43 protein-coding genes and 1 pseudogene (1 of these 44 running past the window's edge) are annotated in these 57,671 nt (G+C 72.8%); 26 read left to right on the top strand and 18 right to left on the bottom strand.

Features of this window, described 5'->3' with window-relative positions; translation table 11 throughout:
* Positions 1-78: 78 nt before the first annotated feature.
* On the top strand, positions 79-1,296 hold the full coding sequence (locus ACH4E8_RS27405; RefSeq protein WP_398452901.1) for an IS4 family transposase: 1,218 nt from the start codon (positions 79-81) through the stop codon (positions 1,294-1,296).
* Between the two features lie 268 nt (positions 1,297-1,564).
* Positions 1,565-2,332 (top strand): BTAD domain-containing putative transcriptional regulator, encoded by a 768-nt coding sequence (locus ACH4E8_RS27410; protein ID WP_398452903.1) that lies wholly within the window; start codon positions 1,565-1,567, stop codon positions 2,330-2,332.
* Between the two features lie 74 nt (positions 2,333-2,406).
* On the opposite strand, the gene ACH4E8_RS27415 is transcribed toward ACH4E8_RS27410, so the two are convergent.
* On the bottom strand, positions 2,407-3,171 hold the full coding sequence (locus ACH4E8_RS27415) for a thioesterase II family protein (RefSeq protein ID WP_398452905.1): 765 nt from the start codon (positions 3,169-3,171) through the stop codon (positions 2,407-2,409).
* A 110-nt stretch (positions 3,172-3,281) separates the two neighbouring features.
* Entirely contained in the window at positions 3,282-4,589 is a 1,308-nt protein-coding gene (locus ACH4E8_RS27420) for a TetR family transcriptional regulator (protein WP_398452907.1), read from the bottom strand.
* A gap of 238 nt (positions 4,590-4,827) precedes the next feature.
* Here ACH4E8_RS27420 and ACH4E8_RS27425 point away from each other — a divergent pair, with 238 nt between their 5' ends.
* Genes ACH4E8_RS27425 through ACH4E8_RS27435 form a run of 3 tightly spaced genes read left to right on the top strand, consistent with a single transcriptional unit; the run spans position 4,828 to position 7,165 of the window.
* Positions 4,828-5,517 (top strand): ABC transporter permease, encoded by a 690-nt coding sequence (locus ACH4E8_RS27425; protein ID WP_398452910.1) that lies wholly within the window; start codon positions 4,828-4,830, stop codon positions 5,515-5,517.
* Positions 5,514-6,191, top strand: coding sequence for an ABC transporter permease (locus ACH4E8_RS27430; protein ID WP_398452912.1), 678 nt, complete (start codon positions 5,514-5,516; stop codon positions 6,189-6,191). The genes ACH4E8_RS27425 and ACH4E8_RS27430 overlap by 4 nt, the downstream gene beginning before the upstream one ends.
* Positions 6,191-7,165: an ABC transporter substrate-binding protein gene (locus tag ACH4E8_RS27435; protein WP_398452914.1), complete on the top strand. Its 975-nt coding sequence runs from the start codon at positions 6,191-6,193 to the stop codon at positions 7,163-7,165. Before ACH4E8_RS27430 ends, ACH4E8_RS27435 begins: the two co-directional genes overlap by 1 nt.
* Before the next feature lie 19 nt (positions 7,166-7,184).
* Here ACH4E8_RS27435 and ACH4E8_RS27440 read toward each other — a convergent pair whose 3' ends face one another.
* From ACH4E8_RS27440 to ACH4E8_RS27450, 3 genes are all read right to left on the bottom strand, one after another.
* Positions 7,185-8,375 (bottom strand): hypothetical protein, encoded by a 1,191-nt coding sequence (locus ACH4E8_RS27440; RefSeq protein ID WP_398452916.1) that lies wholly within the window; start codon positions 8,373-8,375, stop codon positions 7,185-7,187.
* A 77-nt stretch (positions 8,376-8,452) separates the two neighbouring features.
* Complete coding sequence (locus ACH4E8_RS27445) at positions 8,453-8,989, bottom strand: GNAT family N-acetyltransferase (RefSeq protein ID WP_398452918.1); 537 nt, start codon at positions 8,987-8,989, stop codon at positions 8,453-8,455.
* Positions 8,990-9,065: 76 nt separating this feature from the next.
* The gene (locus tag ACH4E8_RS27450) at positions 9,066-10,229 is read right to left on the bottom strand and encodes an ABC transporter ATP-binding protein (protein WP_398452920.1); all 1,164 of its coding nucleotides are present in this window, start codon (positions 10,227-10,229) and stop codon (positions 9,066-9,068) included.
* 225 nt (positions 10,230-10,454) lie between these two features.
* Between ACH4E8_RS27450 and ACH4E8_RS27455 the strand changes: the two genes are divergently transcribed.
* The 4 genes from ACH4E8_RS27455 to ACH4E8_RS27470 all read left to right on the top strand — a co-directional run bounded on the left by ACH4E8_RS27455 (position 10,455) and on the right by ACH4E8_RS27470 (position 14,901).
* Entirely contained in the window at positions 10,455-11,588 is a 1,134-nt protein-coding gene (locus ACH4E8_RS27455) for a glycoside hydrolase family 5 protein (protein ID WP_398452922.1), read from the top strand.
* 141 nt (positions 11,589-11,729) lie between these two features.
* Entirely contained in the window at positions 11,730-13,028 is a 1,299-nt protein-coding gene (locus ACH4E8_RS27460) for an alpha/beta fold hydrolase (protein WP_398452924.1), read from the top strand.
* A 40-nt stretch (positions 13,029-13,068) separates the two neighbouring features.
* Positions 13,069-13,821, top strand: a complete 753-nt coding sequence (locus ACH4E8_RS27465; RefSeq protein ID WP_398452926.1) for a PIG-L deacetylase family protein — start codon at positions 13,069-13,071, stop codon at positions 13,819-13,821.
* Positions 13,822-13,941: 120 nt separating this feature from the next.
* Positions 13,942-14,901 carry an aminoglycoside phosphotransferase family protein gene (locus tag ACH4E8_RS27470; RefSeq protein WP_398452929.1) on the top strand — a complete coding sequence of 320 codons (960 nt, stop codon included), beginning with the start codon at positions 13,942-13,944 and terminating at the stop codon, positions 14,899-14,901.
* A gap of 31 nt (positions 14,902-14,932) precedes the next feature.
* Here the strand turns inward: ACH4E8_RS27470 and ACH4E8_RS27475 are convergent, their stop codons facing one another.
* Complete coding sequence (locus ACH4E8_RS27475) at positions 14,933-15,838, bottom strand: ribokinase (protein WP_398452931.1); 906 nt, start codon at positions 15,836-15,838, stop codon at positions 14,933-14,935.
* Positions 15,825-16,034, bottom strand: a pseudogene (locus ACH4E8_RS27480) (hypothetical protein); the annotation flags it as partial. The gene ACH4E8_RS27475 and the pseudogene ACH4E8_RS27480, both read right to left, overlap by 14 nt.
* A gap of 78 nt (positions 16,035-16,112) precedes the next feature.
* Here ACH4E8_RS27480 and ACH4E8_RS27485 point away from each other — a divergent pair.
* The 9 genes from ACH4E8_RS27485 to lpdA all read left to right on the top strand — a co-directional run bounded on the left by ACH4E8_RS27485 (position 16,113) and on the right by lpdA (position 25,477).
* Positions 16,113-16,718 (top strand): helix-turn-helix domain-containing protein, encoded by a 606-nt coding sequence (locus ACH4E8_RS27485; RefSeq protein WP_398452934.1) that lies wholly within the window; start codon positions 16,113-16,115, stop codon positions 16,716-16,718.
* A gap of 394 nt (positions 16,719-17,112) precedes the next feature.
* The gene (locus tag ACH4E8_RS27490) at positions 17,113-18,684 is read left to right on the top strand and encodes an ABC transporter substrate-binding protein (protein ID WP_398452936.1); all 1,572 of its coding nucleotides are present in this window, start codon (positions 17,113-17,115) and stop codon (positions 18,682-18,684) included.
* A 62-nt stretch (positions 18,685-18,746) separates the two neighbouring features.
* Positions 18,747-19,712 carry an ABC transporter permease gene (locus ACH4E8_RS27495; protein WP_398453024.1) on the top strand — a complete coding sequence of 322 codons (966 nt, stop codon included), beginning with the start codon at positions 18,747-18,749 and terminating at the stop codon, positions 19,710-19,712.
* The gene (locus ACH4E8_RS27500) at positions 19,705-20,571 is read left to right on the top strand and encodes an ABC transporter permease (RefSeq protein WP_398452938.1); all 867 of its coding nucleotides are present in this window, start codon (positions 19,705-19,707) and stop codon (positions 20,569-20,571) included. The genes ACH4E8_RS27495 and ACH4E8_RS27500 overlap by 8 nt, the downstream gene beginning before the upstream one ends.
* 41 nt (positions 20,572-20,612) lie before the next feature.
* Positions 20,613-21,536, top strand: coding sequence for an ABC transporter ATP-binding protein (locus tag ACH4E8_RS27505; protein WP_398453027.1), 924 nt, complete (start codon positions 20,613-20,615; stop codon positions 21,534-21,536).
* Entirely contained in the window at positions 21,529-22,209 is a 681-nt protein-coding gene (locus ACH4E8_RS27510; RefSeq protein WP_398452941.1) for an ABC transporter ATP-binding protein, read from the top strand. Before ACH4E8_RS27505 ends, ACH4E8_RS27510 begins: the two co-directional genes overlap by 8 nt.
* A gap of 178 nt (positions 22,210-22,387) precedes the next feature.
* Complete coding sequence (locus tag ACH4E8_RS27515; protein WP_398452943.1) at positions 22,388-23,266, top strand: phosphatidylinositol-specific phospholipase C/glycerophosphodiester phosphodiesterase family protein; 879 nt, start codon at positions 22,388-22,390, stop codon at positions 23,264-23,266.
* Positions 23,267-23,538: 272 nt separating this feature from the next.
* Entirely contained in the window at positions 23,539-23,733 is a 195-nt protein-coding gene (locus ACH4E8_RS27520; RefSeq protein ID WP_361546311.1) for a hypothetical protein, read from the top strand.
* A gap of 343 nt (positions 23,734-24,076) precedes the next feature.
* A complete protein-coding gene (lpdA, locus tag ACH4E8_RS27525; RefSeq protein ID WP_398452946.1) occupies positions 24,077-25,477 on the top strand; it encodes a dihydrolipoyl dehydrogenase in 1,401 nt (466 codons plus the stop codon).
* A gap of 101 nt (positions 25,478-25,578) precedes the next feature.
* On the opposite strand, the gene ACH4E8_RS27530 is transcribed toward lpdA, so the two are convergent.
* From ACH4E8_RS27530 to ACH4E8_RS27580, 11 genes are all read right to left on the bottom strand, one after another.
* Positions 25,579-26,016, bottom strand: coding sequence for a cold-shock protein (locus ACH4E8_RS27530; RefSeq protein ID WP_398452949.1), 438 nt, complete (start codon positions 26,014-26,016; stop codon positions 25,579-25,581).
* 112 nt (positions 26,017-26,128) lie between these two features.
* Positions 26,129-26,830 carry an NAD(P)-dependent oxidoreductase gene (locus tag ACH4E8_RS27535; protein ID WP_398452952.1) on the bottom strand — a complete coding sequence of 234 codons (702 nt, stop codon included), beginning with the start codon at positions 26,828-26,830 and terminating at the stop codon, positions 26,129-26,131.
* A gap of 164 nt (positions 26,831-26,994) precedes the next feature.
* Positions 26,995-27,762 carry an SDR family oxidoreductase gene (locus ACH4E8_RS27540; protein WP_398452955.1) on the bottom strand — a complete coding sequence of 256 codons (768 nt, stop codon included), beginning with the start codon at positions 27,760-27,762 and terminating at the stop codon, positions 26,995-26,997.
* Complete coding sequence (locus ACH4E8_RS27545) at positions 27,759-28,598, bottom strand: TauD/TfdA family dioxygenase (RefSeq protein WP_398452958.1); 840 nt, start codon at positions 28,596-28,598, stop codon at positions 27,759-27,761. The genes ACH4E8_RS27540 and ACH4E8_RS27545 overlap by 4 nt, the downstream gene beginning before the upstream one ends.
* 61 nt (positions 28,599-28,659) lie before the next feature.
* Entirely contained in the window at positions 28,660-29,916 is a 1,257-nt protein-coding gene (locus ACH4E8_RS27550) for an aspartate aminotransferase family protein (protein ID WP_398452961.1), read from the bottom strand.
* Positions 29,917-30,034: 118 nt separating this feature from the next.
* Positions 30,035-34,279, bottom strand: a complete 4,245-nt coding sequence (locus tag ACH4E8_RS27555; RefSeq protein ID WP_398452964.1) for an AMP-binding protein — start codon at positions 34,277-34,279, stop codon at positions 30,035-30,037.
* Entirely contained in the window at positions 34,276-34,860 is a 585-nt protein-coding gene (locus ACH4E8_RS27560) for a DUF6309 family protein (RefSeq protein WP_398452967.1), read from the bottom strand. Before ACH4E8_RS27560 ends, ACH4E8_RS27555 begins: the two co-directional genes overlap by 4 nt.
* A 16-nt stretch (positions 34,861-34,876) precedes the next feature.
* Positions 34,877-35,677, bottom strand: coding sequence for a phytanoyl-CoA dioxygenase family protein (locus ACH4E8_RS27565; RefSeq protein ID WP_398452969.1), 801 nt, complete (start codon positions 35,675-35,677; stop codon positions 34,877-34,879).
* A gap of 95 nt (positions 35,678-35,772) precedes the next feature.
* Positions 35,773-37,308: an MFS transporter gene (locus ACH4E8_RS27570; RefSeq protein WP_398452971.1), complete on the bottom strand. Its 1,536-nt coding sequence runs from the start codon at positions 37,306-37,308 to the stop codon at positions 35,773-35,775.
* A gap of 448 nt (positions 37,309-37,756) precedes the next feature.
* Positions 37,757-38,713, bottom strand: a complete 957-nt coding sequence (locus ACH4E8_RS27575; RefSeq protein ID WP_398452973.1) for a D-alanine--D-alanine ligase — start codon at positions 38,711-38,713, stop codon at positions 37,757-37,759.
* A 34-nt stretch (positions 38,714-38,747) separates the two neighbouring features.
* Positions 38,748-40,010, bottom strand: a complete 1,263-nt coding sequence (locus tag ACH4E8_RS27580; RefSeq protein ID WP_398452976.1) for a PLP-dependent aminotransferase family protein — start codon at positions 40,008-40,010, stop codon at positions 38,748-38,750.
* A 221-nt stretch (positions 40,011-40,231) separates the two neighbouring features.
* Here ACH4E8_RS27580 and ACH4E8_RS27585 point away from each other — a divergent pair, with 221 nt between their 5' ends.
* The 8 genes from ACH4E8_RS27585 to ACH4E8_RS27620 all read left to right on the top strand — a co-directional run.
* Complete coding sequence (locus ACH4E8_RS27585; protein ID WP_398452978.1) at positions 40,232-41,437, top strand: cytochrome P450; 1,206 nt, start codon at positions 40,232-40,234, stop codon at positions 41,435-41,437.
* A gap of 296 nt (positions 41,438-41,733) precedes the next feature.
* Positions 41,734-42,792 carry a type III polyketide synthase gene (locus ACH4E8_RS27590; protein ID WP_398452980.1) on the top strand — a complete coding sequence of 353 codons (1,059 nt, stop codon included), beginning with the start codon at positions 41,734-41,736 and terminating at the stop codon, positions 42,790-42,792.
* A gap of 132 nt (positions 42,793-42,924) precedes the next feature.
* Positions 42,925-43,947 carry a DUF1259 domain-containing protein gene (locus tag ACH4E8_RS27595; protein ID WP_398452983.1) on the top strand — a complete coding sequence of 341 codons (1,023 nt, stop codon included), beginning with the start codon at positions 42,925-42,927 and terminating at the stop codon, positions 43,945-43,947.
* A gap of 138 nt (positions 43,948-44,085) precedes the next feature.
* Complete coding sequence (locus ACH4E8_RS27600) at positions 44,086-45,930, top strand: transketolase (protein ID WP_398452986.1); 1,845 nt, start codon at positions 44,086-44,088, stop codon at positions 45,928-45,930.
* Positions 45,931-46,085: 155 nt separating this feature from the next.
* Entirely contained in the window at positions 46,086-46,892 is an 807-nt protein-coding gene (locus ACH4E8_RS27605) for a SigB/SigF/SigG family RNA polymerase sigma factor (protein WP_398452988.1), read from the top strand.
* Positions 46,893-47,069: 177 nt separating this feature from the next.
* Positions 47,070-47,861 (top strand): inositol monophosphatase family protein, encoded by a 792-nt coding sequence (locus ACH4E8_RS27610; protein ID WP_398452991.1) that lies wholly within the window; start codon positions 47,070-47,072, stop codon positions 47,859-47,861.
* Between the two features lie 272 nt (positions 47,862-48,133).
* Complete coding sequence (locus ACH4E8_RS27615; protein WP_398452994.1) at positions 48,134-56,653, top strand: beta-ketoacyl synthase N-terminal-like domain-containing protein; 8,520 nt, start codon at positions 48,134-48,136, stop codon at positions 56,651-56,653.
* 14 nt (positions 56,654-56,667) lie between these two features.
* On the top strand, positions 56,668-57,671 hold part of the coding region annotated (locus ACH4E8_RS27620) for a type I polyketide synthase (protein ID WP_398452996.1) (this coding region is incomplete at its 3' end). 571 nt of the annotated region lie beyond the right edge of the window; 1,004 of 1,575 annotated nt are visible.

Here is a 57,671-nt window from a genome sequence, read left to right on the forward strand (position 1 = left end):
ACCCCTACGGGGGCGCACGAAGAAGACTTACGTCGCCTTAACACGTTTAGTTAGCAAGCTGATGCTAATCTTTCGATCATGCCATTCGGGCAAGCGGAGAAGTTTCCCATGCGGCCGGCCGATCTGGTGTCACTGGGGGCGCTGACCACCCTCGTTCCACGAGCGGTGCTGGACGAGGCGATCGGTGTCCTCGGGGCCCAGGAGCAGCGCGTCCGGAAGCTGCCGGCGCACGTCGTCGTCTATTTGCTGATGGGGCTGTGCCTGTATCCGGACGACGACTACGAGCGGGTCGCCGAGAAGCTCGCCGGGGTGATGTCCTACGGCAGCGAGGGCCGTTGGCAGGCACCCACGCGGGGCGCCATCACCCAGGCGCGACAGCGGCTCGGCGCAGCGCCGGTGCGGGAGGTGTTCGCCCGCCTCGCACAGCCGGTCGCGACCGCCGCCACCCCCGACGCCTTCCTCGGCCGGTGGCGGATGATGGCGGTGGACGCCTTCGGGCTGGACGTCCCCGACACCCCGGCGAACGTCGAGGAGTTCGGCGGGCGCGGCCCGCGGGCGCATGTGGTGGCCATCGGCGAACGCGCCAGCGGCGCCCCCGTCGCCGCCGACATCGTGCCCCGCCCGCTGAACGGCGCGACCCATGCCTTGTCCCTGTACCGGCAGCTCACCCGCACCATGCTGGTCCTGGCCGACCAGGGCTTCTACAGTTACGACGGCTGGCGGTTGGCGCGTGCGAGCGGGGCCGAGCTGCTGTGGAGCACACCGCCCGACGTGTGTCCTGAGCACGTGCGGGACCTGGCCGACGGCTCCTGGCACGGATTGATCGCCGAGCGCGGAGCGAGCCGACGAAGGGTCGAGGAACTCCGCGCGGCCGCCCGGGCGGGGGAGGGGGTGGACCCCGCGGAAGCGTCCGTGGTCCGCGTGGTCGACTACGTGCTGCCCGCGGCGGAGTGCCGTGAGGTCCACTTGGTCACCTCCCTGCTCGACCCGGCCGACGCCACCGCGAAGGAGGCGGCCGACGCCTGGCAGCGGTGGCGGGACGAGAACGAGACGGCCCCGGCGACGGCCCGCCCGAACGGCTCGCGGGTGCTGCGCTCGCGCAGCCCCGAGCTGGTCCGGCAGGAGGTCTGGGCCCTGCTGCTGACCCACTGGGCCCAGAGCGCCCTGATGTGCCGGGCCGTCACCAATGCCGGAATCGGACCAGTACCCGCCGCGTTCCGTAGCAGTCTGCGTTTATCTAAACGGCGTCGACACGTGTCCAAGACGTGCGATGGATTGGCGAAGTTTCCAGGGTAGACACCCGTCGAAGGTTCGAGCGAATATATGGTGCGGCTGTAGCGTGCAGTGATTCCCGGGGCGGCCGGGCGGCGCGCTTGATTCACCACCCGTTTGAAAACAGTTCAGTTCGCATGGCGTCATGTATCGCTTTTGGTGCATTCATGGACTGCTTGGGTACTGGAAGGCGCATTGTCGGGACGAAAAGCGGGGCCGTCTTCGATGTCCGCGAAGTGGTTTCCCATATCTCGGCCCGGGCGAAAGACGCCTTCATCGAGAGGACTGCTTGGTGAGATACGAGATCCTTGGACCGTTGCGAGTGGTGCGGGACGACACCGGTGCGACGATCAGCGCACGAAAGATCGAGACCGTGTTGATGGTCCTGTTGCTCAGGGCCGACCGGGTCGTCGCCTCGGACACCTTGATGACCGAGATCTGGGGGGACGAGCTGCCCCGTCGAGTGACCGCGTGTCTGCACGTCTACATATCCCAGCTGCGCAAGTTCCTCCAGCGACCCGACCGGAAGGGGAACCCGGTCGTCACACAGCCCTCCGGATATCTGCTGCGCCTGGGAGAGGACGAACTGGACCTCAACGACTTCCTGACCCTGATGGACAGCGGGCGGCAACTGGCCCGGGAAGGACGGCACGAGCAGGCGGCCCGACGGTTCGGCGACGCGCTGCGCCTGTGGCGCGGCCCCTTCCCCGGCGAGTTGTACAAGGGGCCGGCGATCAGCGGCTTCGTCACCTGGCTCACGGAAGAGCGGCTGGAGTGCCTCGAACGCCTCGTCGAGTCACAGCTCGCGCTCGGTCGCCACCGCGAGGTCGTGGGCCAGCTGTACCGGCTGATCGCGGAGAATCCGTTGCGGGAGTCCTTCTACCGACAGTTGATGCTGGCGCTGTACCGCTCCGAACGTCAGGGCGACGCGCTCAAGACGTACCAGAGCGCACGTCAGATGCTCCGGGAGGAGCTGGGAGTGGAGCCGTGTCGATCGCTCCGGGACCTCCAGCGCGACATCCTCGCCGCCGATGACCGCCTCTACGTGCCCGCGCTCTGACGCGTACGCACCACGGCGCCGGGCGGGCGGCGGACCTCCCTGGGTCCGCCGCCCGCCCCGACGCGCACGTGGCGTCAACCGGTGCGTGCGGGCAGCAGGTTGTCCGAGATCACCTTCATGATCTCGTCCTGGTGGTCCGTCAGGTAGAAGTGACCGCCGGTGAAGACGTGGAGGTCGAACGTGCCCTCGGTGTGATCGCCCCAGGAACGCGCCTCGTCCACGGTCACCTTGGGGTCGTCGTCGCCGACCAGGCCGATCACGGGGCAGCGCAGCTTCCCGCCCGGTTCGTAGACGTACGTCTCCACCGCCCGGTAGTCGGCCCGGATCGCCGGCAGCACCATCCGCAGCAGGTCCTCGTCGCCCAGCACCTGGGAGTCGGTGCCGCTCAGGCGCTTCAGCTCGGCGATGACGCCGTCGTCGCCCTGGCGGTGCACGTTCTCGTCGCGGTGCCGCGACGGCGCCCGGCGGCCCGAGGCGAACAGCGCCGCCAGCACCACGCCGTGCCGGTCCTCCAACCGCCGGGCCACCTCGAAGGCGAGCGTCGCGCCCATGCTGTGCCCGAACAGCGCCAGGGGCTGGTCGAGCCAGGGCTCAAGCACCCGGGTGACCTCGTCGGCCAACTCCGCAATGGTGGGGACGCTGGGCTCCTTGCGGCGGTCCTGACGGCCCGGGTACTGGATGGCCAGCACGTCGACGGGGCCCGGCGCGGCGTGCGCCACGGGGAGGTAGAAGGAGGCGGAACCGCCCGCGTGGGGCAGACACACCAGTCTGAGCCCACTGTCGTCGCGGGGGTTGAACCGCCTGACCCACAGCTTGTTTTCCTCATCCTTGCCGGTCACGACAGGGGCCGTTCCTTCCTCGAAGCCGCCACTTGGTCCGGGTCTGTTTCGGACATGAACCTTCCGAAGGTATTCACGGCGCCGACGGGCGAACCACCCCTATCACCCCCTCAATGCACTCGTACGCCCCCCGTGCCCCGGCTCCCTCCGCCGTCCCGGGGTGCATCGTGCGGCAGCAGGAACCTCAAGGAGAGGGCGCTGGCGGCAGCCGGTGTCGGGCGGCCGCGCCGCAGCAGCGCCACTTCCTGGACGGCCGCGTTCGCCGCCGCGGTCAGCACCCGCGCCTCCGCCTCCTCCAGGTCGGGACGGACCTCCAGCAGGACCGCCGAGCACACCTGGCGCAGATCGCGCAGGCGCCGTTGGATGCGGATGCCGTCGTACGCGGGGAGCGCCTCGCCCTCCCTGGCGGCCACGGCGATGACGTCGGCGTCCGCGAACACCGTTTGCGCGTACGAGCGCGAGATCAGCCGCAGCGCTTCCCTGGCCGACCCCGCCTCCTCAAGCGCCCGCTCCACCGAGATCTCCAACTTGGCCACCGCGTGGTCGCAGGCGTCCACCAGGATCTCCACCTTGCTGTCGTACGTGCCGTACACCGTCGGCCCCGAGATCCCGGCCGCCTTGCCGATCTGGTCGATGCCCACGCCGTGGTAGCCGTACTGGCGGAACAGCGTCGCCGCGACGTCCCGGATCTCCTCGCGGCGCGAGCGCGGCCGGGGCCACGTGCGCCGCCGCGGCCGGTCGCCGGCCGCGGGCCCCGGCGCGGCCGGCGCCACCAGCAGGGCCCACAGCGACTCGGTGACCCGCTCCGCAAGGCGCGGGTTCGGCGGGTGGTGCGCCCCGCGGGCGAGCAGCGCCAGCACCCCGTTGACGGCCCGCTTGCGGACCCTGGCCTCGGCGGGGGTGACCTCGGGGCGGACCTCGTGCACGGCCCGCTCCCACAGCCGGGCGACCTCCGCCTCCACGGCGGTCAACTCCCCGGCCGCCTCCTTCGACAGCGAAGCCCGGTCGCGCACGTACGTGCTGACGAGCGTCGGGTGGGCCAGCGTCACGCCCACCGTGCACCGGACCACTTCGCGCAGCCGGTCCTCGGCGCTCCCACCGCCCCCGCCCGGGCCCGACAGCACCGGACGGACGGCCTGGTCGAAGCGGGCCAGCGCGTCCTGGAGCACGGACCGCAGCAGGTCCTCCTTGCCGCTGAAGTGCCGGTAGATCGCGCCGGGGGTGACGCCGACGCGTTCGGCGATGTCACCGACCCCGGTGGCGGCGTACCCCCGCTCGGCGAACAACTCGGCCGCAACCCGCGCGATGATCGCCCGACGGTCCTTGGGCCGTCTGGTGCGCACGGGCGCCCGGCGGTCCGCGACGGCTCCGGCCGGACCGCCGCGTGCCGCGCGCCCGGCCCGCCCGCTCTGGCTCATGCCGCCCACTCCCGTTTCCCGGCCCGCCCGACGGCCGGCCCCGGTGCAGAACCTACCCTCACCCCGTCCGGACGGATACCCGCACGTCCGGTTCCACCGCAGGTCCGAGGTGGTGCGGCCGCCGGCGGACGGCGTCCACCGGCCAGCCGGTGCGCGCCACGTCCCGGTTCGGCCCCGACGTGCCCGTTCGGGTGAACACAACGCGCGTTCCGCCGCACCCGCGGGCTCGAATGGAGTGATGACGGCGCCCCCCGACGACTGCCTCGCGCGCAACGAGTGGATCTGCGGCGCCTATCTGTCCACCCGTCGGGAGATCCTGCTGGACGCCGTCGTCCAGCACCTCCAACTCACCTTCGTGTCCGTCGGCCTCGCGCTCGTCATCGCCGTCCCGCTGGCCGTCGCCGCCCGCCGCTGGAGGCTCGCGGCCGGCCCGGTGCTGGGCGTCACCACCGTCCTCTACACGATCCCCTCCCTCGCCATGTTCTCGCTGCTGCTGCCGCTCTACGGCCTGTCCGCCGCGCTGGTGATCGCCGGGCTGGTGCTCTACTCGCTGACCCTGCTGGTGCGCAACGTCCTCGCCGGGCTCCGGGCCGTCCCCGAGGAGACCCGACAGGCCGCCCGCGGCATGGGGTACGGCCCCGTCCGACTGCTGCTCGCCGTCGAACTGCCGCTCGCGCTGCCGGCGTCCATGGCGGGGCTGCGGATCGCGACCGTCTCCGCGGTCTCCCTGGCCACGATCGGCGCGATCGTCGGCCATGGCGGCCTGGGCAACCTCATCTACTCGGGCATGAACACCTACTTCAAGGCCCAGGTGCTCACCGCGTCCGTGCTGTGCGTGGTGATCGCCGTCGCCGCTGACCTCGCCCTCCTGCTGGTGCAGCGGTGCGCCACGCCATGGGCGAGGCCGCAGAAGGGGGCACCGGCGTGAACACCCTCGCAGCGGCCTGGGACTGGCTGACCGACGGAGCGAACTGGAGCGGTGACGGCGGCATCGCCGACCGGCTCGTCGAGCACCTCTACCTGACCGCCGTCTGCCTCGGGCTGAGCTGTCTGATCGCCCTCCCGATCGCCCTGGTCCTCGGCCACCTCGGCAAGGGCGGGGCGCTGGCGGTCAACATCTCCAACGCGGGCCGCGCCGTGCCCACCTTCGCGGTGCTGGTGCTGCTGCTCCTCAGCCCGCTCGGCGAATTCGGCTCCTGGCCCACCGTCATCGCGCTGGTGCTGTTCGCCGTGCCGCCGCTGCTGACCAACGCGTACACGGGGATGCGCGGCGTGGACCAGGACGTCGTACGCGCCGCGCGGGGCATGGGCATGACCGGGATGCAGGTCCTGCGGGGCGTCGAGGTCCCGCTCGCGCTGCCGCTGGTGCTCACCGGGGTGCGGATCGCCGCGGTCCAGTTGGTGGCGACCGCGACCATCGCCGCGCTCGCCGGCGGCGGCGGGCTCGGCCGCATCATCACCGCCGGGTTCAACCTCGCCTCCACGCCGCAGGTGGTCGCGGGCGCCGTCCTGGTGGCGGCCCTCGCCCTGCTCATCGAGGGACTGTTCGTCCTGGGACAACGGCTGGTGCCGGTCGGCGGCGTCCGCGCGGGCGGCTCCTGATGGCCCGCCGACCCCCGCCGCCGGCCCGGCGACGCCCCGTGCTCGCGCTGCTGCTGGTCCTCGTCGTGCTGGCGGCGGTCGCCGGCTGCGGCACCGGACCCTCGCTGGAGAACCGCGGCGAGGTCGATGCACCTCCAGGGGACAGCAAGCACCTGACCGTCGGCTCCGCCGGCTTCACCGAGAGCGACCTGCTCGCCCAGATGTACGCACTGCTGCTGGGCCGGGCCGGCTACGGCACCCGGATCCTGTCCGTCACCAACCGCGAGATCTACGAACCCGCCCTGGAGAGCGGCCGGATCGACGTCGTGCCCGAGTACGCCGCGACCTTCGCCGACTGGCTGAACGCCAAGGCGAACGGGCCCGACGCGCCGCCCGTCGGCTCGCCCGACCTCACCGCCACCATGACCGCGCTGCGGCGGCTGGCCACCCCCCGCGGACTCACCGTCCTCGACCCCGGCCGGGCCGTCGACCAGAACGCCTTCGCCGTCGCCCGTTCCTACGCCGCCGAGCACGGCCTCAAGACCCTCAGCGACCTGGGCCGCTCGGGGCTGCCGGTGCGGCTCGCGGCCGGTGACGAATGCGTCCAGCGGCCGTACTGCGAACCCGGTCTGAAGGAGACGTACGGCATCGACATCACCGGCATCGACCCCAAGGGCGTGGGCACCACCCAGGCCAAGCAGGCCGTGCAGAGCGGCCGGGACCAGATGGTGCTGACCACCACGACGGACGCGACGCTGGACCAGTTCGACCTGGTGCTGCTGGACGACGACAAGCACCTGCAGAACGCCGACTACATCGTGCCCGTGGTCAACCGGGCGCGCGCCGGCGCCTCCGGGGTCACCGACGCCGTGGGGCGCCTCAACACCGTGCTGACGACGGACGACCTGGCGTCGATGAACGAAGAGGTCGACAGTTGGCGACGGCTGCCGGAGGACGTCGCCCGGAGCTATCTGACGTCGAAGGGCCTGCTGTGAGGACCGGCGGACCGGTGCCTCAGGCGGGTCCCAGCTCGCCGGAGACCGGCGGGGGAGCCGTGTGCAACTGCTCCAGACGCCGCTGGAGGACCCGCAGGGCCCCGCGCTGCCGGCCCGGCACCCGACGGCGCAGCGCGACCAGGCGCGGGGCGAGCCCCCTGGCCCCCTCCCGGTCCCGGATCTGCTCCCACTGGTGGTGCGCGCGGTCCACCGCGCCTTCCACGTCGGCGTCGTCGACGGCCTGGTGGCGCGCCAGCCGGGCGTCCGCGGCGCCCATCCACAGCGCGCAGCTGAGCGCGGGGTCGCCGGCGAGCCGGGCCAGGTCCGCGCGTACCTCCAACCAGTGCACGGCCTGCGGGGAGCCGGGGCCGTACGTCCGCACCTCGTGCTCCTCCCACGCCGCGGCGACGGTGGCGGCCTCCTCGTGCCGCCCCGCCTGCGCGGCGGCCAGGATCGCCGGGTGCGGGTCCGCGGGGGTGGGCGCCGGGGCCTTCGGGCCGGGTGCGCCCGCCGGTGCGTAACCCACCGGCGGCACCGCGGTGGCGGGCGGCGGCGCCAGCAACAGCGCACCCGACGCCCCTGCTTGGAGCGCCGCCTGCTCGTGCAGCGCCGCCGGGTCGGGCCGCGCCCCGCTGCGCCAGATCGAGGCGCAGGCGGCGAGGTACGCCGGGACCGCGGGCTCGCGCCGCTGCGGCGGCGGTGCGACGCGCCCGTACAGCCGGATCGCGGAGCCGAGGGCCAGCAGCTTGGGGCCCTCCGACGTGATGCGCTGCCACACGTCGGGCGCGGTGACCAGGTCCACCACCACCGTCGTCGTCCCCGGGCGGCGGATGGTGAGCTCGGAGGCCAGCCAGTGCCACGGCAGCGCGGTGTAGCGCAGGGTCGTCGCCGTGGTGCGGGCGAGCGCCAGGTGCGGCAACTGCTGCTTGCGGTCGAGTTGCAACTGCCCCGCGACGTACAGGAACAGCGGCCCCTCCGCGGCGGCCGCCGCCCGGATCCTGGTCAGGACCGTCTGCGGGTCCAACGGGTCCGCCAACTCGACGACGGTCGCCGCGGCGGTGCCCGTCAGGGCACTCGGCGGCACCGCGGCGAGCGCCGGCAACACGGAACTGGCATCGACCAGACGCCCCTTGCCGACCGGCGCGGCTGCGATGAGCAGCGCGGTTCCCGGCACGGTGGCGTCCCCTCCCCTGATCAGCACACCCTGCACGGTAGCCGAATCCCGGGCCGGGGACGGCCTCGCACCCCGGTTCGACGGCGGTACCCGGGGTGTGACGGGCCGAAGTGTCAAGACCGCGGGGCTTCCCGGCCGCGCGCCAGTTCCTTCGCCATCGCGTACTGACGGCCGACGCCGTCCGGGGCAGCACCGCCCGACTCCCCGGTCGGCAGGTAGCCGTGACGTCGGTAGAGGGCGTCGGCCGGAGCGTTGCCGGGGGCGACCAACAGCCGCAGCGAGCGGGCGCCCTGGCGCAGGGCCCAATCCTCCACGGCCGCCACGAGGAGGTCCGCCACGCCCCAGCCCCGGGCCTCGGGCGCCACCCAGACCGAGCGGAGTTCGTACGCCGGCTCCGCCCCGGTCCGCAGGCGCACACCACGGGCCATGCCGACGGGGCGGCCGCTCACATCCGCGACCAGGTTGTACGAGTCCGGGCCCGTCGACATCGCGCGCCAGCGGGCCTCCTCGCCGCGGTCCCAGTCCTCGACGCGGGAACAGAAGGCGTGCGGTGCGTCGGCGACGGCCGTCCGGCGCAGGTCCCGCCACAGCGGCCAGTCCTGGTCGGTGACCACGCGCAGGGCGACCTGTTCAGAAGTCTCTTCGATCACCGGACGATTGTCGTGCCGGAGACCAAGGGGTGTCCGGTGATCCCTGGTGGATCGGCGCACGGATGACGGACACCCCTCAGGCGTCGGACACCGAGGTGAAGTCGACCGCGCCCCGCGCCACCCCCTGGGCGTCCGCGTCGACCGATCTGCGCAGGGCCTCGTGGAGCTTCGCGGGGGTCAGCACGCCCACGAACCGGTCGCCGTCGACCACCGCCACCCAGCCCGCGTCGTGTTGGAGCATTTCGCTGAACGCCCGCTTCAAGGAGGCGCCGAGCGGGACCCACGCCTCCATGCGGCGCGCCAGGTCGCCGACCGCGCCCTGTTCGCCCGCGATGGCGAGGGCTTCGGCGGAGACCCAGCCGTGCAGATCGCCGTCCGCGCCCAGGACGACGGCCCAGCGGGCGCCTTCGGCGCGCATCCGGGTCGCGGCGGAGCGGGCGGACTCGTCGAGGCGGGCGACCGGCGGCTGTTCGAGGTCGTCCTCCTCGACGGTGGTCACCGACAGCCGCTTCAACCCCCGGTCGGCGCCGACGAACCGGGCCACGTAGTCGGTCGCGGGAGCCCCGAGCACGGTCGCCGGGGTGTCGTACTGCTCGATGCGGCCCTGCCCGTACACGGCGATGCGATCGCCCATGCGCACGGCCTCCTCGATGTCGTGGGTGACCAGCAGGACGGTCTTGCGGACGGTGGCCTGGAGGCTCAGGAATTCGTTCTGTAGGTGCTCGCGCACCACGGGGTCGACCGCGCCGAAGGGTTCGTCCATCAGCAGGACGGGCGGGTCCGCGGCCAGGGCGCGGGCCACGCCGACCCGCTGGCGCTGGCCGCCGGAGAGTTGGGCCGGGTAGCGGGGGCCGTACGTCTTCGGGTCCAGGCCCACCAGGTCGAGGAGTTCGGCGGCCCTCGCACGCGCCTTCGCCTTCTTCCAGCCGAGGAGCGCCGGGACGGTGGCGGTGTTGTCGAGGACGGTGCGGTGCGGGAAGAGCCCGGCTTGTTGGATGACGTAGCCGATGCGGCGGCGCAGCGCGACCGGGTCCACGGTGGAGACGTCCTCGCCGGCGACCTCGATGCGGCCCGAGGTCGGTTCGATCAGTCGGTTCACCATCATCATCGTGGTCGTCTTGCCGCATCCGGAGGGGCCCACGAGGGTGACGAGTTCGCCCTCCGCGACCTCGAAGGAGAGGTCGTCGACCGCCGTCGTGCCGTCCGGATAGACCTTGCTGACCTGCTCGAACCGGATCATGACCCCACGTTAGGAGCGGGTGCGCAGGGGCGCATACGGGCCGGGACCGTCCGTGGCGCGTCGGCCCGGCTCCGAACGCGGCCCGCCGGCTCGCTCAGATGTGCGGGTGGGCGATCATTTCTTGTCATGACCCTTGCGACTGCGCGCGGTGGCTGCTTCCATCCGGGTTAGGAAAGTTTCCTTTCAGTCTCGGTATCCCCACGAACCGTCACACATGGAGACGCCATGAAACCCCCACGTCAATGGGTGCGATCCCTGGGGGGCGCCGGAGTCGTCACGGCTGCCCTCCTCCTCGGCCTCACCGCCGCCCCGGCCACGACCGCGGCCCCCGCCGCCGGGCCCCCGCCCCCGGCCCCCGCCAGCGCTCCCCGCGCCGACGGCCCCTCGGCCGACACCGCCCGGGCAAAGGCCCCCAGCGGCAGCCCCGTCGCGATCAACGGCCAACTCAAGGTCTGCGGAACCAAGCTCTGCAACCAGTCCGGCAAGCCGATCCAACTGCGTGGGATGTCCACCCACGGCCTCCAGTGGTACCCGCAGTGCGTGACCAACGGCTCCCTCGACGCCCTGGCCAAGGACTGGAAGGCCGACGTCCTGCGGATCTCCATGTACGTCCAGGAAGGCGGCTACGAGACCAACCCGCGCAAGTTCACCGACCTGGTCCACTCGATCATCGAGCAGGCCAGCGCGCGCGGCATGTACGCGATCGTCGACTGGCACATGCTCAGCCCCGGCGACCCGCACCACAACCTGGCCCGCGCCAAGACCTTCTTCACCGAGATCGCCAAGCGCCACAACGGCAAGAAGAACGTGATCTACGAGATCGCGAACGAGCCCAGCGGCGTCTCCTGGTCCCGGATCAAGAGCTACGCCGAGCAGTTGATCCCGGTGGTCCGCCAGCAGGACCCGGACGCCCCGGTCCTCGTCGGCACCCGAGCCTGGTCGTCCCTCGGCGTCTCGGAGAGCTCCAACGAGTCCGAGGTCGTGAACAACCCGGTGAACGCGGGCAACATCATGTACACCTTCCACTTCTACGCCGACTCGCACCGGGACGAGTACCTCCAGACGCTCTCCCGCGCCGCCGACCGGATCCCGATGTTCGTCACCGAGTTCGGCACCCAGAACTACGCCGGTGAAGGCGCCAACAACTTCACCATGTCCCAGCGCTACATCGACCTGATGGCGAGCAAGAAGATCAGCTGGGTCAACTGGAACTTCTCCGACGACCACCGCAGCGGCGCCGTCTTCAAGACCGGCACGTGCAACGGCAACGGACCGTGGACCGGGACCTCCCAGCTCAAGGAGGCCGGCGTCTGGATCCGCGACCGGATCAGGACCCCGGACGACTTCCGGACCTCCTGAACCTCCTGCTGAACCTCCTGACCTGCGCCGGTACGCACCACCCACGCCCGCCCCTGGACACCCCGTGTGATCCCATGGGGCGGGCGTGCCCATGGACGGCCCATGGAAACGGCGCGCACGACCGCGAGGCAGGAGTTACCCGTGACCCCCTACCGGCAGCCCGGAGTCCGGCTCACCGACCACCGCTTCACCGTCCCGCTGGACCACGCGGCCCCGGACGGCGAGACGCTGGAGCTCTTCGGGCGCGAGGTCGTCGACCCCGCGCGCGCCGGTGACGACCTGCCGTGGCTGGTCTACCTGGAGGGCGGGCCCGGCTTCGGCGCCCTGCGCAGCATCGGCCGCGAGGCGTGGCTGGACAGGGCGCTCAAGGACCACCGCGTCCTGCTGCTCGACCACCGCGGCACCGGCGCCTCCACCCCGCAGAACCGTCAGACCCTCGCGCACCTGCCCACCCCCGCGGCCCAGGCCGACCACCTCGCGCACTTCCGTGCCGACTCCATCGTCCGCGACTGCGAACTGGTGCGCACCCGACTCACCGGCGGTGCCCCCTGGAGCGTGCTGGGCCAGAGCTTCGGCGGCTTCAGCGCCACCCACTACCTCTCCGCCGCGCCCGAGGGGCTGCGGGAGGTCTTCATCACCGGCGGCCTGCCCTCGCTCGACCACCACGCCGACGACGTCTACCGGGCGGCGTACCCCCGCATCGAGCGCAAGGCGGCGGCCCACTACGAGCGCTACCCCATGGACGTGGCGCGCGCCCGCCGGATCGCCGCCCACCTCGCCGAGCACCGCACCGTACTGCCCGGCGGCTACGTCCTGACCCCCGAGGCGTTCCAGTCCCTCGGCATCATGCTCGGCGCCAGCACCGGCAGCCACCGACTGCACCACCTGTTGGAGAACGCCTTCGTCCGGATCGGCGACCGCCACGAGTTGGCCGACGCCTTCCAGGAGTCCGTACTCGCCGCACTGTCCTTCGCCGGCCACCCCATCTACGCCCTGCTGCACGAAGCCATCTACGGACAGGACGAGCGGCCCACTGCCTGGTCGGCCGAGCGCGTCCGCGCCGAGTTCCCGCAGTTCGACGCCGTCGCGGCGCTGGAGGGCGACGGACCCGTCCTGTTCACGGGCGAGACCATCCACCCCTGGCACTTCGACGTCGACCCCTCGCTGCGCCCCCTCAAGGAGGCCGCCGAACTGCTGGCCGCCCGCACCGACTGGGCGCCGCTGTACGACGCGGAGCGGCTGGCCGCCAACGAGGTGCCCGTCGCCGCTGCGATCTACCACGACGACATGTACGTCGACACCGAACACTCGCTGCACACCGCCCGCACCATCCGCGGACTGCGCACCTGGGTCACCGACGAGTACGAGCACAACGGCCTGCGGGCCGACGGGCCGCGCGTCCTGGACCGGCTCATCGGCCTCGTCCGGGACGAGGTCTGAACGACCCCGGCGGCGCCGGGAGGGGTCGTATCCTGCGATCATGACCGAAGCCACGGACCCCAGCGCCCAGCTCGCACCGATGCCCGAGGACTGGCAGCGGGCCCTCGCGGTGGTCGCGCACCCCGACGACCTGGAGTACGGCTGCGCCGCCGCCATCGCCGGCTGGGTCGACGGCGGTAGGGAAGTCGCCTACCTCCTCGCGACCCGGGGCGAGGCGGGCATCGACACCCTCAGCCCCGCCGAGTGCGCCCCGCTGCGGGAGCGCGAGCAGCGCGCCAGCGCGGCCGTCGTCGGCGTCTCGGTGGTCGAGTTCCTGGACCACCGGGACGGCGTCGTCGAATACGGCACCGCTCTGCGCCGGGACATCGCGGCCGCCGTCCGACGCCACCGGCCCGAGCTCGTCGTCACCCTCAACCACCGCGACACCTGGGGCGGTACGCACTGGAACACCCCCGACCACCGGGCGGTCGGCCGGGCGACCCTGGACGCCGCGGCGGACGCGGGCAACCGCTGGATCTTCCCCGAGCTGATCGAGGAACAGGGCCTCGAACCGTGGAACGGGGTGCGCTGGGTCGCCGTCGCCGGCTCCACCTCGCCCACGCACGCCGTGGACGCCACGCCCGGTCTAGAACGCTCCATCGCGTCCCTGCTGGCGCACCGCACCTACATCGAGGTGCTGACCGACGAGGACCCCGAAGCGTACTGCCGAGACTTCCTCGTCGGCAGCGCCGAGGAGGCCGGCCGGCGCTTCGGCGGGCGGCCCGCCGTCACCTTCGAACTCTTCGCGCGCTGACGACGGCGTGGCGGACGGCGCTGCGGCCGGGGCGGCAGACGGGGCGCTGCGGCAGACGGGCCGGGGCGGCGGTGCGAAAACCGTTTGCCGCCGTTCGCGGGGCGCGGTCACCATTCCCGGATGATCTCTGCATCCCGTACGCCCGAACCGTTCCCCGGCGACGGCCGCGCCGGCATCGACGCCGCCCTGGTGCGCCGGCTGATCGCCGCCCAGTTCCCGCAGTGGCGTGAACTCGCCGTGACGCCGGTCCGACTCGACGGCTGGGACAACCGGACGTACCGACTCGGCGACGAGATGACCGTACGGCTCCCCACGGCCGAGCAGTACGCCCTGGCGATCCCCAAGGAGACGACGTGGCTGCCGGTGCTCGCGCCGGAGCTGCCCGTGCCGATCCCGCCGATCGTGGCGCAGGGGGCGCCGGGCGAGGGCTATCCGTACCACTGGTCGGTCCGCGGCTGGCTGGACGGCGAGGTCGCCCGCCCCGGGCGCATCGACCACCTGCCCGACTTCGCGGTGGCCGTCGGCGAGTTCCTGCTCGCGCTCCAGTCCGTCGACGCGGGCGACGGCCCCGCGGCGGGCCGGCACAGCTTCCACCGTGGTGCGCCGCCGGCGCATTACGACGACGAGACCCGCCGCGCGCTCGCCGCGCTCACCGGCCGCGTCGACACCGAGCGGGCCGCCGCGGTGTGGCAGGAGGCGCTGGACTCGCCGTGGCGCGGGCGGCCGGTGTGGTTCCACGGCGACTTCGCCGTCAACAACCTGCTGATCAAGGACGGCAAGCTCGCCGCCGTCATCGACTTCGGCACCTCCGGCGTCGGGGACCCGGCCTGCGACCTGGTGATCGCCTGGACGCTGTTCTCCGGCGCGAGCCGGGACGCCTTCCGGAGCACCGTGGACCAGGACGGAGCCATGTGGGCCCGGGCCCGCGGCTGGGCCCTGTGGAAGGCCCTCATCTGCCTCGCGACGCTCGTCGAGGCCGAAGGGTCCGGAGCGGTCGCGGGCGTCGACGACGCGGCCGAGGCCGAAGGCCACCGCCGCGTCATCGACGCGGTCATCGCCGACCGGGCACTGCACGGCTGAAGGGCCGCGCCGCCGGGCGTACGGGACGGCGTCAGGCCGCCGGCAGTTGGTCCGGGGTCGGGTACGAGTCCTGGGCGCCGCGGCGGGTGACCGCCGCCGAACCCACCCGCACCGCGTAGCCGGCCGCCGCGGCGAGCTCCTCGCCGAGACCGAGCCGCCACGCCAGTGCGGCGGTGAAGGCGTCGCCGGCCCCCGTGGTGTCGACGGCGGTCACCCGCGGGCTGTCGACCCGGGCACAGACCTCCGCGCGGCCGTCGGCGATGATCGCGCCCGCCGACCCCAGGGTGACCACCACCGACCGCGGCCCCAGCGACATCAGCCCGAGGACCCAGTCCCGCGGCTCGCCCCCGGCGCTCGGGCCCAGCAGCACCCGGGCCTCGTGCTCGTTGACGACGAGCGGGTCGCAGGCCGCCAGGACCTCGGCCGGCAGGGCGGCGGGCGGCGAGGGGTTGAGGACGAGACGGGTCCCGGGGCCGAGCGTGCGCACGGTCTCGACGACCGCGTCCAGCGGGATCTCCAACTGCGTCGACACCACCCGCGCCCCGCGCACCAGGGGCGCTGATGCGCGCACGTCGGCCGGGGAGAGCAGCGCGTTCGCGCCGGGTGACACCACGATGCTGTTGTCCCCCGAGTGGTCCACGGTGATCAGCGCGACCCCGGTGGGCCCGCCGCCGACGAGCACCCCGTCGACGTCCACGCCCGCCGCCCGCTGGGAGGCGAGCAGCAGCCGCCCGTGCTCGTCGTCCCCGACCCGCGCGAGCAGGGCCGTACGGGCGCCGAGACGGGCCGCGGCCACCGCCTGGTTGGCGCCCTTGCCGCCCGGATAGACGGCGAGCGGTGAGCCGAGCACGGTCTCCCCGGCGCTCGGCCGCCGCTCCACACCGATCACCAGGTCGGCGTTGGCCGACCCCACGACCAGCAGTTCATGGACGTGCATCGTTCTCCCTCCGATGGCCCGGAGCAGTCGCGCCGGCGACGTTGCGCGCCGTGTCGACTTGCACCGGGACCTTGACCTCGCCGGGTACGTCACCGTCCCCGGCGGCCTCGATCGCGTTCCGTACCGCGATCTTGCCCAACTCCCTCGGCTGCCGGGCGACGGACGCGTACAACGTGCCCCGTTCCACAGCCTTCACTCGCGCCCAGCGCCGTCGGCGGACCTGTCACCACCGCGCGCATTGACAAAGGGCGTTTGCTGCTTTTGCAATGGACCCATGGCTGACGGAGAGCGGGACGGCGATCAGGTGCCCGGCATCGGAGACGTGTTGAACGAGGTGGGCCCACGGCTGCGCCGCATCAGACGGGAGCGCGGGGCCACCCTCGAAGCCCTCTCCGAAGCCACCGGCATCTCCGTGAGCACCCTGTCCCGACTGGAGTCCGGCGGGCGCCGCCCCAGTCTCGAACTGCTCCTGCCGATCGCCCGCGCCCACCGGCTGCCCCTGGACGAACTGGTCGGCGCGCCCCCGGTCACCGACCCGCGGGTGCGCGCCAAGCCCATCGTCCGCGGCGTGCGCACCCTGTGGCCGCTCACCCGCCGCCCCGGCGGCCTCCAGGCGTACAAGGTGGTCCACCGGCCCGACCCCGGCGAGCCCGAGCCGCGCACCCACGAGGGGTACGAGTGGCTGTACGTGCTCTCCGGGCGGCTGCGGCTGGTCCTCGGCGAGCACGACGTGATCCTGGAGCCGGGGGAGGCGGCCGAGTTCGACACCCGGGTGCCGCACTGGTTCGGCGCGGCCGGCGACGAGCCGGTGGAGTTCCTGAGCCTGTTCGGCCCGCAGGGGGAGCGGATGCACGTCCGGGCCCGCCCCAAGAACCCCTGATCGAGCGTCCGCCGGATCCCGCCGGGCCGTCGCCGGCGCCCAGATGTACGCCTCCCACGCCGCAGTGCCCGCCGCCGAGGAGTGTGTCCAACGGCACGCCGGCACCGGCCCGGCCTGGGGACACCCCGTGCACCCGCACCTCAAGCGGGCCAAGTCGGCGCCGATCGCGCCCGGTTCGCCCGGGGCCCACCGCGACGCCCCGGCCGTGCTCGTCGACCTGCCCGCGCCCCGGCCTTCCGCACGTCAGGGGTCCCAGTACCCAGTGCCCTTTACATACTGTTTAATTGCGAGGCGTTCGCAACAACAGGTGATCTTTATTAGGGGTGTGGGTGTCGTGTCCGTCCCGTCAGCACGACCGGTCCGTCCGGCCCGTTCCAGCAACCGTGCACGCAGGGTGACGACCGTCGCCCTGGCCGCCGCGCTCACCGCGGGCGCCGCCGCCTGCTCCAACCCCGACAGTGGCTCGTCGGGCAAGGGCGGCAAGGACTCCGCCGTCGTCGGCATCGCCACCGAGCCCGAGAGCCTGAGCCCGCTGCTCGGCTTCGGCAAGGACGGCAACTCCAAGCTCTTCGACGGCCTGCTCGCCCTCGGCGCGGACATGAAGCTCCAGCCGGCGCTCGCCGCGAAGCTCCCGGACGTCAGCGCGGACCGGCTCACCTACACGTACACCCTGCGCAAGGGCGTCACCTTCAGCGACGGCAAGCCGCTCACCGCGAAGGACGTGGTCTTCACCTACCAGACCGTCCTCGACCCGAAGACGAACAACCCGTCCAAGTCGGAGCTCGACGCCCTCAAGGACGTCCGGGCCACCGGCGACGACACCGTGGTCTTCACCCTGAAGTACCCGTACGCACCGTTCGCCCAGCGGACCGTCCACCCGATCGTCCCCGAGCACGCGCTCGCCGGCCAGGACGTCAACACCGGCGCCTTCACCACCAAGCCCGTCGGCACCGGACCGTACGTCCTCGCGGACTGGTCCCGCGGCGAGAAGATCACCTTCAAGGCGAACCCGAAGTACTGGGGCGGCGCACCCGAGGTGAAGAAGTTCACCATGGCCGTCATCAAGGACGACGACGTGCGCGCCACCCGGCTGCGCGCCGGCGACCTCGACGGCGCCATCCTCCCGCCGAACCTGGCCGAGGGCTTCAAGGGCGACAAGGGCAAGAAGACCCACACCGCCACCACGTACGACTACCGCACGGTGACGCTGCCCACCCACAACAAGGTGACCGGCGACCTCGCCGTGCGCCGCGCCCTCGACGTCGCCGTCGACCGCAAGGCCATGGTCGACCAGATCCTCGAAGGCGCCGGCAAGCCCGCGTACGGGCCCGTGCCCACCGACAGCCCGTGGTTCACCAAGGGCACCGAGCGCACCCACGACCTCGACGCGGCGAAGAAGATCCTCAACGACGCCGGCTGGCTCCCCGGCGGCGACGGCGTCCGGGTCAAGGACGGCGTACGGGCCGAGTTCCCGCTCTGGTACCCCGCCGGCGACAAGCTGCGCCAGGACCACGCGCTCGCCTACGCGTCCGACGCCAAGAAGGCCGGCATCTCGATCAAGACCCAGGCCGGCACCTGGGAGGTCATCGAGCCCCGGATGAAGCAGGACGCCGTCCTCGCCGGCGGCGGCTCGCCCGCGGACCCCGACTACGACCAGTACCTGCTGCTGACCTCCTCGCTCGCCGGCGACGGCTTCAACAACATGGCCTGGTACGCCAACCCGACCGTGGACCAGGCGCTCGTCCAGGGCCGGCAGAGCGGCGACCCCGCGGTGCGCAAGGCCGCGTACGACACCGTGCAGCGCGAGCTCCAGAAGAACCCGGGCTACACCTTCCTCACCCACATCGACCACGTCTACGTCGTCAACGACGCCTGGGACGGGCTGAGCACCCAGGTCGAGCCGCACGAGCACGGCCTGGCCTCCGGCCCCTGGTGGAACGTCGAGGACTGGAAGCCGAAGAAGTGACGACGGCCCTCACCGAGGAGGATGCGGCACCCCGCACGGGGCGCCGCATCCCCTGGGGTCCGATGGCCCGCATGGCGGGCCGCCGGGCCCTGTTCGCCGTTCCGGTCCTGCTCGTGGTGACCTTCGGCGTCTTCGCCGTCGCCGCCGCCTCCCCCTTCGACCCGGTCAAGGCGTACGCCGGCACCGCCGGACTGACCGCCACCCAGGAGAACCTGGACCAGATACGCGCCAACCTCGGCGTCGACCAACCCCTCGTCTCCCGCTGGTGGAACTGGCTCACCGCCGCCCTCCAGGGCGACCTGGGCAACTCCACCGTGCTGCGCCAGCCCGTCGCCGACGCCATCGGCGAACGCGTCGGCTGGTCCCTCCTGCTGGCCGCCACCGCATTCGCGTTCGCCGTGGTCCTCGGCACCGCCCTCGGCGTGCTGGCCGCCCGCAACCGCGGCGGCTGGCTCGACCGCACGGTCAGCTCCGTCGCGTACACCCTCGAAGCCGCGCCCGCCTTCTGGCTCGGGCTCCTCGCGATCTGGTTCTTCTCCCTGAAACTCGGCGTGCTGCCCGCCGGCGGGCTCACCGACACCGCCAGCGACGTCGTCACCGCCGACCAGGTCGCCACCCACCTGGTGCTGCCCGCGGCCGTCCTCGGGATCTCCCAGATGCCCTGGTTCTACCTGTACGTGCGCCAGGGCGTCGGCGACGCACTCGACGAGGACCCCGTCCGCGGCGCCCGCGCCCGCGGCCTCGGCGAGCGGTCCGTCGTCCTCGGCCACGCCCTGCGCTCCGGGATGCTGCCCATGCTCACCCTCATCGGCTCCCGGGTCCCCGAACTGATCACCGGCGCCCTGCTGGTCGAGACCGTCTTCAGCTGGCCCGGGATCGCCGCCGCCACCGTCGAGGCCGCCACCTCGGTCGACTTCGCCCTGCTCGCCGCCCTCACGGTGCTGGCCACCGCCGCCGTGCTGCTCGGCAACCTCCTCTCCGACCTGCTGTACGGACTGGCCGACCCGAGAGTGGGCTTCGATGGCTGAGCTCGTCTGGCGTTCCCACGGACGCACCCGCCGCTCCACCCGCACCGTCCGCGTCACCGTCTCCGCGGTGATCGTCGCCGCCGTGGTGCTGGCCGTCCTGGTCGTACCGCCGATCGTGCAACTCGACGAACAGGCCGTCGACCTCTCGCAGAAGCTGCAACCGCCCTCGCTCGCCCACCCCTTCGGCACCGACGACGTCGGCCGCGACCTGCTGCTGCGCTGCATCTACGGCCTGCGGATCTCCCTGCTGGTCGGTCTCGTCGCCGCCCTCGTCGCCACCGTCGTGGGCACCCTGGTGGGCGCTGCCGCAGCGGCCTTCGGCGGCTGGGTCGACCGGGTCGTGATGCGGCTGGTGGACACCTTCTCCTCGGTGCCGCACCTGCTGCTCGGCATCTTCATCGTGGCGATGTTCCGCCCCAGGGTGTGGCCGGTGATCGCGTCCGTCGCGCTCACCCACTGGCTCTCCACCGCCCGCATCGTCCGCTCCGAAGTGCTCTCGCTGCGCTCCCGCCCCTACGTCGACGCGGCGATCTCCGGGGGTGCGTCGCGCTGGCGGGTCACCGTGCGCCACCTGGTGCCGGGCGTGCTGCCGCAGGCCGGGCTCGCCGCGGTGCTGATGGTGCCGCACGCCATGTGGCACGAGTCCGCGCTCTCCTTCCTCGGCCTCGGGCTCCCCAGCCACCAGGCCAGCCTCGGCAACCTCGTCCAGAGCGCCCGTAGCTCCCTGCTCGCCGGCGACTGGTGGCCCACCCTCTTCCCCGGGCTCTTCCTGATCGTCCCCACCCTCGCCATCGCCGGGCTCGCCGGCGCCTGGCGGGAACGGATCAACCCGCGCCGTCGATCGGAGCTGATGCTGTGAGCACCGTGCTGTCGGTACGTGACCTCTCCGTACGCTTCCGGATGCGCGGCGGGCGCCACATCGCCGCCGTCAGCTCCGCGAGCTTCGACCTCGCGGCGGGGGAGTGCCTGGCGCTGGTGGGGGAGAGCGGCTGCGGCAAGTCCGTCCTCGCCTCCGCGCTGCTCGGCCTGCTGCCCGGCAACGCCCAGACGGCGGGCACCGCAACCGTCGGCGACGTCGAACTCCTCGGCGCCGACGAACGCACCCTCGCCCGCACCGTGCGCGGACGGCTCATCGGCCTCGTGCCGCAGAGCCCGGCCGCCCATCTGACCCCGGTGCGGACCGTGGGCGCCCAGATCGAAGAGACCCTGCGGGCGCTGGCCAAGACGCCGCGCAAGCAGGCCCGGGCGGCCGCCGTCGCAGCAGCCGAGCGGGCCGCCTTCCCCGCCGACCACCTCGACCGCTATCCGCACGAGCTCTCCGGCGGACTCGCCCAGCGCGCCGCGACCGCGCTCGCCCTCATCGGCGACGCCCCGCTGCTGCTCGCCGACGAACCCACCACCGGACTCGACCGCGACCTGGTCGAGCGCACCGTCGACGAACTGCGCCGCCACGTCGACGACAGCGCCTCCGGCCGCGCCCTGCTGATGATCACCCACGACCTGGCCGCGGCGGAGCGCATCGCCGACCGGGTCGCCGTGATGTACGCCGGCCGCATCGTCGAACTCACCGACGCCGACACCTTCTTCGGCCCCGCCGGGCCCCGCCACCCGTACGCCAGAGGGCTGCTCGCCGCGCTCCCCGAACGCGACTTCGCCCCCGTCCCCGGGCTCCCGCCCGAACTGGGCGACCTGCCCGAAGGCTGCGCCTTCGCACCCCGCTGCGAGCGCGCCACCGAGCAGTGCCACCTGCGCCCCGCCTTCGCCGCCGGCATCGCCTGCCACCACCCGGCCGACCTGCTGACGAAGGAGGCCCACCGTGCTTGAACTGCACTCCGTCACCGCCGGGTACGACCGGGCCGCGCCCGCGGTGCGCGACGCGTCCCTGACCATCGCCCCCGGCGAGGCCGTCGGACTCCTCGGCCCCAGCGGCTGCGGGAAGTCCACCCTCGCCAAGGTCGCGGCCCTGCTGCACCCACCGCGCGCCGGCCGGGTCGTCATCGACGGCGAGGAGGTCCGCGGCTGGCGCCACCGCGCACCCCGCGAACTGCGCACCGCCGTCGGCGTCGTCTTCCAGCAACCCCGGCTCTCCGCCGACCCTCGGCTCTCGCTGCACGACCTCATCGCCGAACCCCTGCGCGCCACCGGCCGGCGCGCCGAGGTGGCCGGGCGGCTGCCGGAGCTCACCGCCGCGGTCGGCCTCACCGACGAGCTGCTGCGCCGGCGCCCCCACGAGGTGAGCGACGGCCAACTCCAACGCGCCTGTCTGGCACGGGCGCTGGTGCTGCGCCCGCGCTGGCTGGTGTGCGACGAGATGACCGCCATGCTGGACGCCTCCACCACCGCCGCGCTCGTCGCGGTCGTCGAGGCGTACCGCAGCGAGAGCGGGGCGGGGCTGCTCACCGTGGGCCACGACCGCACTCTGCTGGAGCGCTGGTGCGACCGCACGGTGCGCTGGGACGAGGTGGCGGACCGCCCGAAGGGCCCGGCGCGGACCTGAGGAGGGCGCGACGAGGGCCGGCAGCGCCCTGCGCGGTCGGCCCGGCAGGAAGATCGCGGATGAGCCTTCGGTGACCGGCCGTTGAACTCTTCGCCGCCCCTCCCGCCGACGGTCCGCCGCCGCACATACTCGGGTGTCCCTCCCGTCCCGTCGATCGCCATCGAACCGGAGGTCCACCGTGCCGACCACCCGTCGCCGTGCCGTCGGAACCCTCGCCGGAGCGCTCGCCGCGAGCGTCGCCGTCCCGACGCTCGCCAAGGCCGCCGAACGCCCAGGCCGCGGCGGGCAACCCCCGCGCACCCGCCCGCTGCGCCGTGCCCACGCACACAACGACTACCTCCACCCGCGCCCCCTGCACGACGCGCTCGCACACGGCTTCACCAGCCTGGAGGCCGACGTCTTCCTGGTGGACGGCGACCTGCTGGTGGCACACACGCCCGCCGAACTCGACCCCGCGCGCACCCTGCGCTCCCTCTACCTGGACCCGCTGCTCGCCCGGGTCCGGGCGAACCACGGCGACGTCTACCGGGGCCACCGCCGCCCGGTCCAACTGCTCGTCGACATCAAGGCCGACGGCGTCGCCTGCTACCTCGAACTCGACCGCCAACTGCGGGCGTACCGGAGGATGCTGACCCGCTGGTCGAACGGCCGCACGTATCCCGGCGTGATCACTCCCGTCGTCTCCGGCGACCGGGCGGCCCGCGCGCCGATGGAGGCGCAACGGCAGCGGTACGCCGCCTACGACGGCCGCCTCGACGACCTCGGCGCGGCAGCCCCCGCCTCCTTCGTCCCGCTGATCTCCAGCAACTGGAACCAGAACTTCGGCTGGCAGGGCGTCGGCCCCTTCCCGCCCGCCGAACGCGCCCGGCTGCACGCGCTGGCGGCGGCGGCCCACCAGCAGGGGCGGCGGATCCGGTTCTGGGCGACGCCCGACGCCCCCGGCCCGGCCCGGGACGCCCTGTGGGCCGAACTGCTCGCCGCCGGCGTCGACCACCTGAACACCGACGACCTGGCGGGCCTGGAGCGCTTCTTGCGCGCCCACGACCACGACGGCTGATCGCGCCGGCCTGCGGAGTCCATGGCGGTCACCACGCCCGCCACCTGCGTCCGTAGAGTCTCGTGCGCGTTCCTGTGCGTTGGACGTAGCCGCCGTTTCCCTCCGGCTGCGTTGGTGTCCACCGGGCCGCAGAGTCCACCGCACCCGGAGGGAAACGGCGGCTACGGGCACACCACTCGTACGGCGGACACGCCACGGCGCCTCCGCCCTGCCCCGCTGCGCCAGACTGACCGCCGAATGCCACAAATCCGGCGTAATGAAGGCGGTTGGCGATGGCCATTTCGATTTCGGTGGTGCTGCTCCTGGTGGTGCTGGCGGTGATCTTCCTGCGCAACGGCGGACTGAAGTTCTCCCACGCCCTGGTCTGCGCGCTGCTGGGCTTCTTCCTCGCGGGCACCAGCATGGCGCCGACGATCCACGAAGGCGTCGCGGCCACGGCCGAGGTCGTCAGCAGCCTGCAACCGTGACGTCCGAAGCACCGCGGAACCGGGCCGCGGAGCGGCGCCGACTCCGCTCCGGGGCCCGGTCCGCGTTCCGGTGACCGCCCCGGAGGTCGTGGGAGGTCACCGGCCCGAGTCCCCGCCCGAGCAACGCCGGCCCAGGACGGGGCCGCCCACGGGGAACCGGAAGCTCCCCGCGGTGAGCCGCCCAGTGAACCGGCCGCGACGTTGCGACGGGGTTGCGCACCCGCTCCTCAGTCCCCGGCCGTCACCCGACCGGACCAGCGAGCGCGCCCGGTGAGGGGGAGATCACAACGCATGCCGCGTCGATGCGCTTGCGCGCCGGCCCGGGCCTGGCGAGGGTGCTGGTGTGAGCCAACACTTTGACGTCCTCGTGCTGGGAGCGGGACCCGGCGGCTACACCGCCGCGGTGCGCAGCACGCAACTCGGCCTCTCGACCGCCGTCGTCGAGGAGCGCTACTGGGGCGGCATCTGCCTCAACGTCGGCTGCATCCCCTCCAAGGCGCTGCTGCGCAACGCCGAGATGGTGCAGTTCGTCACGGGGGAGGCGGCCGACTACGGCATCTCCACCGGCGGCCGGGTCACGGTGGACTACGGCCCCGCGTTCCAGCGCAGCCGCAAGGTCGCCGACGGGCGCGTCAAGGGCGTCCACTACCTGATGAAGAAGAACGCCATCACCCAGTTCGACGGCCGGGGAACGTTCGTCGACGACCACACCCTGACCGTCGCCCTCACGGACGGCGGCACCGAGACGGTGACCTTCGGCCACTGCATCGTCGCGACGGGCGCCAGCCCGCGGCTGCTGCCCGGCACCGCGCTGTCGGAGCGGGTGGTCACCTTCGAGAGCCAGATCCTCAGCGAGACGCTGCCGGGCAGCATCGTCATCGCCGGCGCGGGCGCCATCGGGGTCGAGTTCGCGTACGTCCTGCGCAGCTACGGCGTGGACGTGACGATCGTGGAGTTCCTCGACCGCCTCGTCCCGCTGGAGGACGAGGAGGTCTCCAAGGAACTGGCCAAGCACTACCGCAAGCTCGGCATCAAGGTCCTCACCGGCACGGCCGTGGAGGCGATCGACGACTCCGGCGAACGCGTGCGGGTCACCGTCGCCAAGGGCGGCGAGCGCCAGGTGCTGGAGGCCGACAAGGTGCTCCAGGCCATCGGCTTCGCGCCGAACGTCGCCGGCTACGGGCTGGAGAACACCGGCGTGCGGCTCACCGAGCGCGGCGCCGTCGACGTGGACGGCCGCTGCCGCACCAGCGTGCCGCACATCTACGCCATCGGCGACGTCACGGCGAAGCTGATGCTGGCGCACGCGGCGGAGTCCATGGGCGTGGTGGCCGCCGAGACCATCGCGGACACGGAGACCATGGAACTGGACTACGTGATGATCCCGCGGGCCACGTACTGCCAGCCGCAGATCGCCAGCTTCGGTTGGACCGAGGCGCAGGCCCGGGAGCGCGGCTTCGACGTCAAGGTGGCCAAGTTCCCCTTCACCGCCAATGGCAAGGCGCACGGTCTGGGGCACCCCGTCGGCTTCGTGAAGGTCATCAGCGACGACCGCTACGGGGAGATCCTGGGCGCCCATCTGATCGGCCCCGAAGTCACCGAACTGCTCCCGGAGTTGACGCTCGCCCAACAGTGGGACCTCACCGTCCACGAGGTGGCGCGCAACGTGCACGCCCACCCCACGCTCGGCGAAGCGGTCAAGGAAGCGATCCACGGCCTGGCCGGGCACATGATCAACATGTGATGCCGCAGCGGCGCCGCCAGGTGCCGCCCGTACGACGAGGGCCCGGTCGGCTCCGCCTTGACGGGGAGCCGACCGGGCCCTTGCACAGCCGTCGCGCCGTCTTACGGCGACGCCACCCAGCCACGGCTCCTGGCCATCGCGAGCACGCACGCGCGCACCTGCTTGATCTGCAGGGACGTCAGCGTGTCCGAGCAGCCGAGGAGCGCGTCCGTCAGCTCGACGCTGAAGTCGGCCGCGCTGTCGCCCTCGTGGTCGGACTCGCTGCGGAACGTGGCCGCCATGTCGTGGGAGCGCGACTCGGGGGCCGTCCGCGGGAGCTTGCGCGCGGTGGACTGGTGGATGAGCCGGATCTGGGACGCCTTGGGCCCCTTCTCGCCGTGCTCCAGGAAGAACTCCACGACGCTGCCGTCGTGGTAGAGGTACTTCTCGTCCACCAGGTCGTTCGCGTGCATGAACACGTCGTCGCCCCCGTCGTCGGGAGCGATGAACCCATATCCACGGATCTCGTCGAACCGCAGGACCTTGCCCTTCAGCAACACACCACACCTCCACCCAAAACAACGAACCAGCCGGTCCACCACCTCTCGGCGGACCCGTGCGGCCCACCCTACCCGGCACCCCTGGAGCCCGGGCAGCCGGTCGACCGCGGGCTCACCGGCCGCTGCCGACCCCCAGCGCCTCCTTGAGGAAGACCTTCACGTAGCGCGGGGTGCCCTCGGTGGTGATGACCTCGACGGCGGAGCGGACGCTGCGGTCGTCGACCGCCTCCCGCACGAGGGCGTCCGCGAGGTCCCGGCGCGAGGTGAACCAGCCGGGGTGCCGTGCGCGGCAGACGACGTAGTCCGTGGTCCGATCGGCGTCGAAGAGGCCGGAGGGGCGCACGATCGTCCAGTCCAGTTCGCAGGCGCGCACCAGGTCCTCCATCCGACCCGTGTCGTCGTACAGCGTGCGCCCCATCTTGAGCAGCAGCGGCACGATCACCTTGCGGAAGACGAGGGACTCCCCGGGGGCGTCCACGTAGTTGGCCCCGATGGAGCTGACGCACACCAGCCGTCGTACGCCGTGCGCCTCCATCGCCGCTATGACGTTCGCGGTGCCCTGTGAGTACAAGGTCACGGGCTCCTTGGTGTACGACGTGCCCACGGTGGAGATGACCGCGTCCTGACCGGCGACCGCGCGGCCCACCGCCGTTGCGTCCAGGACGTCAGCTCCCGTCACCCGCAGCCGCGCGTCGCTGAGCGGGAACGCCTCCGGCCGACGCGTCACGGCGGTCACTGAGTGGCCCTCGGCGAGCGCCTGTTGGGTCGCCAGGCGTCCGGTCGGTCCGTTGGCGCCGAAGATGACCAGCTTCACGGGTTCCTCCTGTGCGATGCGACGGGCGGGGCAGCGCGATCTGCACCCGTACGGCGATCGTGTCTCTAGAACATTGGTCTAGTGCTCGATCAATGTACCCCAACAACTGCGCGTGGGCGGTGCCGGATGTCGGCACCGCCCACGGACCGCCGAAGGAGCGCGACTCACCCCCGCCCGACGTACGGCATCGTCGTCGGCAGCACCGTCAGGAACTGCACGTTGGTGTCGAGCGGCATGGACGCCATCAGCAGCAGCGACTCGGTGAAGCGCGCCACCGGGATCGTCGCCTCCACCGCCCGCGACCCGTCCGCCTGCATCGCGGCCGGCTGTGGACTGCCGTCGACGGGCGTCACGTTGCCCACGTCGATCTGACCGCACGCGATCCGGTACGGACGGCCGTCCAGTGACAGGGCCCGGGTCAGACCGAGCACCGCGTGCTTGGCCGTGGTGTAGGCGATGGCGTGCGGACGCGGCGCATGGGCGGACGGCGCACCGTTGTTGATGATCCGGCCGCCCTGGGGCGACTGGTCGCGCATCGTGCGGAACGCCTCCTGCGCACAGAGGAAGGTGCCCGTGACGGTGGTGCCCATCACCCGGCTCCAGTCGGCGAAGTCCACCTCCGGGACCGGTCGGCGCGGCACCGCCGCACCCGCGTTGTTGAACAGCAGGTCCAGCCGGCCGAAGTGCGTCCGCACGGCCGCGAAGAGCGCCGTGACCTGCGCCGGATCGCTGATGTCGGTGGGCACCGCGATCACCCGGTCGGGGCCGGCGCCGGACAGCGCCACCGTCTCCGCCAGGGTCTCCTCGCGCCGTCCGGCCAGCGCCAGCGACCAGCCGTCGGCGAGCAGCGCGAGGGCCGCCGCCCGGCCCAGCCCGCTGCCGCCACCGGTGACCAGGCCGATCTTCGTGCGCTCCGGTGCCTGCTCGCTCATCGCTCGGCCATCCAGGCGCGCAGCATCCGACGGGCCAGCGGGCCCGGGGAGTCGACGTACGGCGAACGCCCGTGCAGAACCCGGCTGTTGCGGATCATCAGCAGATCGCCCGCCCCCAGGTGCAGCCCGAAGGCGATCTCCGGCCGGTACAGCACCTCGTCGAGGAAGTCGAGCGCGTCGAGCCGCCGCGCGTCGAGCTCCGCGGACGAACGCACCGTGCGCGTCTGGTAGTAGCAGCCGACCGTTCCGTCGTCCTGGGTGAACAGGATGGGGCTGACGACGATCTGCTCGCCCGCCCTCCCGGTCCGGTCGAACGTCCAGTCCTGCCGCAACAGCTCCAGCACGTCCGGCCGTTCGCGTTCGATGATGTCCTGCACGTGCCGAGCGCTGGCCAGCTTGGTGACGCCGCCGCCGTCCGCGGCCGGCTGGAGGCACAGCAGACACAGCAGGTCGCAGGTGTCGCAGTGGAAGCCGAGCGTGGTGGCCCCGTCGCCGTCGCGGTCCCGCAGCACGGTCCACAGGTCCCCGCGGGCGTTCTGCTCGATGGGGCTGCCGACGTCCGCGAGGAGGTACGTCAGGGCGGCGGTCAGCTCCGCATCGGACGCGTCGGGCGACATGAGGTTGCGTACGTTCACGAACCCCACGGCGTCCAGGCTGCTCTTGATGAACCCGCGCACGGCGGCGTGCGCCGCTGCGCCCGCGTCCCGGCGCTGCGCACTCGCGTCGGCCCACAGCAGCCGCCGGTCCTCGTCGGACACCGACGACGACCACACGCCCGGCGTGGACTCCAGGTACTCGCTGGTCCACCCGACGTCTCCGATGGTGGCTCCGGTCATGGTGCGATCACTCCTCTCACAGGTGGTGCAGGTGCACACGTGCGCGTGCCGGGGTGCCGGCTCACTCGGTCGCCGATGCGACGGCCGTCGACCACAGCGCGAGCGCCTCGTCGATCTGCTCGGCCGTGACGATCAGCGCCGGGATCATCCGGACGACGTTGCCGTGCACGCCGCAGGTCAACAACAGCAGCCCGCGCTCCGCGCAGGCCCGCTGGACACGCTGGGCGGTGGCGGCGTCGGGGGAGCCGTCGGGGTGCGCGAACTCGCTGGCGGCCATCAGCCCGAGCCCGCGCACGTCGACGACCGCGGGCGCGTCGGCCGCGGTCTTGCGCAGCCCGTCCAGCAGCCGGCGCCCCTGCTCGGCGGCGTTGGCCACCAGCCCCTCGTCACGGATGACGTCGAGCGTGGCGAGCGCCGCGGCACAGGCCACGGCGTTGCCCCCGTACGTACCGCCCTGCGAGCCCGGCCAGGCCCGGCTCATGAGCTCCGTCGGAGCGGCGATCGCGGACAGCGGGAAACCGCTGGCCAGGCCCTTCGCGGTGATCACCACGTCGGGGACGACATCGGGGGAGTGCTGGTACGCCCAGAACGCGCCCGTACGGCCGAAGCCCGTCTGGATCTCGTCGACCACCAGCAGCATGCCGTGCCGGTCGGCGCGCTCCCGCAGCCCCGCGAGGAAGCCGTCCGGCGCGGGAACGTAACCCCCCTCGCCCAGCACGGGTTCGACGAACAGCGCGGCCGTCTCGGCGGGGGAGCTGACGGTCGCCAGCACGTGGTCGAGCCCGCGCAGAGCGTGCTCGACGGCGGCGTCCTCGCTCAGCCCGAGCCGGAACGCGTTCGGGAAGGGGGCCACCGCGACGCCGGGCATCAGCGGGCCGATCCCGGCGCGGAACCGGGTGCCGGCGGTGGTCAGCGCCGCCGCCCCCATGGTCCGTCCGTGGAAGGACCCGTCGAAGACGATGACGTTCTGCCGGCCGGTGGCCTGCCGGGCGAGCCGGAGTGCCGCCTCCACCGCCTCGCTGCCCGAGTTCACGTAGAACAGCGAGTCCAGTGCGGCGGGCAGCACCTCGCCGAGGCGGTCGGTGAGGGTGAGCAACTGGTCGTGCAGCACGGTCGTGTACTGCCCGTGGATCAGCCGCCCGGCCTGCTGCTGCACGGCCTCGACGATCCGGGGGTGGCAGTGGCCGGTGCTGGTCACGCCGACGCCGGCGGTGAAGTCCAGATAGCGACGGTCGTCGGCGTCGTAGAGGTACATCCCCGCACCACGGGTGGCGAGCACCGGCGTGGCCTGCTTGAGCACCGGGGAGAGCTTGGGCATGAATTCACTTCCTGACTTCTTCAAGGGAGCAGGGTGTTTCAGTGGGCTCGGTGGTCTTCGGGCTTTCGGGAGCTTCGGGCTTTCGTGACCTTCGAAGGCTGCGAGGTCTTCGAGGGCTTCAGGTGGAGGAGGGGACCGAGGCCGGGAGGAAGCCGACGTCCGTCGCCCACGACAGCGCGGCCGACCACCACTCGGCGCTCGGTTCGACGAACCGCACCCCGAGCCGGTCGAGCACGCCTTGGGTCCAGGCGCTGTCGACGACGACCCGACGGTCTTCGAGTTGGGACCAGGTCGAGGCGAGCCCGGCCATCGCCGGGTGGTGCTGCTCGGCCCGCGCCAGTGCCGCGGCGAAGGCCGCGTCGTCCACCAGCCGGATCGGATAGCCGTGCCGGACCATCCACCGCACCAGGTCGTCGTGGGCCACCGAGTGCGGCGTCTCGACGTGGTGGACGCCCGGCGCCGCGTACGGATGCGTCGCGATCGCCGCGATGCCCGCGGCCACCGTGTCCACGTGCGAGAACTCGAACGTGGTCGACGGCCGGCTGGGCGCCGCACCGGCCAGCACGTACCCGCGGACGGTCTGATAGATCCGGTTGTCCCCGACGTTGCGCTGGAAGGCGCCGGTGCGGCTGTGGGCCGCGATGTGACCGCTGCGGTGCACGAAGACCTGACGGCCCGTCGCCGCCCAGGCACGTACGGTCTCCTCGGCCCGGAACTTCACCCGCTCGTACGGGGTGCGGAAGCCCTGCCCGATGTGGAGGTCGGCCTCGCTGAACCGGCGCGCGACGCCCTCCACGCCGCCCGAAACGGCCAGCGTGGAGACGTGGTGCAGGGCGGCGCCCGCGGTGTGGGCGTCGATCCAGTCGAGCAGCCGGCGCACCCCGGCGTTGTTGGTCCGCTCCAACTCGACGGGCGAGGCCACCAGCCGTACGTCCGCGGCGGCGTGCACCACGACCCGGGCGGTACGGGCCCGGGCGAGCCCGGCCGGGGAGAGGCCGAGGCCCTCGGCGGTGATGTCGCCGGCGACCACGTCCGCCAACGCCCCCACGTCGAGCCGGCGCACCGCGGCCGCGTCGCTCTCCCCGCGGACCAGGCACGTCACCCGCGCACCGCGCTCCACCAACGCGCCGAGCACGTGCCCACCGAGATATCCGGTCGCGCCGGTCAGCAACACCGGCAGCGGCTCGCGCGCCACCCGCCACTCGCCGCGCACGGTCGGGGTGCCGGCGTGCAGCAGCTGACCGGAGGTCGACACCTCCGCCCGGACGTACCGCGCGGGCGCGGCGTCAGCGGCGGCGGCCACCGCACGGGAGAACGCGGCGAAGATCCGCTCCGCACTGTCGTGGGAGAGCCGCGGCCAGGCGTACACCAGGTCCGTCACCAGCCGGTTCGCCACGATCCTGGCGGTGAGACGGAGCCGGTAGAGCGAGTCCCCGCTCGGGCAGCGGGCCGCTCCCGCCTGCTCTTCCGCGACCGTCCACTCCAAGGACGGCTCGTCCGGCAGCCGGAAGGTCCCCAGGAAGTTGAAGCCCGCCTCGGGCCGCACCCCTTCGACGTCCATCGGCATCTCGGGGGCCTCGCGCACCAGGTCCTCGACGTCCGCGATCCGCAGCGGGCCGTCCGTCGCGTCGACGCCCAGCCACTTGACGGCGGTGAACCAGCCGACCGTGTCCAGGTACTGCCCCTCGTCACCGCTCAGCTCCCGGCCGTGGGTCTCCACCTCCACTCCGAGGCGCGCCTCGCCGCTCCACTCCGACACGGCTTCGGCGAACGCCGAGAGCAGCAGGGCCTCCAACCCCTGGGCCCGGCCGTGCCGTTCCACCAGCCGGCCCGTCGCCGCCTCGTCCAGCGACCACACGAGGGTCGCCGGCTCGGTGCCGCCGGTGGCGTCGTCCACCGGCAGCCGGGGCGCGACCGCCGGGTGCTCGACGGCGGCCGACGGCGCCCCGGCGGCCCAGGCGTAGAAGTCCGCCGTCGGCGGCAGGTCGGGGCCCTTGCCGAGGAGCGCGGCCCGGTAGGCGACGGCCAGGTCGTCCAGGAGGATCCGCCAAGACAGTCCGTCGACGACGAGGTGGTGCGCGACCAGCGCCAAACGGTCGTCCACCCCGGGCGCACCGGAGAACAGGTGCACCCGCAACAGGCGCCCGGCCTCCGGATCGAGACTGCGGTGCAGCTCGGTGCAGATCGCCCCGACCGCCTCCGCCGGTCCGTCGTCGGCGGCCAGCCGGGAGTGGCTGACCGGGTCGAGCTCGTCCACCGGCCGCAACCGCCCGGGCCCGTCCTGCCCGAGCGGGCGGCGCAGCGCGGTGTGCCGCTCCAGCACGGCCGTGACCGCCGTCGACAGCGCCCGGGCGTCCACGCGCCGCCGGCAGCGCAACACCACCGACTGGTTCCAGTGCCGCGGGTCGTCCACCGGCTGCCGCAGCAACCATCGCTGCGCGGGCGCGAGCTGACGGAGTTCCGTGGCCGGGTCCGCCCGCGGCCGGGGGCAGCGGCTGGAGGAGGCGGCCACCGACGCCAGCCCCGCCGGCGTCGGGTGCTCGTAGAAGTCCTCGAACGCGACCCGGTGGCCGCGGCGCCGCAGGAACGCGATCGTGCGCATCGCCAGGATGGAGTCCCCGCCCAGACTCAACACGTCGGCGTGCGGATCCACCAGCGAAAGACCGAGCGCGTCCGCCCACAGCTCGCCGATGGCGTGCGCCAGCGGCGACGTTGAGCGGTCCGCCGACTCCTCGGGGGCGGTGGACTCGCGCCGCGCGGTGCGGGCCCGCGACTCGATCAGCTCGGACACCGCGGCGCCCAGGCGCTCCCGGTCCAGCTTGCCGTTGGCGCCGATCGGGAAGTCGGGCAGCGCCAGGATCGGCTGCGGCACCGAATAGCTCGGCAACCGGTCGTGCAGATGACCGGTGAGCGCCGTGAGCGCGTCTCCCTCGTCGCGCGCGCCCGCGAGGCGTACGGCGGCCAGCAGCTGACTGCCCGCCGGAGTGGCCCGTACGATCACCGCGCACTGCGCGACCCCCGGGAACTCCTCGATGGCGCGCTCGATCTCGACCGGGTCGACCCGGAAGCCGCGGACCTTGACCTGACGGTCCGAGCGCCCGACGAAGACGAGGTTCCCGTCCGGCCGGCGCCGGCACACGTCACCCGTGCGGTACGTCAACCGCCCCCGGCGGCGGACGAAGCGCAGCGCCGTCTCGTCGGGACGCCCGAAGTAGCCGGCGCTCACCCCCTGCCCGCCGATGTACAGCTCGCCCTCCGTGCCCTCGGGGACGAACCGCAACTCGACGTCGCCGATCGCGGTCCCGATGGGCACGGTCGGCTCGTCCGCGGGCAGGTCGGCCACCGACGAGGCGAGGAAGCAGGTGGCGCCCACCGTGGTCTCCGTCGGCCCGTAGTGGTTGACCACCCGGGCGGCGACCCCGTCCTGGAGGAGGCCGGCGGCGAGCGCCCGGGGCAGCGCCTCGCCGCCGAGGACGACCGTGCCGAGGGCGGGCGCATTCGCCGGCCGACCTGCCAGCAGCGCCGTGAGGTGGGACGGCGTGGTCTTGAGCACGGACACCCCCGCGGTGCGCACCGCGGTCCAGAACGCCTCGGGGTCGCGGGTCCGAGCGTCGGGGACGACGTGCACCTCGCCCGCGGTCGCCAGCGCCAGCAACCAGGAGGTGTGCCCGAGGTCGGCGGCGAGGGTGGTGACGTGCGCGACGCAGGGCGCGTCCGCTTCGGTGAAGCCCAGCCGGTCGCGCAGCGCCAGCGCGTAGTGCACGGCGTTGGCGTGGGTGACCGCGACGGCCTTCGGCTCTCCGCTGGACCCGGAGGTGAACGACAGGTACGCGATGTCCTCCGGCGCACATCGCGGGGCCTGTGACGGCACGTCGAACCCCGTCCGGTCGGCCGGGTCGGTCGGGTCCGTCGGGGCGGTCCGTGCTGCGTCGGCGGCGAGCGCGTCGACGTCGACGTACTCGCTCTCGTACGGCTCGGGGGCGCGTACGTCCGGTGCGCTCGTCAGGGCGCGGCCCACCGCGACGGAGTCGAGTCGACGGCGCACGTCGCGGGGGCTCCACCCGGGGTCGACGAGCACGGCCGTGGCGCCCGAGCGCAGCACGCCGTGGAGCAGGACGCACATCCGGGCGTCCCGCGGGCCGAGCAGCGCCACCCGGTCGCCGCGGCCGGTCCCGAGTGCGGCGAGGCGGGCCGCGACCCGGTCGACCAGGGCGAGCAGCAGACGGTGGTCGAAGGAGCGGACCCCGTCGCTGAGGGCCGGGCGCTGCGGAGCGCCCAGGCAGTTGCGTACGAGCAGGTCGGGCAGGGACGAACATGCGGCTGGCGCTGATGTAGCAGATGTGGCGGGTGTGGCTGGTGTCATGTGCGTTGGCCTCCGGTGGTGGCTTGCGACGCGCCGTCGCCCGCGGCCGGGTGCGCGAGCGGAGAGGGGTCACCGGCGATGAAGACCGTCAGCCCGCCCGCTTCGGCCAGCCGCCCCGAGAGTTCCCAGGCGAGCAGCCGGTGCAGCCCGTCGAGGTGGTACGGGGCCGCGTCGGCGGGGAGGTCCGCGTAGTCGCCGTGCGGCAGCGCGCGGACGCTGAGGTAGACGGAGGTGAACGGGCCGGTGCGGAAGCGGTCCAGCTTGGCCTGACAGACCGGGTTGGCGGCGGCGAACTCCGCCGGGTGCGCCCGCAGCAGGTCCGCGGCCTGACCGATCGTGCGGCCGGAGCGCGGCACGAGTTCGCGCTCCCCGCCTTCGCTCAGGTGCCACGGCAGCATCACGGTGCGCAGTTCCTCGTGGCGCAGCCGGACCTTCGACCAGCCGCCGAAGGTCCGGTCGGCCAGCAGGAGCGCGTCCACGGCGTCCTGGTTGGTGTTGGCCTCGTGGTCGCGGGCGACGGGGTGGTCGCGGTCGAAGTCGGCGCGCACCTCGTCGAAGGCGACCGCGGTGAGGATCTCCATCAGGGCTCCCGCCTCCTCACGCCGATCGGGCGTACTCGGTGAAGTGCCGCTCCGCGAACAGCTCCGGCCACCGTCCGCCGTCGAGTTCGAGGGCGCGGGCCGTGGCGAGCATGTGCCGCCAGTACGGCTTCACGGGCCGCCAGCGGGCCCCCGTGTGGCAGTAGGACGCGTCGACGAAGTAGCGGGTGGTGGCGCCCGGCGGGTTCGGGGCGGCTCTGCGGGCGTGCAGCAGCCGCGAGTTGACCAGCACGGTCGAGCCGGGCGGCAGTCGGTCGATGACCGTCTCACCGGGGAGTTCGGCGGTGCCGAGATCGGCGTACGAGGCCCGGGCCCGCAACTCGCCGCGGTGCGAGCCGGGCAGCACGGTGAGGTTGCCGATGGTGCCGTCGAGCCCGCCGAGGTAGTGCAGCGCGTGCACCATCAGCAAGCCCGGGTCGCCGGTGTCGTTGGGTTCGTAGTCGTGGTGCCACGGCTTGCCCGGCGCCCCGGGGTCGTGCCGGGCGCTGTGCAGGTGGTGGAAGACGAACGGCGCCCCCATCAGATCGGACACGGCCTGCAACAGCGGCTCGTGGGTGAGGAGTTCGCCGTGCGCCGGCAACTCCAGCTCCATGGTGGGCGGATCGTCGTCGGGGCCCGGATCGACGCAGGCGGCTATGGAGCGGGTGCGCAGCCCCGCGTCGATCCAGTGGTCCACCTCGGGGACGAGTCGCTCGACGAGGGACTCGGGCAAGAGACCGGGTAGGACGAGATAGCCGTCGTCGGCGAATTGCGCACGCTGTGCCGAGACAGTGCCGTTGCCCTCGAAAGATAATGGCATCCGACCCTCACACCTCTCCATGAACGGGAATGACTCGTTGAACGCAGGGCTTCGCCCTTTGACGTACTTTTGGAAAGACCGTGGTTGACTCGACGTCAGTGGGAATTCATGGGGTGTTTACCCGTCGTCGACCTGGCCCGCGGCACGGCCGGCGGGTGCCCCCTGGCGGCGTCGGTGGATTCGGCCCTGCCGAGCGGGGAGAACCGGGTCCCGAGCCATACGAAGAACTGGACGGCGGCAATGACCCCGAAGAGGACGGCGGGGCCGAACTCGACGACCAGCCAACTGCCGACCAGCGCGCTGACGGGGATGGCGGCGAAGGGAATGGCGCGCTGGAGCCCGACCACCCGGCCCAGGAACTCGTTGTCCACCGCGGCTTGTCGATAGGTCCGCCAGGGCACGATGAAGACCGAGGTCGTCACCCCGACCACGAACCAGCAAGCGGTGAGCGTCCCGACTCCGGGCCACAGTGCCGGCAGCGCGAGGGCGAGCGCCTTGACCGCCATGCCGCCGGCCATCAGCGCACCGGGCGAGAACCTGCGCAGCAGGGCGGGCGCCGCGACGGCCCCCAGCACGGCGCCGAGCCCCAGTGCGGCGGAGACCACCGCGAGGGACGCGGGCACGTCGCCGTCCGGCCCGGCCACGATGTAGACGAGGTTGGCCGCGGCGGCGGGGAAGGTGAAGTTGCTCAGGGTGAGCAGGACCGTGGCCCACAGCATCGAGCGGTCGGTCTTGATCAGCCGCAGTGCTGCCAGGGAGTCGGGCACCAGCGAACGGCACGCGGTCCTGAGCGACGCCAGCAGTCGGGGCCCGGCCGCGGTGACGCTGGTGGCGCTGACGAGGAGGGCGGCCAGGGTGAACGAGGTCGCGTTGGTGAAGCTCGCCACGGTCGGTCCGAGCAGCGTGACGACCGCGACGCCCGCCACCGGGCCCAGCATGGCGAGGGTGCCGTCGGCGCTCTGCACCCAGGCGTTCATCGAGGCGCGTCGCTCCGCGGCGACGCGCTCGGTGATGAGTGCTTGGAAGGCGGGGAAGGAGAAAGGTCTGACGCAGCCCAAGAGGAAGGCCGCCACCATCACCAGCCAGGCGGGCGGATCGGTCAGGCACAGGATTCCGACGCCGGTCACCAACAGGGCCGAGACCACGTCGCACGCGATCATCAACTTCCGCCGGTCGGACCGGTCGGCCACCACCCCGCTGAACAGCCCGATGACCACGAACGGGATGAACTCGACCGCGTAGGTCAGCGCCGTCGAGACCGCGGAGCCGGTCAGTTGCAGCACCAGCACCGGCAAGGCGAACCGGAATATCCAGTCACCGGTGTTGGACACCATGAAAGCGGCACGTAATAAGCGCTCGTCCCGCCGCTGGAAATCATCTTCCGGAGCCCGTATTCGACGTCTCTTACGGGCGCTGCGGGACGGGCGCGTAACTCGCATTGCTCGTCGCAGGACATGAACAGCGACCACGGACCCTCCCTCGTTCAAAAGGCGAGAATGCATGCGGTGGTGCGCACGGAAAGCGGTGTGCGTACCTGCTGTGCTTGGAGTCTTGCTCGGTTCGACCTCAGATAAGCACAGGTGGCTCGGGATCCACCATCCCCCATCCCAACTTTTGAGCCATTTCATCATGTGCAACGCGAGGCAATTGCTCACTCGGGATGGCGGGTGAAAATACCCGGGTCAGGGCGGTTGGACAAGCCGTTGACGGTGCGCCCTCCCGAAGGTAGGGTCGGCTCCGCTTAGGCGAAATTTCCTTGCTATAGCCATGCCTTGACAAGGTCGACGGGCGGGCATGGGCCCATGAAATTACCCACCAGTTATCAAGTGGGCTTGAGTGTGCTTGTGACGCTCTCGCCGCTGGCTTTCGCTAAGCCTTCCGGCGCACTCGTTGCACGGTCCGCACCCCCGGGGTGGGAACCGGCCGCCGCCCGCCTGGCCGAAATCGTACGCACCCCTGACCTCGCCCGTACCCTGCCCGCAGCCCGAGCCCGCCCTCAACCGGGGGCGTCCGGTACGTCCGGGGCGTGCTCAGGGCGGGGTTCGCACGACCGCCCCGCCCTGAGGACGCCCCGATCCGTCAGGGGCGGTGGCGGTGACGCCGGGCCGCGAGCGCCGCGAGGTCCCGACAGAACGCGCCGAAGTCGAGCCCGGCTGCCGCGACCCCCATCGGATACGTGCTGGTCAGCGTCATCCCCGGGGCGACATTGGTCTCCAGGACCACCACCTCGCCGGCGTCCGTGACGATGGCGTCGCTGCGGGACAGGTCCCGCAGCCCCAACGCCCGGTGCGCGGCGACCGCGACCCGGGCGGCCTCCCGGGCCACCTCGCCGGGGATCCGGGCCGGCCGGTGGAACTCGACCGCGCCGGGCGTGTAGCGGGCGGCGTAGTCGTACAGGCCGTCCGCCACGATCTCCACGGCCGGCAGCGCGAACGGGCCGTCGCCCAGGTCGGCCACGCCGACCGCGATCTCCGTGCCCGCCACCAGCCGCTCCACCAACGCCTCGTCGTGGTAGGCGAAGCAGGACATCAGGGCCTCCGGCAGCCGCTCGGCCGCTTCGACGCGACTGACGCCGAACGCCGAGCCGCCCGCCCGCGGCTTCACGAACAGCGGCAACCCCAGCCGCTGCACCATCCGCGAGGTCAACTCGGCCGCGCCCAGATCGTGGAACGCCTCCTTCGGCAGCGTCACGGACGCGGGAGTCGCCAGACCCGCCCGGGCGAGCACGCCCTTGGCGACCGTCTTGTCGAAGGCGGCCCGGCACGCCTCCGGCCGCGCCCCCACGTAAGGGTTGCCCGCCAGCTCCAGCACCTCCTTGATCGTGCCGTCCTCGCCGGCCGCGCCGTGCAGCACCGGGAAGACCACCGCGTACGGATCGTCGGCCAGCGCCGGCAGCAGATCCGCCCCCACGTCCCGCAGGTCCACTTCCACCCCGACCCGGCGCAGCACGTCGGCCAACTCCGCACCGGACTTCTGCGACACCTCGCGCTCGGGCGACAGCCCACCCGCGATGACGACGACCCTCAGATCGCTCATGCTCCCTCGATCTCCTCGTACTCGACCACGGCCGTCAGCCGCCGAAGGTGTCCCGCAGCCGCAGTTCGGCGGTGATCACGTCGGCCAGCCTGCGCACCCCGTCCCGGATCCGCTCCGGCGGCGGGAAACAGTAGGACAGCCGCATCTCCCTGCGCCCGCCCCCGTCCGCGTAGAAGCCCGTGCCGGGCACGTACGCCACCCGGGACTGGATCGCCCGCGGCAGCATCGCCTTGGAGTCCAAGCCCTCCGGGAGCGTCACCCACACGAAGAACCCGCCGCCCGGCCGCGTCCATGACACCCCGTCGGGCATGTGCTGCTCCAGCGCCCCGAGCATCGTGTCGCGCCGCTCCCGGTACATCTCCCGGTACTCCTTGAGCTGCGTCCGCCACGGCTGGGTGCGCAGATAACGGTCCACGGCCAACTGGTTGAAGACCGAGTGGGACAGCATCGCGCTCTCCGCCGCGAGCACCAGCTTGTCCCGCACCGCGGCCGGCGCCAGCGCCCAGCCCACCCGCAGCCCCGGGGCGAGGGTCTTCGAGAAGGACCCCAGGTACACCACGTCCCCCGGGGCGTCGGCCCGCAGCGCCCGCATCGGCTCCCCGCGGTCCAGGTGCAGCAGCCCGTACGGATTGTCCTCCAGGACCAGCACCCCGGCGCGCCGGCACACCTCCAACACCTGCGGCCTGCGCCGTTCGCTGAGGGTCACGCCCGCCGGGTTCTGGAAGGTGGGGACGGTGTAGAACAACTTCGCCGGCCGCCCCGCGCGCGCCAGCCGGGCGAACGCCTCCGCCAGCGCCTGCGGGTCCACGCCGTCCTCGTCCATCGCCACCTGCACCACGTCCGCCTGGTACGCGGCGAAGACCCCGATGGCCGTGACGTACGTGGGCGCCTCGGTGACCACGGTGTCCCCGGGGTCGACGAACACCCGCGTCACCAGGTCCAGCGCCTGCTGCGACCCCACGGTCACCACCACGTCGTCCGGGCGCGCGTCGATGCCCTCCGCCGCCATGACCTGGCAGATCGTCTCCCGCAGCCCCGGGTCGCCCTGCGCCGAGCCGTACTGGAGCGCCACCGCCCCCCGCTCGGTCACCAGCTCCGCCATCAGCGCCGCCACCGAGTCCATCGGCAGCGCGCTCACGTTCGGCATGCCGCCCGCGAGCGACACCACCTCGGGCCGGGAAGCGACCGCGAACAACGCCCGCACCTCGGACGCGACCATCCCCGCCGCGCGTTGCGCGTAGTGGCCGAGCCAAGGGTCGATCCGCGAGCCCTGCCGGGCCGATTCGTCAGACTGCATCGGGCGCGCTCCTGTCCGTCACGGTCCAAGGCCACCGACCCTACCCAGTCGCCGCGCTCCCGTCCGGGCGATTGTTTCCGGGACGCGCTTTGCGCAGGACGGATGAACCTCGTCGGGCAAAGGGGTCACGCACCGGGGACTCGCCGGCGGGGCGGGTAGCGATGTTGCGTCCCGTCGGCCGCCCCCGGCTCAAGTTCCGTGAACCAGACCCGGAGATCCGTATGTCCACCGACGCCAACGCGCACTACTGCCCCTTCGACTACGCCGAGGCGCTGGATTTCGATCCGATGCTGAGACGGTTCCTGGACGAGGAGCCGGTCGCCCGGATCAAACTCCCCTACGGGGAGGGCGAGGCATGGCTCGTCACCCGCTACGACGACGTGCGGACCGTGACGACCGACCGACGCTTCAGCCGCCACGCCGTCATCGGCCGGGACTTCCCCCGGATGACTCCCGAGCCCATCGTCCAGGACGAGGCGATCAACGTCATGGACCCGCCGGCCAGCAGCAGACTGCGCAGCCTGGTGTCCAAGGGCTTCGCCCCGGACCAGATCGACCGCATGCGCCCGCACATCCAACGCGCCGTGGACCAGCTCCTGGACCGGATGGCCGAGGAGCGGGCGGAAGCCGACCTGATGACGCACCTGGCCCACCCGCTGCCGCTGATCACCATCTGCGAGGTCCTGGAGATCCCCCAGGGCGACAAGGACCAACTGCGCGCCCACGCCCGCACCATGATGAACGTCACCGCGGAGAACCGGCCCAACGCCGTACGGGCCAAGGCCGACCTGCGCGCCTACTTCACCGACCTGACGGCGCGCCGCCGGGCGGACCCCGGCGACGACCTGATCAGCGTGCTGGCGACCGCCCGCGACGGCGACGAGCTCCTGGACGACAAGGAGCTGACGGTGATGGCGATGGTGCTGCTGATCACCGGTCAGGACACCACCACGTACGAGCTGGGGAACCTCTCCTACACCCTGCTCACCAGGCCCGAAGCCCGCGCAGCGCTCCAGCAGAGCCCGGAGAAGCTCTCCCAGACCATCAACGAGCTGCTGCGCTACATCCCGTTCCGCAAGGGCGTCGGAATCCCCCGGGTGGCCACCGAGGACGTGGAGCTGAGCGGAGTGACGATCCCCGCGGGCGACATCGTGCACGTGTCGTACCTGACCGCGAACCGCGACGGGCTCAAGTTCGACCGCCCCGACGAGCTCGACTTCGACCGCACCACCCCCTCGCACATGACCTTCGGCTGGGGCGCCCACCACTGCCTGGGCGCACCGCTCGCGCAGGCCGAGATCGAGACCGCGTTCAAGTCGCTGCTGGAGCGGTTCCCGGACATCGAGCTGACGAAGCCCGCCGAAGAAGTGGAGTGGAACACCACCTCGATCTGGCGCTATCCGCTGGGGCTGCCCGTCACCTGGTGAGCGGAAGGGGCACCCCGGGCCGGTCGGCCGGGGAAGCGGGGCGTGGGGGCTGGGGCGCCGGACCGAAGTGCGGTCGTCACCTGCCTGGCGTAAATTGAGTGAGCGGCAAACGCCCTCGCCGCGCGCCCGGTGAAACCGGTCGCGACGGCCCACACCCCATCCCGGCGGCCGGAACGCCGCGTTCGTCACGGGAAGCCCCACGGCTTCCCGTCTGTTACGGCCGCTGCCGGGCGGTGCACTTCCGACCCCCGGGTCACGGCTCTACGTGGGGCCCACCTCCGCTAGGAGAAGATCCCATGGCAGTACTGTGCAAACCGGCCATAGCAGTGCCCGAGCACGTCATCACCAACGAGGAAACCCTGGAGCTCGCTCGGCAGCTGCACGGCGACCACCCACAACTGGGGCTCGTCCTCCGGCTGATCGAGCACACCGGAGTGCGCAAGCGACACCTGATCCAGCCCATCGACGAGGTGCTGAAGCACCCGGGGCTGGACTCGCGCAGCGTCCTCTACGAAGCGGAGTCGAAGGCGCGAGTGCCGGCCGTCGTGGACCGGGCACTGACACAGGCGAACGTCGCACCGGACGAGATCGACCTGATCATCTACGTCTCCTGCACCGGCTTCATGATGCCGTCCCTCACCGCGTGGCTCATCAACAAGATGGGCTTCCGCACGGACACCCGGCAGCTCCCGATCGCCCAACTCGGCTGCGCGGCCGGCGGTGCGGCGGTGAACCGCGCCCACGACTTCTGCACCGCCTACCCGGACTCCAACGTCCTCATCGTGGCCTGCGAGTTCTGCTCGCTGTGCTACCAGCCCATCGACATGGGCGTCGGATCCCTGCTGTCCAACGGCCTGTTCGGGGACGGGATCGCCGCCGCGGTGGTCCGCGGCGGAGACCGCGGCACCGGGATGCGCCTGGAGCGCAACAGCTCGTACCTCATCCCGAACACCGAGGAGTGGATCTCCTACGCGGTGCGCTCCACCGGCTTCCACTTCCAGCTCGACAAACGGGTCCCCGGCACCATGGAGCCGCTCAGCCCCGCGCTGCGCACCCTCGCCGACGACCACCAGTGGAACGCCAGCAAGCTGGACTTCTACATCATCCACGCCGGCGGACCGCGCATCCTCGACGACCTGTGCCGCTTCCTGGACGTGCCGCCCGGGGCGTTCCGACACAGCCGTGCCACGCTCACCGAGTACGGCAACATCGCCAGCGCCGTCGTCCTCGACGCCCTGTCCCGGCTCTTCGACGAACAGTCGGCGCTCGACGGACACCAAGGCATGCTCGCGGGCTTCGGCCCCGGCATCACCGCCGAGATGTCCCTGGGCACCTGGGCGGCGCCGGACTCCTGACCCGGGTCCGCGATCGTTCGTCCGATCGGCCGACCTCCCCTGGCCCACCGGAGTGGGTGGCGCGGCGCACCGCCGCGGATGCCGGGGGAGGGCGCCGCCGCGTGTTTGCATCGGCCGCGGAGGTGGCAAGCGATGGGCGCGGACAGCCAGCAGGACGTACGGGTCACCAGGGAAGCACGGGACGGACGGGGCACACGGGTACGGCCCGCGGTGCCGCGGAGGCAACTCCTGGCGGCGGCCGCGGCAGTGCCCGCGCTGGTCGGCACGGCAGGCCCGGCGGTCGCCACCGACCAGGGGCACGCCGCGGAGGCCGCCACCCCGGTGCCCACCACCGACGCCGACTGGACGGCCGTCGCCCGGGCACTGGGACGCACGGGCGAGATGGTCCGCGGCCTCCAGTACCACGTGGCCTTCCCCCGCAGCGATCTGCGCGTGGTCTCGCACGGAGTCGCCGTCACCCCGGGACTCGCCCTCGGCTCCCACGTGTCCTTCGTGCGCTACAGCGACGGCACCACCATGCTGATGGGTGACCTCGTCGTCGCCGAGAGCGAGCTCCAGCGGGTCAGCGACGTGCTCCAGGCCCGGGGCATCGCACAGACCGCCATCCACAAGCACCTGCTGGCGCAGACCCCCGACGTGTGGTGGACCCACGTCTGCGCACACGGCACGGACGCCGTCGCCATCGCCCGGGACCTGCGTGCGGCGCTCGACCGCACCGCCACCCCGCCGCCCCGACCGACGCCCCCGGCCGAACCCCTCGACCTGGACACCGCCGGCATCGACGCGGCGCTCGGCACCAAGGGCGTCAGCAACGGCGAGGTGTACACCTGCCTCTTCTTGCGCCGCGAGACCGTCACCAACGACGGACACCCCCTGCCCCCGGGCCTCGGCGCCACCGCCGCCTTCAACTTCCAGCCCCTGGGCGGTGGCCGGGCCGCCCTCAACGGCGACCTCGTCATGGTCGCCGACGAAGTGCAAAAGGCGCTCACCGCGCTGCGCCGGGGCGGAATCGACCTCGTCGAACTCCACAACCACGGCCTGACCGACGAACCCCGTCTCTTCTTCACCCACGTGTGGGCCGTGGACGACGCCGTGCGGCTCGCGAAGGCGCTGCGCCCGGCGGTGGCCGCCACCAACGTCAAGCCCGGCCCCTGACGCGAAGGGCCCGCCGACCCCGGCGGGCCACCGCGTTTGGACCGCACTGCCCGGGGCACTCGTAGCGGGCCGGGCGCCCCGTGCCGGGGCGACTCTCCGTGACCGACGGTCGGAACCGGCGCCAGGGAGGAGCGGACGATGGGTAACGAGGAACTGGTGGAACTGGGCCAGCAGCTACGGGTCGACGCAGTCCGCGCGGCCGCCGCGGCGGGGTCGGGGCACCCGACGTCCTCGATGTCGGCCGCCGACCTCGCCGCCGTGCTCCTCGCCCGTCACCTGCGCTACGACTTCGACCGGCCCGACCACCCGGGCAACGACCGGTTGATCCTCTCCAAGGGGCACGCGTCACCGCTGCTGTACGCCCTCTACCGGGCCGCCGGCGTCATCGACGAGGGCGAACTGCTCACCTTCCGTCACGACGGCAGCCCCCTCGAAGGCCACCCCACCCCACGGCTGCCGTGGGTGGACGTCGCCACCGGCTCCCTGGGCCAGGGCCTTCCCGTCGGCGTCGGCATGGCGCTCGCCGGCAAGCGGCTCGACCAGGTCCCCTACCGGACGTGGGTGCTGTGCGGGGACAGCGAGATGGCCGAGGGGTCCGTCTGGGAGGCCGCCGAGCACGCCGCGTACGAACACCTCGACAACCTGACCCTCGTCGTCGACGTCAACCGGCTCGGCCAGCGCGGACCCACCCGCGAGGAGTGGGACCTCGAAGCGCACGCCCGCAAGTTCCGCGCCTTCGGCTGGCACACCGTGGAGATCGACGGCCACGACGTCGCCGCGATCGACGCGGCCTACCAGGAGGCCGCCGGCGTGACCGACCGGCCCACGGCGGTCGTCGCCCGCACCCACAAGGGCCGCGGGGTCGCCGAGGTGGAGGACCGGGAGGGCTTCCACGGCAAACCGCTGCCGCACCCCGAAGAGGCGATCGCGGAGCTGGGCGGGGTGCGTTCGGCGCGGGTCGCCGTCGCGCAGCCGGCACCCGTCACCACCCGGCCCGCGATCCCCCTGGGCGACGTCGACCCGCCCCGCTACCACGTGGGCGAGCAGGTCGCCACCCGGGACGCCTTCGGCGCCGCCCTGGCCGCGCTCGGTTCGGCACGCGGCGACGTCGTCGCACTCGACGGCGAGGTCGGCGACTCCACGCGCGCACAGGACTTCGCCCGCGCCCACCCCGAGCGCTACTTCGAGTGCTACATCGCCGAACAGCAACTCGTGGCCGCCGCCGTCGGCATGCGGGCCCGCGGGTACCTGCCGTTCGCCGCGACGTTCGCCGCCTTCCTCACCCGGGCGCACGACTTCATCAGGATGGCCGCCGTCAGCGAGGCCGGCATCCAGCTCTGCGGATCGCACGCAGGCGTCGCCATCGGCCAGGACGGACCCTCGCAGATGGGCCTGGAGGACCTGGCCATGATGCGGGCCGTGCACGGATCCACCGTCCTCTACCCCTGCGACGCCAACCAGGCCGCACGGCTGGTCGGACAGATGGCCCAACTGCCGGGCATCGGGTACCTGCGCACCAGCCGCGGCGCCACCGAAGTCCTGTACGGGCCGGACGACGAGTTCCCCGTCGGCGGCAGCCGGGTGCTGCGCGCCGGTGACCGCGACCGGGTCACCGTCGTCGCCGCCGGAGTCACCGTCCACGAGGCGCTGCGCGCCGCCGACGCCCTCGCCGCCGCCGACGTCGGGGTCCGGGTGATCGACCTGTACTCCGTCAAACCGGTCGACACCGCGACCCTGCAACGCGCCGCCGACGACACCGGCTGCCTGCTGACCGTCGAGGACCACCATCCGGAGGGCGGCATCGGGGACGCCGTCGCCGAGGCGTTCGCCGACGGGCGTCCGCAGCCGAGGCTGGTACGGCTCGCCGTGCGGAACATGCCGGGCTCGGCGACCCCGGAGGAACAAATGCGGCACGCCGGCATCGATGCCGAGGCCATCGCCGCCGCCGTCCGCCTGCTGGTCGGCGAAGCCGTCGTCCGCTGACCCGCCGCTGCACCGGGGATGCGGGAGCGGAGGGAGTTTGCCAGGGTGGAGGTAGAGCAGGCGTGCGCCGTCGACGCCGGCGAGCGCCTGCCAGGCCCACCCGGGTCGGAGCGGCACCTCCGCTCTCCGCGGTGCGAACGACCCCCGGAGCAGTGATGAGCGCCATCCGTGGACGACATGGACGACACCCCCACGACGACGCCCCCGACACCAGCGCCGAGCAGCGCCGCCTGGCGGCCCTCCCCGACGGCCCCGAGCGCGACGTCGTGCGCGAGCAGGTCGTCCGGGCGTGGCTGCCGATGGCCCACCGCATCGCCGGACGCTACCGCCACCGCGGCGAGGCGCTGGACGACCTGCGCCAGGTCGCGGCGATCGGCCTGGTCAAGGCGGTCGACCACTACGACCCCGGGCGCGGGGCACCCTTCGAGAGCTACGCCGTACCCACGATCACGGGAGAGGTCCGCCGGCACTTCCGCGACCACAGCTGGACGGTGCGGGTGCCGCGCCGTACGCAGGAGCTCCAGGGCCGCGTCCGCTCCGTGTACCAGGAGTTGGCCCAGTCGGGTCGGGAGCCGTCGGTGCGCGAGATCGCCGAACGCACCGAACTCGCGGTGTGGGAGGTACGGGAGGGGCTGTCCGCCCTGCACGCCCACAGCGCGCTCTCCCTCGATGCCGATCTGGCCCTCGACGGCCGGCCAGGCTCCGGTGCCACCCTGGCCGACACCCTCGGCGCCCTCGATCCGGCGTTGGAGACCGTGGTGGACCGGGAGGCCGTGAAGCCGCTCCTGGGAGAGCTCACCGAGCGGCAGCGACGCCTGCTCTACCTGCGGTTCTTCCAGGGCCTCACCCAGAGCCGGATCGCCGAGGAGTTCGGGATCTCACAGATGCACGTCTCCCGGCTGCTCACCAGCACCTGCGCACGGCTGCGGGAGCGGGTGGGCGTGGGGGCCGGCAGCAGGTGACGCCCGCCGATACGGCCGAAGTGATCGCTTCCGGACCCGTTTCCCGACAACTCTCTGACGGGTCGACATGACCACGGCGGGGTCCACGGTGACCGGGGCGTCGACGGATGGCCGGCGTGCGGACCGGCAAGGGGCGGACTCCGTAGCGCCCGGATCCGCGACGGTACGCTGCTGCGCATGATCACTTCGAGTGGGGTTTCCGTAGACGTCGAGCTCGCGATCGACGCGGTGCTCGCCGGCGCGGACGTGGTGCGGGGCCTGTACGGACAGCGTCTCGACCGCATCGACAAGGGCGCCGGCGACTTCGCCACCGCCGCCGACGTCGCCGGCGAGAAGGCGATCCTCGACGTGATCCGCAGTGCCAGGCCCGACGACGGGGTGCTCGGCGAGGAGGGCGGCCAGCAGGGCGCCGCCGACACTGCCCGCCAGTGGCTGGTGGACCCGTTGTGCGGCACCTTGAACTACGCCGTGGGCACCAAGGTGGTGGCCGTCAACGTGGCACTGCGCGGCGGCGCGGCAGCGGTGGCCGACCCCTTCTCCGGCGAGGTCTTCCACACGGACGGCACCACCGCCCTGGTACGCCAAGAGGGCGTCACCGCACCCCTGGCGCCGTCATCCGCATCGCGCCTGGTCGACGTCAACTTGGACCCGCCCTTCCCGAGCGCCCCCGGCTTCCGGGCGGTGGAGCTGCTGGCCCGCCCGGAGTTCACCGCCCACTTCCGGCCCCGGGTCGTCTCCTCGTCCCTCGCCGTGACCTGGGTGGCCGCCGGCCGGCGCGCCGCGTACGTCACCGACGGCGGCGACCTCTCCGACAGCGTCCACTTCGCCGCCGGCATCGCGCTGTGCCGCGCCGCCGGCTGCGTGGTCACCGACATCGACGGGGCACCGCTCGGCCCGTCGGGCCGCGGGCTCGTCGTCGCCGCGGACGCCGAGGCGCACGAGCTGCTGATGTCGGCGCTCAAGGCTTGAGCCCCCGGCCCCGCGCCGGACGTCCACAGAGTCCCGCCCCTCCGTCGCGCCCCGGCGCGGCCGAGGGGCGGCTCCCTCATACGGCTCCGTCCGGAGCCGCCGTTGCCCGCCGGGCCGCAGACGCCTTCACCGCCCCTGCTTCCGGAAGCGCGGTGCAGTCGAACGATTCCCTGACCGGGGGCGCCCGCTGCGGTTCGTTTTTGGTGTGGCTTAAGGGCGTCTGTTGAGGATGGGGCCACTCAGGAGACTCCTACCCGAGCTGGGGTGTCGAGGTGACGACGGGGAAGTCCATCGCGGTGGTGGGTGTGGCGTGTCGGCTGCCCGGGGCGGGAGGGCCGGCCGAGCTCTGGAGCCTGTTGGCGGACGGCCGGTGCGCGGTGGGCCCGCTGCCCGAGGACCGCCGCGCGTCGTGGGGCGCCGCGGCGGCCCACGCGCAGCGCGCCGGGTTCCTCGACCGGGTCGACGCCTTCGACGCGGCCTTCTTCGGGATCTCCCCGCGCGAGGCCGCCGTCATGGACCCACAGCAGCGGCTCGTACTCGAACTCGCCTGGGAGGCGTTGGAGGACGCCGGCCGCCCGGCCGGGCAACTCGCGGGCCGCGGCGTGGGCGTCTTCGTCGGAGCCATGTGGGACGCGTTCGGACCGGTGCTGGCCCGGGCCGGCCGGGTCGGTGCGCGCCACGCCATGACCGGCGCCCACCGCGGGACCGTGGCGCACCGCGTCTCGTACGCCCTGGACCTGCGCGGACCGAGCGTCGTGGTGGACTGCGGCCAGTCCTCCTCGCTCACCGCGGTCCACCTGGCCTGCGAGGAACTGCGCCGCGGCGGATGCGGGACCGCGCTCGCGGGCGGCGTCAACCTGATGCTCGCCCCGGAGGGCACGGCGGCCGCCACCGGCTTCGGCGGGCTGTCCCCCGACGGCTGCTCGTACGTCTTCGACGCCCGGGCGAACGGCTTCGTCCGCGGCGAGGGCGGCGCGCTGGTCGTCCTCAAGCCGCTGGACGACGCGGTGCGCGACGGGGACCCGGTGTACTGCGTGATCGAGGGGAGCGCGGTCAATCAGGACGGTGCGTCGTCCGGCGCCCTCACGGTCCCCAGCACAACGGCACAAGAAGCGGTCGTCCGGTTGGCGCACCGTTGCGCCGGCACCGAGCGGGACGACGTGCAGTACGTGGAACTGCACGGCACCGGAACCCCGGTCGGGGACCCGGTGGAGGCTGCAGCGCTCGGCGCCGCACTGGGCACGGGACGCACCACCGGGCCCCTCCTCGTGGGCTCGGTGAAGACGAACGTCGGACACCTGGAGGGCGCCGCCGGCGTGACAGGGTTGGTCAAGACGGCGCTGAGCCTGGCACGGGGACGCATCCCCGCAAGCCTCCACTTCGAGACGCCGCACCCCCGGATACCCCTGCGTGCACTGGGACTTGACGTACCGCAGGCGCTGACGGCCTGGCCGGGCGGCGACGACGGGCGGCGGAAGGTCGCCGGCGTCACGTCCCTGGGGATGGGCGGCACCAACTGCCACGTGGTGCTCGCCGAAGCCCCGCCCAGCGCGGCCCGTCCGGCCTGGTGCCCCGTGTTCCCGGCGACCGCGGCCACCGCACCGGGCCGGGCCACCGCACCGCGGGCCCAGGCGCCCACCGGGAACGACACGGCTCCCGCACTCGTCGCTTGGCCGCTCTCCGGCCGCGGCGCGGCGGCCCTGCGCGCCCAGGCCGACCGGCTGCGCGCCCGCATCGCCGCCGAACCCGCCCTCGACCCCGCGGACGTCGCACACGCCCTGGTGACCGCCCGCGAGCCGCTCTCGCACCGCGCCGTGGTCATCGGACGCGACACCACCGAACTGACGGACCGCCTGACGACCTGCACGTACGGCGAGCGCCACGCCGGAACCGTCACCGGACGGACACCCGACGAACCGCCCGGCGCGACCGAGTTGGCCTTCCTCTTCAGCGGGCAGGGCAGCCAGAGAATCGGCATGGGGCGGGAACTCGCCGCCACACAACCCGTGTTCGCCGCCGCCCTGGACGAGGCGTTCGCCGCGGTCGACCCCTGGCTCGACCGGCCGCTGCGCGACGTCGTCTTCGACACCGGCCCCGACGCACCCCTGCACCAGACCGGCTACGCGCAACCCGCGCTCTTCGCCGTCGAGGTCGCGCTCCACCGGCTGATGGAGTCCTTCGGCGTCCACCCCGGCCAAGTCATGGGCCACTCGGTCGGCGAGATCGCCGCCGCCCACGTCGCGGGAGCGCTCCCGCTCGCCGACGCGGGCGCCCTCGCCGCCGCCCGGGGCCGGCTGATGCAGTCCGTCCGCACGTCCGGCGCGATGGCCGCCCTCCAGGCCACGGAGGGCGAAGCAGCCGAACTGCTCGCCGGCCGCGCGGCATCGGTCTCCCTCGCCGCCGTCAACGGACCGGCGTCCGTCGTCATCTCCGGCGACCGCGATGCCGTGCACGAACTGGAGGCGGACTGGCGGGCCCGGGGCCGCCGCACCAAGGTGCTGCGCACCAGCCACGCCTTCCACTCCCCGCACCTGGACGCCGTGCTCGACGAACTGCGGACGGTCGTGGCCGGGCTGGCGTTCTCCGAACCCGACATCCCCGTCATCTCCAACGTGACGGGCCGCCCGGCCGCCCCCGGGCAACTCGCCGACCCCGACTACTGGGCGGCACACGCCCGCGGCACCGTCCGGTTCCACGACGGCGTACGGACGGCGACCGACGCGGGCGCCCGGGTCTTCCTCGAACTCGGCCCCGACGGGCCCCTCGCAGCCATGGTCCGCGAGTCCCTGCCCACCACGGGGCTCGATCCGCGAACCACCGGAACGCGGCCCACCGCACTCGCCGCGCTGCGCCGGGGCCGCCCCGAGGACGAGACGCTGCACACCGCGCTCGCCGAACTGTGGGTGCGCGGCTTCGGCGTGACCTGGGACCGGGGGTCCGGCGGGCCGCGACAGCGGGTGGCGCTGCCCACGTACGCGTTCCAACGGGAACGCCACTGGCCAGAGCCCGCGGGCACCAGCGTGGACGCCGACGAGGGCGCGGGTGCGGAGCGCGTCGAGCCGGAGCCGGACACCACACGGCCGGTGCCCGACGCCGCACCGTTCGCCCGGCGCCTGTCCGAACTGGGCGCGGGGGAGCAGTCGCGCCTCGCGCTCGAACTCGTACGCTCCCAGGCCGCCGCCGTCCTCGGGCACGCGTCGGGCAGCGCCGTCGCAGCCGACACCAGTTTCAAGAAGCAGGGCTTCGACTCGCTGGGCGCCGCCGAACTGAGCGAGCGGCTGAGCACCGCGACCGGGCTGGCGCTGCCGGCCACGCTCACCTTCGACCACCCCACCCCGCGGGCCGCTGCGGACCGCGTGCGCGAGTTGATCGCGGGCTCACCCGAACCGGCCGGACGCGACGAACCGCGTGCCGTCGATGCCGCGGAGCCCCTCGCAGTGGTGGCGATGAGCTGCCGCTACCCGGGCGCACAGACCCCGGAAGAGCTGTGGGACCTGGTGGCCGAAGGCCGGGACGTGATCGGCGACTTCCCCGCGGACCGGGGCTGGGACCTGTCCCGACTCTTCGACCCGACAACAGCCCCGCGTCCGGGCACGAGCCACACCGACAAAGGCGGATTCCTCCCCGACGCCGACCGCTTCGACGCTGCCTTCTTCGGCATCTCGCCACGGGAGGCGCTCGCCATGGACCCGCAGCAGCGGCTGCTGCTGGAGTGCGCCTGGCAGACGTTCGAACGGGCCGGCGTCATCAACACTGCACTGCGACACAGCTCCACCGGCGTCTTCGTCGGGCTGACGGCTCAGGACTACGGGCCCCGGATGCACGAACCGACCGACGGCCTGGACGGCCACCTCCTCACGGGCACCACGCCCAGCGTCGCGGCGGGTCGGATCTCGTACGCCCTGGGACTTGAGGGCCCGGCGGTGACGGTGGACACGGCGTGTTCGTCGTCGCTGGTGGCGATCCACCTGGCGGCGCAGGCGCTGCGAGCGGGCGAGTGCTCGTTGGCGCTGGCCGGCGGGGTGACCGTACTGGCCACGCCCGGGATGTTCGGGGAGTTCTCCCGCCAGGGCGGGCTGGCCCCGGACGGCCGGTGCAAGGCGTTCGCCGCTGCGGCCGACGGGACGGGCTGGTCCGAGGGCGTCGGTCTGGTGCTGCTGGAGCGGCTGTCCGACGCACGGCGCAACGGGCACCAGGTGCTCGCCGTACTGCGCGGCTCGGCGGTGAACCAGGACGGTGCTTCGAATGGTCTGGCAGCGCCCAATGGTCCTTCGCAGGAGCGGGTGATCCGGCGGGCGTTGGCGCAGGCGGGTTTGTCGGCGTCCGAGGTGGATGCGGTGGAGGCGCACGGTACGGGGACGAAGTTGGGCGACCCGATCGAGGCGGGTGCGCTGTTGGCGACGTACGGCCAGGGGCGTTCAGCGCGTCCGTTGTTGTTGGGGTCGGTGAAGTCGAACATCGGGCATACGCAGGCTGCGGCGGGGGTCGCTGGCGTCATCAAGATGGTGATGGCGTTGCGGCACGGGGTGCTGCCGGCGTCGCTGCACATTGACGAGCCGTCGCCGCATGTGGATTGGTCGGCGGGTGGGGTGCGGTTGTTGACGGAGGCGGTCGAGTGGGCGCGGGGGGAGCGGGTGCGGCGGGCGGGCGTGTCGTCGTTCGGCATCTCCGGGACGAACGCGCATGTGATCGTTGAGGAGGCTCCGGAGTCGGTTGTTCCGGAGGTGGACGGTGCGGTGGGTGGTGTGGTGCCGTGGGTGGTGTCGGGGCGGAGTGCTGAGGCGTTAGGGGGTCAGGCGGCGGCGCTGGCGGGACATGTGGCGCGGGCTGATGTGCCGGTGGGCGCGGTGGGTTGGTCGTTGGTGTCGGGGCGGTCGGTGTTCGAGCACCGGGCGGTGGTGGTGGGTACGGCGCGGGATGAACTGGTGGCGGGTGTCGAAGCGCTTGCGGAGGGGGTGGCGCACCCCGGGGTTGTGGTGGGTCAAGCGGGTGATCTGGGTTCCGGGCCGGTGTTGGTGTTTCCGGGGCAGGGTTCGCAGTGGGTCGGCATGGGCGTCGAACTCCTCGACTCCTCAACTGTCTTCGCCGAACGCATCGCTGCCTGTGAGTCGGCGTTGAAGCCGCATGTGGATTGGTCGTTGACGGGTGTGTTGCGCGGTGACGGTGCGGAACTGGCCCGGGTGGATGTGGTGCAGCCCGTGCTGTGGGCGGTGATGGTGTCCCTCGCCGCCGTGTGGGTGGAGTACGGCGTGGAACCGGCTGCCGTCATCGGGCATTCCCAGGGTGAGATCGCCGCAGCCTGCGTCGCGGGGGCGCTCACGTTGGAGGACGGCGCGCGGATCGTCGCCCTCCGGAGCAAAGCCCTCCGCGCCCTGTCCGGAGGCGGCGCCATGGCGTCCCTGGCCGTGGGTGCCGAAGAAGCCGAAGGCTTTTTCCCTGTGCAGGGCGGTGTGGTGGTGGCTGCGGTGAACGGACCTTCGTCGACGGTCGTTTCCGGTCCGCCGCAGGCCGTTGCCGAGGCGGTCGCCGCGGTCGAGGGTGCTGGGCATCGGGCCCGGCTGATCGATGTGGACTACGCGTCCCATGGTCCGCAGGTCGATGAGATCACCGATGAACTCCACGGCCTTCTCGCCGGGATCCAGCCGGCCAGGAGTGGCGTTGCCTTCTACTCGACGGTGACTGCTGAACAGGTCGACACCACTGCTCTGGACACCGGCTATTGGGTGCGGAACTTGCGGGAACGGGTTCGGTTCTCCGATGCGGTGGAAGCGCTCGTTGATGCCGGGCATGGGTTGTTCGTTGAGGTGAGTCCGCATCCTGTGTTGGCGTTCGGTTTGGCGGAGGTGTTCGAGGGCGTCGGTGTGGATGCGGTGGTGGTGCCGACGTTGCGTCGGGGCTCCGGTGGGTTGGGGCAGTTGGCGTTGTCGTTGGGGCAGGCGTTCGTGGCCGGGGCCCCGGTGGACTGGTCGACCTGGTTCCCGGCCGCGGCCCGACGCACCATCGACCTGCCCACGTACGCCTTCCAACGCCAGCGCTACTGGCTCCCGCCCACGGCGGGCGCCGGCAGGCTCGGTGCGGCGGGGCTGCACGACGTCGACCATCCGTTGCTGCCCGGCGCGGTGCACCTGGCGGACGGCGGGTTCGTGCTCACCGGTCGGGTACCGGCGGGCGCCCACGGCTGGCTCGGTGACCACACGGTGGCCGGTACGGCACTGGTGCCGGGCGCGGTGCTCGTCGAATGGGCCCTGCGCGCCGCTGACGAAACCGGTTGCGGCGAAGTGGCGGAACTGACGCTGCGACAACCGCTTGCCGTGCCCACGGCCGGGGACCTCCAGGTGCGGGTGTCGGTGAGCACGGCCGCCGCGGACGGCACCCGTGAGCTACGGGTGGACTCCCGGGCCGAGCGCGACCGCGCGGACGGCACTTGGAACTGCCACGCCACCGGCTTCCTCACGCCCGGACCGACCGCCCCCGCCCCCGAAGTCGCAGGCGCGTGGCCGCCGGCCGGTGCCGAACCCGTCGACACAGCGGACTTCTACGCCCGCCTGGACGCCGCGGGATACTCGTACGGCGACGCCCACCACGGGCTCCGCGCGCTGTGGCGCAACGGGGACGAACTGCTGGCCGAGGTCGTCCTGCCCCACGGCACGGGCGACGGCGAGAACGGGTTCGGCATCCACCCCGTCCTCCTGGACGCCGCACTCCACCCCGTACTGCTGCCGGCGGAGCCCGCGACGGGCGGGCCGGTGTGGCTGCCGTTCTCCTGGTCCGGAGTGACGCTGTGGGCGGGCGGGGCCCAGACCGTACGCGTCAGGCTGACGCCACGTCGGCCCGCCGACGGCGACGACGACCAGCGGGAGCTGAGCGTGGCCGTTGCCGACGCGTTGGGCGCCCCCGTCCTCACGGCCGCCTCGGTGGTGTTGCGGCCCGCGGACCCCGGCCGGCTGCGCGCCGCGGCCGGGGGCGCCGGGCGGCTGTTCACCCTGGCGTGGACGCCGCTGGCACGGGTGGACGGGGCTGGGGGAGAAGGCTGGGTCACCCTCGCCGACGAGGGGCCCGCGGCGGTGGCGGAGGCCGTGTCCGGCGATGCCGCGGTGGTTGTCGCGGACGTGCACACCGGGAGCAGTTCGGGCCTGGTGGCGGTCGAGCGCGCATCGGCGCTGGTGCGCACTTGGCTCGCCGAACCCCGTACGACCGGGGCCCGTCTGGTGCTGCTCACCCGGGGAGCCCTGCCGGTGGAACTGTCCGGAGCGCCGGCCGCACCGCACCCGGCCGAGACCGGGATACGCGGACGGTTGCGGCACGTGCTGTCGGCGCACCCCGACCGCGTCGTCCTGCTCGACCTCGAACCGTCGACCGACCCCCCTGCCGCGGCAATGCTCGACGCCGACACGTCGAGCGCCGTGCGCACGGCCCTGGCGAGCGGCGAGCAGGTCGTGGCGGTGCGCGCGGGCAGGGTCCTGGCGCCCCGCTGGGTCCCCGACCCGGCCACCGGCGCCGGCGAACCGGCCGTCGAGAACGGCGGCACCGTCTTGGTCAGCGGCGGCACCGGGGCCTGGGGCGCCCGGATCGCCGAGTACCTGGCGCGCACCGGACGGGCGGATCGGCTGGTCCTGGTCAGTCGGCGCGGCCCGGCGGCGTCGGACGCGACGGAACTCGCGGCCCGGCTGGCGGCGTACGGCCCCCTGGTCGACGTCGTGGCCGCGGACCTCGCCGATCCGGATTCGGTGGCGGCGATCCTCACCGGCATCGACCCCGCGCACCCGCTGACCGGGATCGTGCACGCGGCCGGGGCGCGGTCGGGCGCCCCCGCGCAGGTGTGGCACGCCAAAGCGACCGTCGCCGCCCGACTCGCCGCGGCCGCCGGCGAAGTGCCCACGCTGCGACGGTTCGTGGTGTTCGGCGAGCCGGTGGCCGAACCGGACGCGCCGAACGCCATCGACCACGCCGCCGCCCACGCGTACTGCGAAGCCCTGATGGCACACCGGCACGCCGGGGGACTGCCGGGCACTTCGGTGACCTGGGCTCGGGCCGCGGACCCCGCCGATGCCCCGGACGACGCCGTCTTCGACGCGGTGTGGACGCACCGGGAGTCGCACGTGCTGGTGGCCGGGGCCGGCAGCCCGCTGCCCGGCGCACCGCCGCACTCCGTCGCCGTACGGGTCGAGCCCACCGGACCGCGGCGGCGGGCCGCAGCCGACGGACCGGACCGTCCCGTGGACCTGGCGGCCCGGCTCGCCGCACTGCCCGAGGGCGACCGGCAGCGCACCCTGCTGGACGTCGTACGCGGGCACGCGGCAGCCGTGCTCGGGCACGCCGAACCGGAGGCGGTCCCGGCCCGGGCCGCCTTCAAGCAGCTCGGCTTCAGCTCCTTGACGTCCGTGGAGCTGCGGGACCGGCTGTCGGCGGCGACCGGGCTGCGGCTGCCCACCGCGTACGTCTTCCGCCACCCCACCTCGGAGCAGGTCACGCGCGACCTGCTGCGCCGGCTCGTGCCCGGCCAAGAGGCCGGCACCGGCCACGTCCCCGGCGCCGACCCTGCGGTCGTCCGCGCCGACGGCGGGAACGCGCTGCTGAACGAACTGGCCCGGCTGGAGGCCGCGGTGGCGGGCGCCGCGGTGGACGAAGGAGACGTCGCCATGGTCACCACCCGCCTGGAGGACCTGTTGGCGACCTGGCGGCAGGCCCACGGCAACGCGCCCGCGGCCCCCGCCGCTGCGGCGGACCGGCTCAAGTCCGCCTCGGCCCAACAGGTGCTGGACTTCATCGACAACGAGCTTGGAGTGTCCTGAAATGGTGGCCCCCCATGGCGAATGAAGAGCAGCTCGTCGACTACCTCAAGCGTGTTGCCGCCGAACTCCAGCAGACGCGGCAGCGTCTGCACGAGGTGGAGGAGCGCCACCAGGAGCCCGTGGCCATCGTCGGCATGGGCTGCCGCTTCCCCGGGGACGCGAATTCGCCCGAAGCGCTGTGGGACCTGGTGGCCGATGGGCGCGACGTCATCGGACCGTTCCCCACCGACCGGGGCTGGGACCTGGAGAAGCTGTACGACCCGGATCCGGCCACCCCCTGGACCAGTTACGTGCGCGATGGCGGGTTCGTCCGTGACGCCGACCGCTTCGACGCGGAGTTCTTCGACATCTCCCCGCGGGAGGCGCTCGCGATGACCCCGCAGCAGCGGCTGCTGCTGGAGGTGGCGTGGGAGTCCCTGGAGCGGGCCGGCATCGACCCCCGCACGCTCAAGGGCAGCCGCACCGGGGTCTACGCGGGCGTGTCGAGCGAGGACTACTACTCGCGTCTGCCGCGCATCCCCGAAGGCTTCGAGGGCCACGCCACCACCGGCAGCCTGAACAGCGTCCTCTCCGGGCGCGTCGCCTACGCTCTGGGGCTTGAGGGCCCGGCGGTGACGGTGGACACGGCGTGTTCGTCGTCGCTGGTGGCGATGCACCTCGCGGTCAAGGCGCTGCGGCAGGGCGAGTGCACCTTGGCCCTGGCGGGCGGGGCGCTGGTGCTCTCGTCGCCGCTGATGTTCACCGAGTTCTGCCGTCAGCGCGGATTGTCGCCCGACGGCCGGTGCAAGGCGTTCGCCGCGTCCGCCGACGGCACCGGGTTCTCGGAGGGCGTCGGGTTGGTGCTGCTGGAGCGGCTGTCCGACGCGCGCCGCAAGGGGCACCGCGTCCTTGCGGTCGTCCGTGGCTCGGCCGTCAACCAGGACGGCGCGAGCAACGGGCTGTCCGCGCCCAACGACGCGGCGCAGGAGCGGGTGATCCGACAGGCGCTGGCCGACGCCCGACTCTCCACCGCCGACGT

Source organism: Streptomyces sp. NPDC017979, assembly GCF_044328175.1.
In the GTDB taxonomy this organism is placed as follows: Bacteria; Actinomycetota; Actinomycetes; order Streptomycetales; family Streptomycetaceae; genus Streptomyces.

Coding starts and splice junctions, on each gene's coding strand:
- ACH4E8_RS27405 (WP_398452901.1), top strand. CDS start 79: ATGCCATTCGGGCAAGCGGAGAAGTTTCCCATGCGGCCGGCCGATCTG.
- ACH4E8_RS27420 (WP_398452907.1), bottom strand. CDS start 4,589: ATGAGCCAGAGCGGGCGGGCCGGGCGCGCGGCACGCGGCGGTCCGGCC.
- ACH4E8_RS27425 (WP_398452910.1), top strand. CDS start 4,828: ATGACGGCGCCCCCCGACGACTGCCTCGCGCGCAACGAGTGGATCTGC.
- ACH4E8_RS27435 (WP_398452914.1), top strand. CDS start 6,191: ATGGCCCGCCGACCCCCGCCGCCGGCCCGGCGACGCCCCGTGCTCGCG.
- ACH4E8_RS27450 (WP_398452920.1), bottom strand. CDS start 10,229: ATGATCCGGTTCGAGCAGGTCAGCAAGGTCTATCCGGACGGCACGACG.
- ACH4E8_RS27455 (WP_398452922.1), top strand. CDS start 10,455: ATGAAACCCCCACGTCAATGGGTGCGATCCCTGGGGGGCGCCGGAGTC.
- ACH4E8_RS27465 (WP_398452926.1), top strand. CDS start 13,069: ATGACCGAAGCCACGGACCCCAGCGCCCAGCTCGCACCGATGCCCGAG.
- ACH4E8_RS27470 (WP_398452929.1), top strand. CDS start 13,942: ATGATCTCTGCATCCCGTACGCCCGAACCGTTCCCCGGCGACGGCCGC.
- ACH4E8_RS27475 (WP_398452931.1), bottom strand. CDS start 15,838: ATGCACGTCCATGAACTGCTGGTCGTGGGGTCGGCCAACGCCGACCTG.
- ACH4E8_RS27485 (WP_398452934.1), top strand. CDS start 16,113: ATGGCTGACGGAGAGCGGGACGGCGATCAGGTGCCCGGCATCGGAGAC.
- ACH4E8_RS27495 (WP_398453024.1), top strand. CDS start 18,747: ATGGCCCGCATGGCGGGCCGCCGGGCCCTGTTCGCCGTTCCGGTCCTG.
- ACH4E8_RS27500 (WP_398452938.1), top strand. CDS start 19,705: ATGGCTGAGCTCGTCTGGCGTTCCCACGGACGCACCCGCCGCTCCACC.
- ACH4E8_RS27505 (WP_398453027.1), top strand. CDS start 20,613: ATGCGCGGCGGGCGCCACATCGCCGCCGTCAGCTCCGCGAGCTTCGAC.
- ACH4E8_RS27520 (WP_361546311.1), top strand. CDS start 23,539: ATGGCCATTTCGATTTCGGTGGTGCTGCTCCTGGTGGTGCTGGCGGTG.
- ACH4E8_RS27540 (WP_398452955.1), bottom strand. CDS start 27,762: ATGAGCGAGCAGGCACCGGAGCGCACGAAGATCGGCCTGGTCACCGGT.
- ACH4E8_RS27545 (WP_398452958.1), bottom strand. CDS start 28,598: ATGACCGGAGCCACCATCGGAGACGTCGGGTGGACCAGCGAGTACCTG.
- ACH4E8_RS27550 (WP_398452961.1), bottom strand. CDS start 29,916: ATGCCCAAGCTCTCCCCGGTGCTCAAGCAGGCCACGCCGGTGCTCGCC.
- ACH4E8_RS27555 (WP_398452964.1), bottom strand. CDS start 34,279: ATGACACCAGCCACACCCGCCACATCTGCTACATCAGCGCCAGCCGCA.
- ACH4E8_RS27560 (WP_398452967.1), bottom strand. CDS start 34,860: ATGGAGATCCTCACCGCGGTCGCCTTCGACGAGGTGCGCGCCGACTTC.
- ACH4E8_RS27565 (WP_398452969.1), bottom strand. CDS start 35,677: ATGCCATTATCTTTCGAGGGCAACGGCACTGTCTCGGCACAGCGTGCG.
- ACH4E8_RS27570 (WP_398452971.1), bottom strand. CDS start 37,308: ATGATGAAATGGCTCAAAAGTTGGGATGGGGGATGGTGGATCCCGAGC.
- ACH4E8_RS27575 (WP_398452973.1), bottom strand. CDS start 38,713: ATGAGCGATCTGAGGGTCGTCGTCATCGCGGGTGGGCTGTCGCCCGAG.
- ACH4E8_RS27580 (WP_398452976.1), bottom strand. CDS start 40,010: ATGCAGTCTGACGAATCGGCCCGGCAGGGCTCGCGGATCGACCCTTGG.
- ACH4E8_RS27585 (WP_398452978.1), top strand. CDS start 40,232: ATGTCCACCGACGCCAACGCGCACTACTGCCCCTTCGACTACGCCGAG.
- ACH4E8_RS27590 (WP_398452980.1), top strand. CDS start 41,734: ATGGCAGTACTGTGCAAACCGGCCATAGCAGTGCCCGAGCACGTCATC.
- ACH4E8_RS27595 (WP_398452983.1), top strand. CDS start 42,925: ATGGGCGCGGACAGCCAGCAGGACGTACGGGTCACCAGGGAAGCACGG.
- ACH4E8_RS27600 (WP_398452986.1), top strand. CDS start 44,086: ATGGGTAACGAGGAACTGGTGGAACTGGGCCAGCAGCTACGGGTCGAC.
- ACH4E8_RS27605 (WP_398452988.1), top strand. CDS start 46,086: ATGAGCGCCATCCGTGGACGACATGGACGACACCCCCACGACGACGCC.
- ACH4E8_RS27610 (WP_398452991.1), top strand. CDS start 47,070: ATGATCACTTCGAGTGGGGTTTCCGTAGACGTCGAGCTCGCGATCGAC.